Origin of the sequence: Microbacterium sp. AG238 (assembly GCF_003610405.1) — a bacterium.
Classification (GTDB): Bacteria; Actinomycetota; Actinomycetes; order Actinomycetales; family Microbacteriaceae; genus Microbacterium.
This window is the reverse complement of sequence record NZ_RAQC01000001.1, coordinates 1,984,329-2,041,091: the sequence shown is the minus strand read 5'-3', so window position 1 is coordinate 2,041,091 and position 56,763 is coordinate 1,984,329. Positions and strand designations below refer to the sequence as shown.

54 protein-coding genes and 3 tRNA genes (2 of these 57 running past the window's edge) are annotated in these 56,763 nt (G+C 67.9%); 25 read left to right on the top strand and 32 right to left on the bottom strand.

Annotation, left to right across the window (positions count from 1 at the left end):
• The 5 genes from malQ to DEU36_RS09535 form a co-directional block, all read right to left on the bottom strand.
• Nucleotides 1-382 carry the 5' portion of a 4-alpha-glucanotransferase gene (gene malQ, locus DEU36_RS09555; RefSeq protein ID WP_120264478.1) on the bottom strand. Its footprint begins 1,775 nt before the window's first position, so only the first 382 of its 2,157 coding nucleotides appear in the window; its start codon is at nucleotides 380-382; the stop codon falls past the left edge of the window.
• Nucleotides 383-416: 34 nt separating this feature from the next.
• Nucleotides 417-953 (bottom strand): putative glycolipid-binding domain-containing protein, encoded by a 537-nt coding sequence (locus DEU36_RS09550; protein ID WP_183045334.1) that lies wholly within the window; start codon nucleotides 951-953, stop codon nucleotides 417-419.
• A gap of 74 nt (nucleotides 954-1,027) precedes the next feature.
• Nucleotides 1,028-2,356 (bottom strand): GAF domain-containing protein, encoded by a 1,329-nt coding sequence (locus tag DEU36_RS09545; protein WP_120263935.1) that lies wholly within the window; start codon nucleotides 2,354-2,356, stop codon nucleotides 1,028-1,030.
• A gap of 78 nt (nucleotides 2,357-2,434) precedes the next feature.
• Nucleotides 2,435-3,868: a CCA tRNA nucleotidyltransferase gene (locus tag DEU36_RS09540; RefSeq protein ID WP_120263934.1), complete on the bottom strand. Its 1,434-nt coding sequence runs from the start codon at nucleotides 3,866-3,868 to the stop codon at nucleotides 2,435-2,437.
• A 56-nt stretch (nucleotides 3,869-3,924) separates the two neighbouring features.
• Nucleotides 3,925-5,442, bottom strand: a complete 1,518-nt coding sequence (locus DEU36_RS09535) for a methyltransferase (RefSeq protein ID WP_259455296.1) — start codon at nucleotides 5,440-5,442, stop codon at nucleotides 3,925-3,927.
• A 127-nt stretch (nucleotides 5,443-5,569) separates the two neighbouring features.
• Here DEU36_RS09535 and DEU36_RS09530 point away from each other — a divergent pair, with 127 nt between their 5' ends.
• From DEU36_RS09530 to trxA, 4 genes are all read left to right on the top strand, one after another.
• Entirely contained in the window at nucleotides 5,570-7,699 is a 2,130-nt protein-coding gene (locus tag DEU36_RS09530; protein WP_120263933.1) for a DUF6049 family protein, read from the top strand.
• The gene (murJ, locus tag DEU36_RS09525) at nucleotides 7,696-9,303 is read left to right on the top strand and encodes a murein biosynthesis integral membrane protein MurJ (RefSeq protein WP_120263932.1); all 1,608 of its coding nucleotides are present in this window, start codon (nucleotides 7,696-7,698) and stop codon (nucleotides 9,301-9,303) included. Before DEU36_RS09530 ends, murJ begins: the two co-directional genes overlap by 4 nt.
• Nucleotides 9,304-9,407: 104 nt before the next feature.
• Entirely contained in the window at nucleotides 9,408-10,439 is a 1,032-nt protein-coding gene (trxB, locus tag DEU36_RS09520) for a thioredoxin-disulfide reductase (RefSeq protein ID WP_183045333.1), read from the top strand.
• Nucleotides 10,440-10,510: 71 nt separating this feature from the next.
• Complete coding sequence (gene trxA / locus DEU36_RS09515) at nucleotides 10,511-10,834, top strand: thioredoxin (RefSeq protein ID WP_023953450.1); 324 nt, start codon at nucleotides 10,511-10,513, stop codon at nucleotides 10,832-10,834.
• Nucleotides 10,835-10,919: 85 nt separating this feature from the next.
• On the opposite strand, the gene DEU36_RS09510 is transcribed toward trxA, so the two are convergent.
• The 9 genes from DEU36_RS09510 to rpmH form a co-directional block, all read right to left on the bottom strand.
• Nucleotides 10,920-11,258: a tryptophan synthase subunit alpha gene (locus tag DEU36_RS09510; protein ID WP_120263930.1), complete on the bottom strand. Its 339-nt coding sequence runs from the start codon at nucleotides 11,256-11,258 to the stop codon at nucleotides 10,920-10,922.
• Nucleotides 11,259-11,291: 33 nt separating this feature from the next.
• The gene (locus DEU36_RS09505) at nucleotides 11,292-12,275 is read right to left on the bottom strand and encodes a ParB/RepB/Spo0J family partition protein (protein WP_120263929.1); all 984 of its coding nucleotides are present in this window, start codon (nucleotides 12,273-12,275) and stop codon (nucleotides 11,292-11,294) included.
• The gene (locus DEU36_RS09500) at nucleotides 12,275-13,204 is read right to left on the bottom strand and encodes a ParA family protein (protein WP_120263928.1); all 930 of its coding nucleotides are present in this window, start codon (nucleotides 13,202-13,204) and stop codon (nucleotides 12,275-12,277) included. The genes DEU36_RS09505 and DEU36_RS09500 overlap by 1 nt, the downstream gene beginning before the upstream one ends.
• 126 nt (nucleotides 13,205-13,330) lie before the next feature.
• Complete coding sequence (gene rsmG / locus DEU36_RS09495; protein ID WP_120263927.1) at nucleotides 13,331-13,978, bottom strand: 16S rRNA (guanine(527)-N(7))-methyltransferase RsmG; 648 nt, start codon at nucleotides 13,976-13,978, stop codon at nucleotides 13,331-13,333.
• Nucleotides 13,971-14,477: a R3H domain-containing nucleic acid-binding protein gene (locus DEU36_RS09490; protein WP_120263926.1), complete on the bottom strand. Its 507-nt coding sequence runs from the start codon at nucleotides 14,475-14,477 to the stop codon at nucleotides 13,971-13,973. Before DEU36_RS09490 ends, rsmG begins: the two co-directional genes overlap by 8 nt.
• Before the next feature lie 46 nt (nucleotides 14,478-14,523).
• On the bottom strand, nucleotides 14,524-15,612 hold the full coding sequence (gene yidC / locus DEU36_RS09485) for a membrane protein insertase YidC (RefSeq protein ID WP_120264476.1): 1,089 nt from the start codon (nucleotides 15,610-15,612) through the stop codon (nucleotides 14,524-14,526).
• A gap of 7 nt (nucleotides 15,613-15,619) precedes the next feature.
• Nucleotides 15,620-15,976, bottom strand: a complete 357-nt coding sequence (gene yidD, locus DEU36_RS09480; RefSeq protein WP_120263925.1) for a membrane protein insertion efficiency factor YidD — start codon at nucleotides 15,974-15,976, stop codon at nucleotides 15,620-15,622.
• Nucleotides 15,973-16,311, bottom strand: coding sequence for a ribonuclease P protein component (gene rnpA, locus DEU36_RS09475; protein WP_120263924.1), 339 nt, complete (start codon nucleotides 16,309-16,311; stop codon nucleotides 15,973-15,975). Before rnpA ends, yidD begins: the two co-directional genes overlap by 4 nt.
• 13 nt (nucleotides 16,312-16,324) lie before the next feature.
• Nucleotides 16,325-16,462 carry a 50S ribosomal protein L34 gene (gene rpmH / locus DEU36_RS09470; RefSeq protein ID WP_036304730.1) on the bottom strand — a complete coding sequence of 46 codons (138 nt, stop codon included), beginning with the start codon at nucleotides 16,460-16,462 and terminating at the stop codon, nucleotides 16,325-16,327.
• A gap of 396 nt (nucleotides 16,463-16,858) precedes the next feature.
• Here rpmH and dnaA point away from each other — a divergent pair, with 396 nt between their 5' ends.
• The 9 genes from dnaA (at nucleotide 16,859) to DEU36_RS09425 (ending at nucleotide 26,860) form a co-directional block, all read left to right on the top strand.
• Nucleotides 16,859-18,184: a chromosomal replication initiator protein DnaA gene (gene dnaA, locus DEU36_RS09465; protein ID WP_396652164.1), complete on the top strand. Its 1,326-nt coding sequence runs from the start codon at nucleotides 16,859-16,861 to the stop codon at nucleotides 18,182-18,184.
• A gap of 420 nt (nucleotides 18,185-18,604) precedes the next feature.
• Entirely contained in the window at nucleotides 18,605-19,744 is a 1,140-nt protein-coding gene (gene dnaN / locus DEU36_RS09460; protein WP_120263922.1) for a DNA polymerase III subunit beta, read from the top strand.
• 58 nt (nucleotides 19,745-19,802) lie between these two features.
• Entirely contained in the window at nucleotides 19,803-20,969 is a 1,167-nt protein-coding gene (gene recF / locus DEU36_RS09455) for a DNA replication/repair protein RecF (protein WP_120263921.1), read from the top strand.
• A complete protein-coding gene (locus DEU36_RS09450; RefSeq protein WP_120263920.1) occupies nucleotides 20,956-21,444 on the top strand; it encodes a DUF721 domain-containing protein in 489 nt (162 codons plus the stop codon). The genes recF and DEU36_RS09450 overlap by 14 nt, the downstream gene beginning before the upstream one ends.
• Nucleotides 21,445-21,567: 123 nt before the next feature.
• Nucleotides 21,568-23,625, top strand: a complete 2,058-nt coding sequence (gene gyrB, locus DEU36_RS09445; RefSeq protein ID WP_120263919.1) for a DNA topoisomerase (ATP-hydrolyzing) subunit B — start codon at nucleotides 21,568-21,570, stop codon at nucleotides 23,623-23,625.
• Between the two features lie 33 nt (nucleotides 23,626-23,658).
• A complete protein-coding gene (gene gyrA, locus DEU36_RS09440) occupies nucleotides 23,659-26,238 on the top strand; it encodes a DNA gyrase subunit A (RefSeq protein ID WP_120263918.1) in 2,580 nt (859 codons plus the stop codon).
• Entirely contained in the window at nucleotides 26,235-26,639 is a 405-nt protein-coding gene (locus DEU36_RS09435; RefSeq protein ID WP_023953427.1) for a DUF3566 domain-containing protein, read from the top strand. The genes gyrA and DEU36_RS09435 overlap by 4 nt, the downstream gene beginning before the upstream one ends.
• A 61-nt stretch (nucleotides 26,640-26,700) precedes the next feature.
• Nucleotides 26,701-26,774, top strand: a tRNA-Ile gene (locus tag DEU36_RS09430).
• 13 nt (nucleotides 26,775-26,787) lie between these two features.
• Nucleotides 26,788-26,860, top strand: a tRNA-Ala gene (locus DEU36_RS09425).
• 62 nt (nucleotides 26,861-26,922) lie between these two features.
• On the opposite strand, the gene DEU36_RS09420 is transcribed toward DEU36_RS09425, so the two are convergent.
• A complete protein-coding gene (locus tag DEU36_RS09420; protein ID WP_120263917.1) occupies nucleotides 26,923-28,035 on the bottom strand; it encodes a S1 family peptidase in 1,113 nt (370 codons plus the stop codon).
• Nucleotides 28,036-28,166: 131 nt separating this feature from the next.
• Nucleotides 28,167-28,817, bottom strand: coding sequence for a TetR/AcrR family transcriptional regulator (locus DEU36_RS09415; RefSeq protein ID WP_120263916.1), 651 nt, complete (start codon nucleotides 28,815-28,817; stop codon nucleotides 28,167-28,169).
• Nucleotides 28,818-28,884: 67 nt separating this feature from the next.
• Here DEU36_RS09415 and DEU36_RS09410 point away from each other — a divergent pair, with 67 nt between their 5' ends.
• On the top strand, nucleotides 28,885-30,291 hold the full coding sequence (locus DEU36_RS09410; protein ID WP_120263915.1) for an MFS transporter: 1,407 nt from the start codon (nucleotides 28,885-28,887) through the stop codon (nucleotides 30,289-30,291).
• A gap of 10 nt (nucleotides 30,292-30,301) precedes the next feature.
• Here DEU36_RS09410 and DEU36_RS09405 read toward each other — a convergent pair whose 3' ends face one another.
• Nucleotides 30,302-30,787 (bottom strand): aminoacyl-tRNA deacylase, encoded by a 486-nt coding sequence (locus DEU36_RS09405; protein ID WP_120263914.1) that lies wholly within the window; start codon nucleotides 30,785-30,787, stop codon nucleotides 30,302-30,304.
• A gap of 5 nt (nucleotides 30,788-30,792) precedes the next feature.
• Nucleotides 30,793-31,371: a DNA helicase gene (locus DEU36_RS09400; protein WP_120263913.1), complete on the bottom strand. Its 579-nt coding sequence runs from the start codon at nucleotides 31,369-31,371 to the stop codon at nucleotides 30,793-30,795.
• Between the two features lie 92 nt (nucleotides 31,372-31,463).
• Between DEU36_RS09400 and DEU36_RS09395 the strand changes: the two genes are divergently transcribed.
• Nucleotides 31,464-32,021: a peptidylprolyl isomerase gene (locus DEU36_RS09395; RefSeq protein ID WP_396652158.1), complete on the top strand. Its 558-nt coding sequence runs from the start codon at nucleotides 31,464-31,466 to the stop codon at nucleotides 32,019-32,021.
• 7 nt (nucleotides 32,022-32,028) lie between these two features.
• Entirely contained in the window at nucleotides 32,029-32,928 is a 900-nt protein-coding gene (locus tag DEU36_RS09390) for a rhomboid family intramembrane serine protease (RefSeq protein WP_120263911.1), read from the top strand.
• A gap of 75 nt (nucleotides 32,929-33,003) precedes the next feature.
• Here the strand turns inward: DEU36_RS09390 and DEU36_RS09385 are convergent, their stop codons facing one another.
• Nucleotides 33,004-33,243 (bottom strand): cell division protein CrgA, encoded by a 240-nt coding sequence (locus DEU36_RS09385; protein WP_120263910.1) that lies wholly within the window; start codon nucleotides 33,241-33,243, stop codon nucleotides 33,004-33,006.
• Nucleotides 33,244-33,466: 223 nt separating this feature from the next.
• Here DEU36_RS09385 and DEU36_RS09380 point away from each other — a divergent pair, with 223 nt between their 5' ends.
• The 4 genes from DEU36_RS09380 (at nucleotide 33,467) to DEU36_RS09370 (ending at nucleotide 35,501) form a co-directional block, all read left to right on the top strand.
• Complete coding sequence (locus DEU36_RS09380) at nucleotides 33,467-33,871, top strand: hypothetical protein (RefSeq protein WP_183045332.1); 405 nt, start codon at nucleotides 33,467-33,469, stop codon at nucleotides 33,869-33,871.
• Nucleotides 33,872-33,988: 117 nt separating this feature from the next.
• Entirely contained in the window at nucleotides 33,989-34,720 is a 732-nt protein-coding gene (locus DEU36_RS09375; protein WP_259455295.1) for a class E sortase, read from the top strand.
• The gene (locus DEU36_RS16115; RefSeq protein ID WP_183045331.1) at nucleotides 34,720-34,878 is read left to right on the top strand and encodes a hypothetical protein; all 159 of its coding nucleotides are present in this window, start codon (nucleotides 34,720-34,722) and stop codon (nucleotides 34,876-34,878) included. The genes DEU36_RS09375 and DEU36_RS16115 overlap by 1 nt, the downstream gene beginning before the upstream one ends.
• On the top strand, nucleotides 34,875-35,501 hold the full coding sequence (locus DEU36_RS09370; RefSeq protein WP_120263909.1) for an aminodeoxychorismate/anthranilate synthase component II: 627 nt from the start codon (nucleotides 34,875-34,877) through the stop codon (nucleotides 35,499-35,501). Before DEU36_RS16115 ends, DEU36_RS09370 begins: the two co-directional genes overlap by 4 nt.
• A gap of 4 nt (nucleotides 35,502-35,505) precedes the next feature.
• Here DEU36_RS09370 and pknB read toward each other — a convergent pair whose 3' ends face one another.
• Genes pknB through DEU36_RS09335 form a run of 7 tightly spaced genes read right to left on the bottom strand, consistent with a single transcriptional unit; the run spans nucleotide 35,506 to nucleotide 44,492 of the window.
• On the bottom strand, nucleotides 35,506-37,254 hold the full coding sequence (gene pknB, locus DEU36_RS09365) for a Stk1 family PASTA domain-containing Ser/Thr kinase (protein WP_183045330.1): 1,749 nt from the start codon (nucleotides 37,252-37,254) through the stop codon (nucleotides 35,506-35,508).
• Between the two features lie 12 nt (nucleotides 37,255-37,266).
• Nucleotides 37,267-39,120 (bottom strand): serine/threonine-protein kinase, encoded by a 1,854-nt coding sequence (locus DEU36_RS09360; protein ID WP_120263907.1) that lies wholly within the window; start codon nucleotides 39,118-39,120, stop codon nucleotides 37,267-37,269.
• The gene (locus DEU36_RS09355) at nucleotides 39,117-40,574 is read right to left on the bottom strand and encodes a penicillin-binding protein 2 (RefSeq protein WP_120263906.1); all 1,458 of its coding nucleotides are present in this window, start codon (nucleotides 40,572-40,574) and stop codon (nucleotides 39,117-39,119) included. The genes DEU36_RS09360 and DEU36_RS09355 overlap by 4 nt, the downstream gene beginning before the upstream one ends.
• A complete protein-coding gene (locus DEU36_RS09350) occupies nucleotides 40,571-41,896 on the bottom strand; it encodes an FtsW/RodA/SpoVE family cell cycle protein (protein ID WP_120264474.1) in 1,326 nt (441 codons plus the stop codon). Before DEU36_RS09350 ends, DEU36_RS09355 begins: the two co-directional genes overlap by 4 nt.
• Nucleotides 41,897-41,952: 56 nt before the next feature.
• A complete protein-coding gene (locus tag DEU36_RS09345) occupies nucleotides 41,953-43,188 on the bottom strand; it encodes a PP2C family serine/threonine-protein phosphatase (protein ID WP_120263905.1) in 1,236 nt (411 codons plus the stop codon).
• Nucleotides 43,189-43,197: 9 nt separating this feature from the next.
• A complete protein-coding gene (locus tag DEU36_RS09340) occupies nucleotides 43,198-43,755 on the bottom strand; it encodes an FHA domain-containing protein (RefSeq protein ID WP_120263904.1) in 558 nt (185 codons plus the stop codon).
• Nucleotides 43,752-44,492 carry a DUF3662 and FHA domain-containing protein gene (locus DEU36_RS09335; RefSeq protein ID WP_120263903.1) on the bottom strand — a complete coding sequence of 247 codons (741 nt, stop codon included), beginning with the start codon at nucleotides 44,490-44,492 and terminating at the stop codon, nucleotides 43,752-43,754. Before DEU36_RS09335 ends, DEU36_RS09340 begins: the two co-directional genes overlap by 4 nt.
• Nucleotides 44,493-44,633: 141 nt before the next feature.
• Here DEU36_RS09335 and DEU36_RS09330 point away from each other — a divergent pair.
• From DEU36_RS09330 to DEU36_RS09320, 3 genes are all read left to right on the top strand, one after another.
• A tRNA-Leu gene (locus DEU36_RS09330) sits at nucleotides 44,634-44,717 on the top strand.
• 144 nt (nucleotides 44,718-44,861) lie between these two features.
• Nucleotides 44,862-46,103 carry a cation:proton antiporter gene (locus tag DEU36_RS09325; protein ID WP_120264473.1) on the top strand — a complete coding sequence of 414 codons (1,242 nt, stop codon included), beginning with the start codon at nucleotides 44,862-44,864 and terminating at the stop codon, nucleotides 46,101-46,103.
• Complete coding sequence (locus DEU36_RS09320; protein ID WP_120263902.1) at nucleotides 46,100-46,687, top strand: GNAT family N-acetyltransferase; 588 nt, start codon at nucleotides 46,100-46,102, stop codon at nucleotides 46,685-46,687. The genes DEU36_RS09325 and DEU36_RS09320 overlap by 4 nt, the downstream gene beginning before the upstream one ends.
• On the opposite strand, the gene DEU36_RS09315 is transcribed toward DEU36_RS09320, so the two are convergent.
• From DEU36_RS09315 to DEU36_RS09305, 3 genes are read right to left on the bottom strand one after another with little or no spacing between them, the layout of a single operon-like run.
• A complete protein-coding gene (locus DEU36_RS09315) occupies nucleotides 46,650-50,009 on the bottom strand; it encodes an ATP-binding protein (RefSeq protein WP_120263901.1) in 3,360 nt (1,119 codons plus the stop codon). The genes DEU36_RS09320 and DEU36_RS09315 overlap by 38 nt on opposite strands.
• A complete protein-coding gene (locus tag DEU36_RS09310) occupies nucleotides 50,006-50,740 on the bottom strand; it encodes a DUF4194 domain-containing protein (protein ID WP_120263900.1) in 735 nt (244 codons plus the stop codon). The genes DEU36_RS09315 and DEU36_RS09310 overlap by 4 nt, the downstream gene beginning before the upstream one ends.
• Complete coding sequence (locus tag DEU36_RS09305) at nucleotides 50,733-52,205, bottom strand: DUF3375 domain-containing protein (protein ID WP_120263899.1); 1,473 nt, start codon at nucleotides 52,203-52,205, stop codon at nucleotides 50,733-50,735. The genes DEU36_RS09310 and DEU36_RS09305 overlap by 8 nt, the downstream gene beginning before the upstream one ends.
• Before the next feature lie 294 nt (nucleotides 52,206-52,499).
• Here DEU36_RS09305 and DEU36_RS09300 point away from each other — a divergent pair, with 294 nt between their 5' ends.
• Nucleotides 52,500-53,507 carry a hypothetical protein gene (locus DEU36_RS09300; protein ID WP_120263898.1) on the top strand — a complete coding sequence of 336 codons (1,008 nt, stop codon included), beginning with the start codon at nucleotides 52,500-52,502 and terminating at the stop codon, nucleotides 53,505-53,507.
• Nucleotides 53,508-53,742: 235 nt separating this feature from the next.
• Here the strand turns inward: DEU36_RS09300 and DEU36_RS09295 are convergent, their stop codons facing one another.
• Nucleotides 53,743-54,396: a hypothetical protein gene (locus DEU36_RS09295; protein WP_147374375.1), complete on the bottom strand. Its 654-nt coding sequence runs from the start codon at nucleotides 54,394-54,396 to the stop codon at nucleotides 53,743-53,745.
• An 818-nt stretch (nucleotides 54,397-55,214) separates the two neighbouring features.
• On the opposite strand from DEU36_RS09295, the gene DEU36_RS09290 reads away from it, so the two are divergent.
• A complete protein-coding gene (locus tag DEU36_RS09290; RefSeq protein ID WP_120263896.1) occupies nucleotides 55,215-55,406 on the top strand; it encodes a hypothetical protein in 192 nt (63 codons plus the stop codon).
• Nucleotides 55,407-55,430: 24 nt separating this feature from the next.
• Here DEU36_RS09290 and DEU36_RS09285 read toward each other — a convergent pair whose 3' ends face one another.
• On the bottom strand, nucleotides 55,431-55,922 hold the full coding sequence (locus tag DEU36_RS09285; RefSeq protein ID WP_120263895.1) for a GNAT family N-acetyltransferase: 492 nt from the start codon (nucleotides 55,920-55,922) through the stop codon (nucleotides 55,431-55,433).
• 173 nt (nucleotides 55,923-56,095) lie between these two features.
• Nucleotides 56,096-56,763: the 3' portion of an HAD hydrolase-like protein gene (locus DEU36_RS09280; RefSeq protein ID WP_120263894.1), read on the bottom strand. The gene runs 4 nt beyond the window's last position; 668 of the gene's 672 nt are visible here — the last part of the coding sequence; its start codon lies off the right edge, out of view — the gene reads right to left on this strand; the stop codon is at nucleotides 56,096-56,098.

Sequence of the window (56,763 nt, the reverse complement as noted above, 5' to 3'; positions counted from 1 at the left end):
GCCCGTCGATCGTACGGGCGACGGGCTGTTGCACGGGAATGGGCAAGGCTCGGATCGACCCGTCCTCCAGAACGAGCGCGACCTCGACATCGGAGCCGTCGGCGACGTGCACCTCGATCTCCCCCGAACTCTGCCGAACGACGGTCGACGGGGCCACGAGTCGCCGCCACGGCTCGGCTGTCCGTTCGGCGAGCGCATGCTCGACCGCTTCATCGTCGGATGCATCGACGCCCATCGCCGCGAGGACGGCGCGCAGCGTGGTGGCGGGCACGCGCACATGCTCCCCCGAGAATGACCAGTACTCGGTCGCGACGCCGTACGCCTCGGCGAGCGATCCGAGCGTCGCGTCGGGAACGACGCCCACTGTGCTGTCTCGACTCATCAGCATCTCCTCGTCTCAGTGAGCGCCTGCGCGGTCACGACCCCGTCACGCGCTCGAACAGCCCGGGGTAACTCAGCACGAAGCCGTCGTCGTCGACGGTGAGCGTGCGGCGGAAGTTGTGGTCACGTGATTCGAAGCAGTATGCGCGCGGTCCGACCCGCGTGTACCGCTGTCGGCTGAGTTGCACCTCGAGGGACGGCACGTGCACCCAGGCCACCACGACATCCGCGTGGCTGCCGACGGCCAGTCGTAGACGGCGAATCGGAAGGGCGTTGGTGGCGGGCGTGACGGTGATGTCGAGGTCCGTCGCGCCCGCGAGGTCGGGGCGTGCGGCGCCATCGACCGTCCATGCTCCGTCGGTGTTCTCGATATGCGTCACCCGCTCGCCCACCTCGATGGTCGCGTGGTGGAAGCCTCCGTCCGGAGCGAGCCGCACCGCGTAGCGGCAGGCCTGCTCGCCGCCGTCGACCTCGCCGACTATGCGGATGCCGTCATCGGAATACTCCGTCGTGCACCTCTCGACCGTCTCCGCCGACCCGACGCCGGTCCACGAGATTCGCGTCGTCCTCATGCTCCCATCCCCTCGATGTTTCACGTGCAACATCGCGTCGCCATCCTGTCAGCGGGTCCGCGCCGACGGAATGGTCATTCGTCGGGGTTGCCGAGCGCGGTCAGCCGTGCGACGATGCCCGCCCGTTTCGGCGAGCGTGCCGGCAGCAGTCGCAGGCACAGCCGCAGAACCTCCGCGTCTCCGGTTCCCTCATCGGTCTCGACGTAAGCGAGCAGCACCTCGACCGAGGCCTCGGCCAGAAGGGCTTCGCGCAGCGAACCCCGCAGCCGATCGCGGACCTCCTCGGTTCCCGGGGCGCATGAGTCCGGCAGCACCGGGCCCGAGTAGGCGGCGAGTGCCACACGGTGCGCCCCGCGGTCGAGCAGCGAGGCCACCTGCTGCGCGTCGGTCTCGAGCTCCGTCGGCAGCCGGTACGGACGCGACAGGGGAACGAGGTGCGGCGCGGTTCGTTCGAGCATCCGCCGCAACCTCACCATCTCGGGGCGAAGCGTGTCGGTGGCATCGGGGCCGTAGACCAGGTCGGCCAGACGTTCCGCCGACAGGCCTTGGCGGTGCGTCGCGAGCATCAGCAGGATGTCGGCGTGACGGGCAGACACCTCGACGATGCGCTCACCGTCGGGTCCGACGATCTCGAGGAGAGCACGATCGCGCCCCAGTACCCGCAGCGTCGACGCTGTCGGGGCGGAACCGACGCGGTTCCGTGATCGGACGAAGCCGCGCGGCCGGTCCGCCCGGGAGCGCAACCGAGCGACCAGCACCTCACTCTCGATCGCACGCGCGGTCGCGTCGACGAGAAGCCTCGCCTGGGGGGTCGCTGCCTCCGCACGGCCCGTCACATCGATGACGCCGAGCAGCCGATGGGTCTCGGGGTCGTGCACGGGTGCCGCCGTGCACGACCAGGGCTGCACCAGGCGATTGAAGTGCTCCGCGCCGCGGATCTGCACCGACCGGCCGAGTTGCAGTGCTGTGCCCGGCGCCGAGGTGCCCACCGCAGACTCCGACCAGTTCGCCCCCGCGACGAACCCCACGTCGCCCGTGAGCGTCCGCACGCTGGTGTCGCCCTCGACCCAGAGCAACCGGCCAGCCGCATCCCCGACGGCGACGACCACGCCGGAGTCGGCGCTCGGCACGAGCAGGGCGCGGACCATGTCCATGACCCCGGCGAGCGGGTGAGCGCTGCGGTACGCCGCGAGCACGCGTTCGTCGAACTCCAGTGGCGGCAGCGCCTCGGCGCCGACGAGGTTCGCCATCGATCGGCGCCACGATTCTCGGACGAGCGACCGGACATCGTTCAGACGACGCTCGGCATCGGTACCGGCCAGCAGCTCGTCGTGTGCACGCTCGATGAGCAGACGGGACGACTCGGGAGCGACATCCCACTGCGCAGACCACGACGAGGACACGGGCGACTCCGATCGGCGGTGAAGGAGCGCCCTCAGCCTAAGCCGGGCGGGCTCATCGCGGTAGAGCTCGCGTGGTCGTCAGCCGTCCGAGCGCGCCGACCACCACTCGCGCAGCCGCTGCTCCGCGGCCTCCTCGCCGATCATCCCCTCGTCGAGACGGATGTCGAGCAGATACCGGTACGCCTCGCCCACCTCACGGCCGGGTCGGATGCCGAGGACCTCCTGGATGCGGTTGCCGTCGAGCTCCGGGCGCATGGCGCCGAGCTCTTCGGCGGCCGCCAGCTCGTCGATGCGCCTCTCGATGTCGTCGTACGCCGACTTCAGGCGAGCCGCCTTGCGCTTGTTCCGCGTCGTGACGTCGGCGCGGGTGAGGATGTGCAGTCGCTCGAGCTCATCCCCCGCGTCACGGACGTAGCGTCGGACGGCCGAATCGGTCCACGCCCCCTCCGAGTAGCCGAAGAACCGCAGGTGCAGTTCGACCAGGCGACTCACCGACGAGATCGTGTCGGAGTCGAAGCGGAGGGCCTGCAGGCGCTTGCGCGCCATCCGAGAGCCCTTGATGTCGTGGTGGTGGAAGCTCACACCCCCGCCGGGCTCGAGTTTGCGCGTCGCGGGCTTGCCGATGTCGTGCAGCAACGCGGCCAGTCGCAGCACGACATCCGGCTCGGCATCGGGATTCCGTTCATGCTCGAGCTCGATGGCCTGACGCAGCACCGTCAGAGAGTGCTCGTAGACATCCTTGTGGTGGTGATGCTCGTCGATCTCGAGCCGCAGCGCCGGAACCTCGGGCAGCACAAGTTGCATGAGGCCGGTGTCGACGAGCAGCCGGATTCCGCGGGCAGGGTCGTCGGTGCGCAACAGCTTCACAAGCTCGCCCTGCACGCGCTCCGGGCTCACGATCGAGAGCGTCTCACGCAGGTCGGTCATCGCCTTTTCGGTGGCGGGATCGACCGAGAACCCGAGCTGGGACGCGAAGCGCGCGGCCCGCAGCATCCGGAGCGGATCGTCGCCGAAACTCACGGCGGGATCACTCGGTGTGCGCAGCGTCGTGGCGACGAGGTCCTCGACCCCGCCGTTCGGGTCGACGAGCAAGGGTCCCGGCACGCGCAGCGCCATGGCGTTGACGGTGAAGTCGCGCCGCGCGAGATCCTGCTCGAGGGTGTCGCCGAACTCGACCGTGGGCTTGCGGGTCACACCGTCGTAGCTATCGGCACGGTACGTCGTGATCTCGATCTGCTCGCCGCGCACCTTCGCGCCGATCGTCCCGAACGCACGACCGATGTCCCATGTCGCGGTGGCGAGAGGCTCGACGACGCGCAGGATGTCGTCGGGTCGGGCGTTCGTGGTGAAGTCGAGATCGTTCGTCGCGCGTCCGAGCAGTGCATCTCGCACGGGACCGCCGACGATCGCCAGCTCGAAGCCGGCGCGCTCGAACGCGTCGGCCAGCGCCGAGACGACGGGAGATGCTGCCAGGGCGCCCAGGCGCGCGACACCCTCGGCCATGTTCAGCATGACTCCGAGCCTACCGGCCCTCCCCCGGCGCTCCCGAGCCGGCGATCAGCTCGCGATCAGTCGGCGAAACGCAGGAAGCCCGTGAACAGCAGCTCGCGCACGCGGGGCAGCAGGTCGGCGCGGAGCGCGGCGGCATCGACCTCGAGCAGGTCCGCGATCGCAGCGACCAGCACGCCGACCGGCAGGTCGCCGTCGCTGGCCCCGACGAGGGCAGCGAGCGCCGGATCGACGTCGAGCACGCGACCGAAGCCCGCCCCCTGGCGCAGTTCGATGACCTGCGGGTCTTCGGCTCCGGGTACGTGGTGGCGCGCTTCGGTCACATCCGGCGCGACGCGCAGCACCGCGGCATCCAGGTCGGCGTCGGTCATGCTCGAGAGCCGCTGCCAGGCGTCGAGAGACGCACCGATGTGGGGACCGAGAGCGCCCGGGATGCTGCCGGAGATGCGCTCGTAGCGGGCGAGCGTCGGGATGACCGTCGGGCGGTGCAGCGTGATGTACCCGAACCCGATGGCGGTGACCCCGCGCGCGGCGAAGTCGTCGAGCCACGCCTGCACGAGCGGGGCGTACGCGGGCGAGCCGGGCGCGGTGCCGCCATCGCGGACCCAGAGCTCGGCATAGGCCAGCGGATCGAGTTGCTCGCGTTCGACGACCCACGCGTCCAGGGCGACGGACGACTCCGACACCCACGAGCGAACCCGGTCGAGACCGTCCTCACCGGTGCGATACTCCCAGTTGCCGAGCAGCTGCGCGACTCCGCCCGGAGCGAGCACCGAGCCGACCTCGCGCACGAACGCGGCGACGAGGTCATCGCCCGACATCCCGCCGTCGCGGTACTCGTACGCGGGCACACCCTCCACGCGCGGTGTGATGACGAACGGCGGGTTCGAGACGACGCGCTCGAACTGCTCGCCCACCACCGGCTCGAACAGGCTGCCGGCACGCGTCTCGATGCCGTCGACGGCGTTGAGCAGCGCGTTCAGGCGCGTGAAGGCGAGAGCACGCTCCGACACGTCCGTCGCCACGACGCTGTCGCCCGTTCGGCGGGCTCGAAGAGCCTGGATGCCGCACCCTGTGCCGATGTCGAGCACGCGCCCCACTCGCGACGTGAGCTGCAGCCCCGCGAGCGTCAGTGAGGCACCGCCCACCCCGAGGACGTGACCGGTGGGCAATGGACCGCCCACCGCGGCCTCGTCGAGGTCGCTCGCGATCCACCAATGCCCCTCGCCCGCGGCATCCGAGATGTCCTGCGGACGCACGAGCGCATCGGGCACGACGAGGTCGCCGTCGACATGCGCGAGCCCGAGCTCGACCAGGCCCGCCGCCCCGAGCGACGGCAAGGCGGCGTCAACCGACTCACGCGGCGCCGGTCCGCCCAGGAACAGCAGCCCCGCCAGCACGGCCAGGGCATCGGTGCGCCCGGCCAGCACGCGACGGGCGGGCTCGATGAGGCCGTGACCCACGGCCGTGTCGACCATCGCGCCCCAGAGCTCGCGCACGGCGTCGGCGCGATAGACCGCGGCATCCAGATCGGTACGGAGCGCCGTGCAGCGGTCGGCGTCGGGGTGAAGAGTCACTCCCCCATTCAACCGTGCGTATGCGCGAATAGCCCGAGGCCCGGCCCGCCTCGGATGACGTACAGGGCGGCCGCTCTAGACTCTGTGCGACCCTGCGGTCGGGTATCGCAGCGGGTCGAGAGCCGCCATGACCGACATTTCCCCTGCCACCGCCCGCGCCCGTCGCGGCCGTCGCGGTGCCCGCGTACTCGGCTGGCTCGCCGCTGCCGCGATCGTCATCGCCCCGCTCGCCTCTCCCGCCGCCGCCGTCGCCGAGACGTCGCCGAGCCCGACACCGAGTGCCAGTCCGACGCCCGGCGCCCCCGGGGTGGCCACGCTCATCGCCGCTCCCGCGAGCGGCGGGCTCGTCGCGAACGGCAGCGACGCGGTGATCTCGGTGGATCAGCGGAACGGTTCGCCACGCGCGCTGCCCGCCGGCACCGTGTCGGTGTCACTGTCGCGCTCTGCGCTGACATCGCCGCAGGCGGTCGTCGACTGGTTGCGCCCCGCCGAGGACGCCGACGAGACACTGCCGGTCTTCGAAGAGGTCGCCAGCACCGATGTCACCGAGCTCGCGGCCGGCGACGAGCGCGCCACGAACGTGTCGATCTCGGCGACCGAGAAAGACCTCGTCGGACTCGCCCCCGGCGTCTACCCCGTCGTGGCCGCCGGCCCCGGCGGATCGGCGCGCACGGTCATCACCGTGCCCCGCACCGACGCACCGCCGCGCTCGGTCACCGTCATCGTCCCCGTCACCGCGGGCGCCCGCACGTCGGGCATGCTCACGGCCGCGGAGCTCTCCGAGCTCACCGCCGAGAACGGTGCGCTCAGTGCTGTTCTCGATGCCGTGACCGGCACTCCTGCCGTCCTCGCTGTCGACCCGGCGATCGTCGCCTCGATCCGGGTTCTGGGATCGAGCGCCCCCGCGAGCGCCACCGGCTGGCTCACGAGCCTCATGTCTCTTCCCAACGAGCGCTTCGCCCTGCAGTTCGGTGACGCCGACCTCGCGACCCAGGTCCACGCCGGCCTGACGGCACCGCTCGAGCCCACAACCCTCGCCCCGTACGCCGACCCGGCCGACTTCAGCGCCTCCGCAGGTTCGACCACCCCCGCTGCCGTGCCCGACCTGCGGCAGCTGCTCGCCGTCGGAACCGCGGCGAACACCGTCCGCGACGTGTTCTGGCCGGCCGGTGGCACCGCCGGACCGGATGTCGTCACGACACTCGACGCCCAGGCCGACGCAGACGCCGACGTGCTCACCCTCGTGCCGTCCGACACCGTTGCCGGCGATGGCGGCGTTCGCGCCGCGGCGGGCGACGCCGATCTGCTGGTCTACGACAACCTCGTCTCGGCCGAGCTCGCACGCGTCGCCGCCGCCTCGGACGACGCACCGGTTCGCAGCGCCGAACTCGCGGCAGCCACCGCGCAGGTCGCCCTCAGCGGCGAGACCCCGATCGTCACGACCATCGATCGGCCGGCGGCGAGCTCGCGCACCAGCATCAGGGCGGCGATCTCCGCCGTCACCGGCAGCGCGGGGGCGACCCCGACGTCGCTGCAAGACCTTCGTGCGGCAGCGCCGGCTCAGGTCACCGTCGCCGACATCCCCGCCGCCGCCGACCGCGTCGCGGCCCTCCAACGCTTCCTCGCCGACGAGGAACGGCTCGCGACCTTCGCCACGGCGTTAGTCGAGCCCACGCAGCTGACGGCACGCGAACGCACCGCCATCCTGCAGCTGATCGGAGACGGCTGGCTGAATGACCCGACCGCGTGGGCGACCGCCGTGGCGCAGCACGAGCAGAACACCGAGAGCACGCTGGATGCCGTCGGTATCGCCAACCCCGGCACGATCAACTTCCTCGCGACGAGTGCTCCGATCCCCGTTACCGTGCGTAACGACCTGCCCTGGCCGGTCTCGCTCGTGCTCTTCGCCGAGACCGGCGACCCCCGCCTGATCGTGCAGAAGGCGACGGTCGTCGAAGCGGGCGCGCAGCAGAACACCCGCGTCGACGTGCCGGTCGAGGCACGCGTCGGAAGCGGAGACACCACCCTCAGCCTGCAGTTGCGCAGCACCGCCGCCGTGCCGATCGGCGCATCGGAAGCCATCGGTCTCACGGTGCGCGCCGAGTGGGAATCGGTCGGCATCACCGCCATCGTCCTCGTCGTCGTCGTCCTCATCGCAGGCGGCGTGATCCGGACGATTCTGAAGCTGCGACGTCGGCGGAGCGAGACCCCCTCCGGACAGAACGACGTCCCCGAACAGCAGGAGTACACCGAGTGAGCGGAATCGGCCGGGCAGGAGCGGTCGTCGCCGCGGGAACACTCGTCTCCCGGGTCACGGGCCTCGTGCGCAACATCGTGCTCGCCGCGGCACTGCCGGTGATCGCCACCAGCGCGACCGGCGGGGCAGCCAATGCGTTCGCGATCGCCAATCAGCTGCCGAACAACATCTACGCGATCATCTCGTCCGGCCTTCTGGCCGGCGTCATCGTCCCGCAGATCATCCAGGCGGCGAAGCATCGCGACGGCGGCAGCGCCTTCGTCTCCAAGCTCCTGACACTCGGAACCACCGCCCTGTTCATCACGACGGTCATCGCCGTCGTCGCGGCGCCGCTGCTGGTCGTGGCGTTCGGCTCCCGGCTGAGCCCCGAGGCCTCGGCGCTGACGCTGGCATTCGCCTACTGGTGCCTGCCGCAGCTGCTCTTCTACGGTATCTACGCCCTTCTCGGCGAGATCCTCAACGCGCGCGGAGTGTTCGGCCCCTTCGCCTGGTCGCCGATCGTGAACAACATCGTGTCGATCATCGGCTTCCTCGTCTTCATCTGGCTCTTCGGCGTCCAAGAGGACGTGGTCGGCTGGACTCCGACGATGGTGGCTGTCATCGCCGGCACCGCGACGGCGGGCATCGTCGCACAGGCGGGCGTGCTCCTGCTGTTCTGGCGCCGCGCTGGCCTGCACATCCGTCCCGACTTCCGGTGGCGAGGCATCGGGCTGCGGCACATCGGCCGCCTCGCGGGCTGGACATTCTTGATGGTCCTGGTCGGCCAGCTCGCCGGCCTCGTCCAGTCGACTCTCGTGAGCGCGGCATCCAACGCCGGTGCCTCGGTGGCGGCGATGTCCTACGCGTGGCTGGTGTTCATGCTGCCGTTCTCGGTCATCGTACTGTCGATCGGAACGCCCTACTTCACCCGTCTGAGCGCGCATGTCGCCACGGGGCGACCCGATGCGCTCCGCTCCGATCTGGACGCCGCCACCCGAACCATCGGGATCTTCATGGTCGGTGCGCTGGCCGCGATCGTGGCAGCGATTCTGCCCATCTCGCGCGTCTTCACGACCGGTCCGCAGACGGCGGCGACGTTCGCCTGGGTCCTCGCCGCGTATCTTGTCGCTCTGCTGCCCCTGTCGTTTCAGTTCGTGCTGCAGCGCACCTTCTACGCCCACCAGGACACGCGGACACCATTCGTGTTCACGTTGGTGCAGGCGATCCTCGTCGCCGCGACCGCCGTCGCGGCCTACCTCCTGCTGCCCGTCGAGTATCTCGCCGTCGGCATCGCGCTGGGGCAGTCGCTCGCCAACATCGTGCAGCTGGTGCTCGCGGTCATCCTCCTGCGCCGGAAGATCGGCCCGCTCGGCCTGGGCGGTGCGGTGCGCGGCGTTCTGCGCTTCGTCGCCGCCGGCATCCCCGCCTGCGCCGCCGGCTGGGCCGTCTCGCTGCTCCTGGCACGTGTGTGGGGGTGGACGATCGAGACGGTCGCCGCAGCGCTCGTCGGCGGTGCCGTCATCGGCCTGGCGACCCTCGTCGTCTACGTCATCCTCCTCGCCCTTCTGCGCGCGCCGGAGCTGACCACGGCCGTTCGCACGGTGAAACGCATCCTCGGCCGCTGACACCCCTCCCCCACGGCCGCCGGGGAATGCCTCGCGGCTACCATGGGTTGGACGTGTCGGGGTATCCGCGACGCGGATTCCAGACCCCAGAAAGGGATGTCGACGTGCGACAGGTCATCATCATCGGATCCGGCCCCGCCGGTTACACGGCCGCGATCTACGCGGCGCGCGCGAACCTGAAGCCGCTGCTGATCGCGAGCTCGGTCGAAGCGGGCGGCGAGCTGATGAACACCACCGAGGTCGAGAACTTCCCCGGCTTCCCCGAGGGCATCATGGGGCCCGACCTCATGACCAAGATGCAGGAGCAGGCCGAGAAGTTCGGCACCGAGGTCCTCTACGACGACGTCGTCGAGCTCGACATCGACGGACCGGTCAAGAAGGTCACCCTCGGCAGTGGCGCCACCCACGAAGCTGACAGCCTGGTCTTCGCGACCGGCTCGGCCCCGCGCAAGATCGGCATCGAGGGCGAGAGCCGTCTGTCGGGCCGTGGCGTGTCGTACTGCGCCACCTGCGACGGCTTCTTCTTCCGCGAGCGCACGATCGCCGTCGTCGGCGGCGGCGACTCGGCCATGGAAGAGGCGACGTTCCTGACGAAGTTCGCGTCGAAGGTCTACGTGATCCACCGTCGCGACGAGCTGCGCGCCTCGAAGATCATGCAGAACCGCGCCATGAACAACGACAAGATCGAGTTCGTCTGGAACAGCGAAGTCGCCGACATCCTGGGCGAGGATGCCGTCACAGGCGTCGTTCTGCGCGACACGGTCGACGGCTCGACCCGCGAGCTCGCCCTCGACGGCATCTTCGTCGCGATCGGATACGATCCCCGTACACACCTGGTCCACGGATCGCTCGACTTGACCGAGCACGGCACCGTGTGGGTCGACGGCCGCTCGTCGCGCACCTCGGTCGCGGGTGTTTTCGCCGCCGGTGACGTCATCGACCCGACCTACCGCCAGGCGGTCACCGCCGCGGGCAGCGGAACCGTCGCTGCACTCGATGTCGAGCACTACCTCGCCGCCCTCGGCGAAGCGTCCGAGCCCGCGGCCGACAGCTCCCCGCTCCGCGGTCGCCCCGACGAGGGCCTCGAGTCACTCGTCGCCGAGACCGAGACGAACGACGAGAGCGGTGCGGCCTGACGGCCGCACCGCGGAACAATTCACCCGCCCACGTCGTTGACGTAGGCGACACCCTTTCGAAGGAGATCACCATGACCGCCAAGGCCACGACCGAGAGCACCTGGCAGCAGGACGTCCTCGACGCCGATGGACCCGTCCTCGTCGACTTCTGGGCCGCGTGGTGCGGTCCCTGCCGCATGGTCGGCCCCATCCTCGACGAGATCGCCACTGAGCACCCCGAGAAGATCACGGTGCTCAAGCTGAACGTCGACGAGAACCCCAATCTCGCCATGCAGTACCAGATCACCTCCATCCCGGCGATGAAGGTCTTCAACAAGGGCGAGGTCGAGAAGACGATCATCGGCGCGAAGCCGAAGTTCGCACTCGAGCAGGACCTCGCCTCATACATCGGCTGAGATCTCAGGCGCTCTCACAGAAGCCCCGGTCGGATATCTAATCTGACCGGGGCTTTTTCGTGCTTCGAACGCGGACTATTCAACTTCAGGAGGCGTCTGCGCGTGTCGCGGCATCCCAACGCCTGTGGGGTTCGCTGCCGAGCAGTCGCCACACCGCCCTGGTCAACTCCGGGTGATCCATCGCGATCTGTCGGAGCACGCGGTAGTTGCGGGCCGAGCTCGGGCGCCCACCGCCGTACGCGGCGATGTTCTCGGCTCGGAGCATGAGCACGACCAGTTCATCGACGGACGGCAGCTCCTCCATGAACTCCCACGGGTCCTCACCCGCCCGGAGCCGCTCCTCGACGAGCACTGACAGCTCATCAGCTGCCTCCGCGCGCAGCAGCTCGACGCTCGCTCGGCGGGGGTTCTGCTCGTCGGTCACCGAACAAGCCTACGTCGCGTCACCGACACGGGGTCAGCGTGCTCCGTATGCATCCTCACCGAGCTCGGCGAGGATGCGGTTCAGATCCTGGATCGTCGCGAAGTCGACGACGATCTGTCCCTTGCGAGCCCCGAGCGAGATCTTCACCTTGGTATCGAGACGGTCGCCGAGTCGTCCCGCGACCTCATCGAGGTGCGCACGCACTCCCCCCGCCTTGGGGGCGGGGCGACGGGTACCGGCAGCCTCGATGGTCTTCGCCGCGGCCTCGGCAGCGCGGACCGACAGATCCTCGTTGACGATCTTGTCCGCGAGGCGCTGCATACCGTCGGCACCGTCGACCGAAAGGATCGCACGCGCATGGCCGGCGCTGAGGACACCCGCCGCGACGCGTTGCTGCACCGGCACCGGCAGCCGCAACAGACGGATCGTGTTGCTGATCTGCGGGCGTGAGCGTCCGATGCGCGTAGCGAGCTCTTCCTGCGTGATGCCGAAGTCCTCGAGGAGCTGCTGGTAGGCGGATGCCTCTTCGAGCGGGTTCAGCTGCGATCGGTGCAGGTTCTCGAGGAGGGCATCTCGGAGGAGATTCTCGTCGGAGGTGTCACGCAGGACCGCCGGAATAGCGGTGAGTCCGGCCTCACGCGCGGCACGTGTGCGCCGCTCCCCCATGATCAGCTCGTACTTGCCGTCCTCGTTCGTGCGGACGACGACGGGCTGCAGCACCCCGAACTCACGCACACTGTGCACGAGTTCCGCCAGGTCGTCGCTATCGAAGTGCGTACGCGGCTGCCGGGGGTTGGGAACGATGTCGTTCGGGTCGACCTGGATCAGCGCTGCGCCGGGAATCGAGACGAGCTCGGGGGCATCACTCTGCTCTGTCGCCGACGACGCGGGCGCCTCAACCGTGGCCGCACCATTCCTGCCTCCCGGGAAGAACACGTCGACGGGTCGAGCCTCCGTCGCCTCAGAAGTCGGGATGAGTGCGCCGATCCCTCGACCCAATCCGGTGCGCTTGGCCATCAGGCTTCTCCCTTGTTTCCTTGTGTCGTCGCAGAAGCTCGCTGAGCGATCTCGACGGCCGCCTCGCGGTATGCCACCGCGCCAGCCGACTGCCCATCGTAAGCGATCACGGTCTGTCCGAAGCTCGGCGCTTCCGAGACGCGCACAGAGCGCGGGATCACCGTGCGGAGCACCTCGTTCGGGAAGTGCGACCGCACCTCCTCCGCCACCTGCTGCGCCAGTCGGGTACGTCCGTCGTACATCGTCAGGAGGATCGTCGAGAGGTGCAGCCGGCTGTTCAGGTGCTTCTGGATCATCGACACGCTGCCGAGCAGCTGGCTGAGCCCTTCGAGCGCGTAGTACTCGCACTGGATGGGGATCAATAGTTCGTGCGCAGCCGTGAAGGCGTTGATCGTGAGAAGACCCAGCGACGGCGGGCAATCGATCACCACGAAATCGATGCGCTCCTCCACCGAGGCGAGATAGTCCTCGACCGCCGTTCGCAAGCGATGCTCGCGAGCGACCTGAGATACCAGCTCGATCTCGGCGCCAGCCAGATGGATGGTGCTGGGAGCGCAGAGGAGATTAGGGGATTCCGGGCTCACCTGGACGATGTCTGACAGTGGAAACTGGTCGATCAGTACGTCGTACACGCTCGGGACATCCGCACTGTGGGGCACGCCCAACGCGGTCGAGGCGTTTCCTTGCGGATCGAGGTCGATCACGAGCACGCGTGCACCCAGCGAAGCGAGGGATGCAGCCAGGTTCACCGCGGTGGTCGTCTTACCCACTCCGCCCTTCTGGTTGGAGACCGTCATGACACGGGTGTCGCCACTGAAATCGATCGACACAGCGTCGAGCGCGCGGCGACGGGATGACAGGTCCGCCAACTCGCGAGCCAGCGGAGAATCGAACGTCAACGACGCGCGGCCCGACTCGGGTTCTGCCATTCGTTCAACTCCTCGGTTCGTGATCTCACTCTACGGACGCCCTCTGATGTTTCACGTGAAACGGATGGCGTGATGTTTCACGTGAAACGGGGGTTGGTGTCGCAGCCCGACGTTTCACGTGAAACATCACGCCACAGTGGCGCGGATGACTCGCGTTGGTTCCGCCAGCAGGGTCTCCCCCACTGTCTCGACATGCACATCGTTCAATCGGAATCGACGGATGACCTTATCGGCCGCCGCGATCTCAGCCTCGGCATTTGCGCCCTTCAGGAGGATGAGCTCACCTCCGCTTCGCACGAGCGGCGCCGTCAGGGGGACGAGAGTTCGCAGCGCACTGACGGCGCGCGCCGTCACGGCATCCAGAGTCCCGGCGCCGTTCCACTCTTCCGCTCGGGAGCGCACGATCTCGACGTTCGCCAGACCCAATCCACTGACCTGCTCTGCCAACCAGGTAACCCGACGCTCCATGGTCTCGATGAGGACCCACTCGACATCCGGCCGCGCGATCGCGAGCACCAGGCCCGGAAGGCCGGCGCCGGAACCGACATCGCCTACTCGCCCAGAGAACAGCGGCGCGGCAGCAGCGCAGTTGAGAATGTGTCGCGTCCACAGACGCGGCAGCTCAAGGGGGCCGATCAGGCCGCGTTCCTCGCCGTGTTGGGCGAGAGAAGCCGCGTAGTGGCGCGCCAGGTCAGCGCGAGGTCCGAAAAGAGCATCGACCGCTCCCGTCGGCTCCGACTGGATCACGGGTGTTTCACGTGAAACATCAGCCATGACGGATGACGGTGTGACGGTCAGCACCCTCGCCGTACGACTCGGACACGACCCCGCGTTCAGAGGCGATGTCGTGAACCAGCTTACGCTCGTAGCTCGACATCGCGGGCAGGGATGCCTGGGATGCACCATCGTTGAGTCGCTCGACCGCCCGGTCGACGAGGCGCTCGAGCTCGCGCCGACGCGCGTCGCGCGATCCCCCGATGTCGAGGATGAGCCGAGAGAAGCGCCCGGTCTTGGTCTGGACGGCGATCCGGGTCAGCTCCTGGACGGCCTGGACGACGTCCGTGTCCGACAGCACCCGCAGCGCACTGGCGTCATCGGCCTCGACCGACACATAAGCACGCCCCGCGCGCACATCGAGGTTGAGGTCACCGTCGATATCGGCGATGTCGAGCAGCCCCTCGATGTAGTCGGCGGCGATGTCGCCCTCGTGCTCGAGCTCTTCGACCGTGGCATCGGCGCGCTCGGCCGTCGTCGACTCTGTGGGGTTCGTCATGATTCCTCGCGTGGTTCGATCAGTGCGCTGACAGGTTCTCGCAGGGTCAGCCCTGCGAGCCGTCCTTGTTCGTCTGCTTCTTCGCGCGCTGCTTGCTCATGGGCTGCTGGCGCTTCGGCTGGGCTGCACGAGCGCGCTCGGCCTCCTCGAGAAGGCGCTGCTGCTCGGCCTCGTACTTCTCCATGGAGATGACGCGGCCCTTCGAATCGAGCGCCTTGCCCTTGCGCGCGAGGCGCTCCTCGCGAGCCTTCGCCGCCTCCGAACCGGGGGTCGGCAGGTTGCGGATGACGATGAACTGCTGCGCCATGGTCCAGATGTTCGACGTGAACCAGTACATGACGACACCGAGCGGGAAGAAGACGCCCGAGAAGATGAACGCCAGCGGCAGAACGTAGAGCATGATCTTCTGCATCTGGTAGGCCTGGCCGGTCTTGGCCTCGGGCGACAGGTTCTTCGAGATGATCTGCAGCTGGGTGATGAACTGCGACGCGATCATCAGCACGACGAGGATCACGAGGATCGTGACCGTGGCGGTCTGGCCGAGGTTGATCGCCTCGATCATGTTCGTGTGAAGCGGTGCGACATCGAACAGCTGCGCGTCGTAGAACTGCTTGGTCAGGTCGACATTGAGCAGGCCGACACCACCCACGCCCCATTCGGCGTGCTTCTTGACGTCACTCAGCGTGTAGAACATGCCGAGGAGGATGGGCATCTGCACGAGGAGCGGAAGACAGCTCGACACCGGAGTCGTGCCGTGTTTCTTGTACAGCGCCATGGTCTCGCGACTCATGGCTTCACGCGACAGCTGGTCACGCTTACCGCGGTACTTCTCCTGGATCTTGCGCATCTCGGGCGCGAGCTCCATCATCTTGCGCTGGCTCTTGATCTGCCGCACGAACAGCGGGATCAGGGCGGAACGCACGACGATGACCAGGCCGATGATCGACATCACCCAAGTCGCACCCGCCGCCGCCGGCATGCCGACTGCAGTGAGAACCCAATGCCAGAAGACCAGGATCGCCTCGACGAGGAACTTGAACGGCCACATGATCGTGCTGAAGAAGTCAGCACCACCGGGAGGAGGAGTCGTCGGGGTCGGCACGACGGGAGTCGGCGTGGCGAGGAAGAGATCCAGCACGGGATCAGTCCTTTCTCGGCGGCACGACGAAGCCGTGCCTGGTCAGGGTGTGGCGGAAGTTCCGATGGGCGGGAACGTCATCGACGCCTCCGGCGGCCCATGGGTGGCATCGGGCGAGCCGAGCGGCGGTCAGAGCGGAGCCCTTCACGAGACCGTGCTGCTGCACGGCTCCCACCGCGTAGGCGGAACAGCTCGGGTAGTACTTGCAGACGTCGCCGTACAGAGGCGACACCACGGATCGATAGGCATGCAACAGCGCGATGCCGGCATTGCGCGGAACGAGGGGAACTGCGCGGGCCACGGATGCCGCGGTCAGCCGGCCCTCACCGACGGAGGCGGTCGGCAGCGTCGACCAGCTCATACCGCCGCACGTCGTCGCAGACACCGCTCCACCTCGTCTTTCAGATCCGCGAAATCCGAGCGCGCCGCGGACGGCAGAGCTCGGATGACGATGTCGGCGCCCTCGCGGACGTCGGGAAGAGCCAGTGCGCAAACGGCCTTCAGCCGTCGGCGCACTGTGTTGCGCACGACGGCTGATCCGACTTGCTTGCTGACGATGAAACCGAACCGGGGAGCACGGCTCTCACCGGTGGACACCACGTAGGTCACGGTGTGCGCACCGGCACAGCGAGCACCCCCGCGGACGACGGCCTTGTAATCCGCCCCGCGCGTGATCCGGTTTCCGCGCGCCAGCACAGAAGAGGCTGTGTCAGGCCGACAGCTCGGTGCGGCCCTTGCCGCGGCGAGCCGACAGGATGGCGCGACCCGCGCGGGTACGCATGCGGGCGCGGAAGCCGTGCTTCTTGGCGCGGCGGCGGTTGTTGGGCTGGAACGTGCGCTTGCTCATAGGGATCACTCCGGATCGGCGGTCACCGGAACGCTTCAGACCGGGGACACAGGGGTACAGGACTGCCCTCGCGGGCATAAGTCAACCGACTAAGGGTACGTCGCGATTTCCTGTAACTCAAACCGAAGCGATGGGAACCCGCAATTATCCACCGCTGTACACAGGCCCTGGCGGCGACACGCGGGCCGGAACTACAGTGGATTTGGCGCTCCCGACACCGCATGACTAGCGTGTCACGGGCAGTTATCCACAGCTATCCCCAGTTTGGCGCGTAGCTGTGTGGACAAGCATCGATCATCCGCGGGGGAACTCTTGGCTCAGCACGATCTCCCGGACGTACCGGTGTGGAACGCGGTCCTCGACCTGCTCGCCGACGATGACCGGGTCACCCCGCAGATGCAGGGCTTCCTGAGTCTCGCCGTCGCCCAGGGGGTCATGGGAGGAACGCTCTACCTCGACGTTCCGAACGACCTGACCGCGGCTCAGCTCAACAAGCGACTGCGTCAGCCCATCATGGAGGCCCTCGCTCACGTCCATGTCGAGCCCGGGGCCTCGAGCTACCGCATCGTCGTGAACCCCGAGCTCGCCGACGCTCACCTGACCGCGCCGATCCCGGTGCAGTCGGCGGCTGCGCCGGCTCCGCTGCGTCCCGCCGGCGAGGAGTACGTCGAGGCTCCCGTCTCGACGTCCCGCCACGACACGCGACTGAACCCGAAGTACACCTTCGACAACTTCGTCATCGGACAGTCGAACCGTTTCGCCCACGCAGCGGCCGTCGCCGTGGCAGAGGCTCCGGCCAAGGCCTACAACCCGCTGTTCATCTACGGCGACTCCGGACTCGGCAAGACGCACCTGCTCCATGCGATCGGCGACTACGCCCTCAACCTCTACACCGGCATCCGCGTCCGCTACGTCTCGAGTGAAGAGTTCACGAACGACTTCATCAACTCGATCGCGAACAACCGCGGATCCGCGTTCCAGGCGCGCTACCGCGAGGTCGACATCCTCCTGATCGACGACATCCAGTTCCTGCAGGGCCGCGCCGAGACACAGGAAGCGTTCTTCCACACCTTCAACACCCTCCACGACCACGACAAGCAGGTCGTGATCACAAGCGACGTCCCCCCTCGCCACCTCACCGGTTTCGAGGACCGCATGCGCAGCCGCTTCGAGTGGGGTCTGATCACCGACGTCCAGGCGCCGGACCTCGAGACCCGCATCGCGATCCTGCGGAAGAAGGCCCAGTCCGAGCGCCTCCTCGTACCCGACGACGTCCTGGAGTACATCGCCACCAAGGTGTCGTCGAACATCCGCGAGCTCGAGGGCGCCCTCATCCGCGTCTCGGCCTTCGCGAGCCTCAACCGTTCGAACCTCGACATCTCACTCGCGCAGACCGTGCTGCGCGACATCGTCGATCAGGATGACGCCAACGTCATCTCCCCCACCGACATCATCACCGCGACCGCACAGTACTTCCGCCTGTCCGTCGACGACCTGTACGGATCGAGCCGTTCGCAGGCGGTGGCCACCGCACGGCAGATCGCGATGTACCTCTGCCGCGAGCGCACGAGCCTGTCGTTGCCCAAGATCGGTCAGCTCTTCGGCAACCGCGACCACACGACGGTGATGTACGCGTACAAGAAGATCAGCGAGCTCATGAAGGAGCGCCGCTCGATCTACAACCAGGTCTCCGAGATCACATCGCAGCTCGGCCGTCGCTGAGCGCCCCTCGCTGAGCCCGTCCTACGGGCGCAGCTTGACAGCGCCCCGATGACGGCCCATCATGCCGTTCTGCACAGTGTGGAAAACCTGTGGATAACTTCGATTCCTCGTCGAACAGTTGTGAACGAATCACACATCCCCTGTGGATCGTGCCTCGGAGTCGCATCGACGCGCCTCGCCGTCCTCCCACGGTCATCCGCAGCCGGCTCACAAGTTACAAACGTGTGGTTCCCCTCTGCCGACTGGCATCGCTGGAGTTGTCCACAGTTTCCACAGCGGAGATGAAGAAGACAGTTACATCTAGAGAATTTGCGATTCGATCACCTCGACCCCGTCGGGGTCCGTAGACGGGGTGCATCGGGAACCGCTCGACTTGGGCACTAGCATGGGAGAGCTTTCATCCACGACAAGGGAGCGCCAGTGAAGTTCCAGGTCAATCGCGACGTCTTCAGCGAGGCTGTGTCGTTCGTCGTGAAGCTCCTCCCCCAGCGCAACCCGCAGCCGATCCTCGCGGGTGTGCTGATCGAAGCCACCGATGCGGGTCTCTCGCTGTCGGCCTTCGACTACGAGGCATCCGCTCGCACGACGATCGAGGCGACCGTCGACGAGCCTGGCACGATCCTCGTACACGGACGTCTGCTGTCGGAGATCGCCAGCCGTCTGCCGAACGCGCCGATCCAGATCGCCGTCGATGACGAAGGGATCCTGCTCACCTGCGGGTCTGCGCGCTTCACGCTCGCATCGATGCCGGTGCAGGAATATCCCGCGATCCCCGAGGTCTCGGGCGAATCCGGTGTCGTCCCGGCTGAAGACTTCGCCACCGCGATCTCGCAGGTCGCCTTCGCGGCGTCGCGCGATGACGTGACCCCGGTACTGACGGGTGTGCAGCTCGAGGTGAGCGGCACCCAGCTGAGCCTGGTCGCCACCGACCGGTACCGCGTCGCTCTCCGCGACATCCCGTTCGACAGCGGCATCGTCGCCGACGAGAACACGACGACCGCGCTGGTACCGGCACGCACGCTGACCGAGGTCGGCAAGACGTTCGCCCATTCCGGTGACATCACGGTGTCGTTCTCGGGTTCGGGCGACCGCGAGATCATCGCGTTCACCGCTGGCAACAAGACCGTCACGTCGCTGCTGATCAAGGGCAACTTCCCCCCGGTCCGGCGGCTTTTCCCTGAGGCGACCGATCACCACGCCGTCGTGAACACCGGTGAGCTGATCGAGGCCGTGCGCCGTGTCGCGCTCGTGCTCGACCGTTCGGCCCCGCTTCGTTTCACGTTCGGCGCCGACGGTGTCTCGATGGACGCGTCCGGCACCGAGCAGGCACGCGCGACCGAATCGGTCGATGCGACGCTGACGGGTGAGGAGGTCGTCATCGGCCTGAACCCGCAGTACCTGCTCGAAGCGCTCGCGGCGGTCAAGAGCGAGTTCACGCGCGTCACCTTCACGTCGAGTGAGAACGCCAACAAGCTCAGCCCGATCCTCATCACCCCGCAGACCTCGGGTGGCGTCGAATCGTTCAAGTACCTCCTGCAGCCGAACCTCCTCCTCCGCTGATCGTCCCGAGCGCGACCACCACGGTGGGACTGTCGGGGACGAGAACTAGGGTGATCTGATGATCGTGGAGCAGTTGAGCCTGGTGGATTTCCGCAACTACGCGGCCGCTGAGCTCTCCCTCGCTCCCGGAGCGAACGTATTCGTCGGACGCAACGGCCAGGGCAAGACCAACCTCGCCGAGGCGATCGGATATTTCGCGACTCTCGGCTCCCACCGGGTGTCGCAGGATGCACCGATGGTGCGCGACGGTGCGGATGCCGCTTTCGTCCGGGCCCGACTGGCCCACGGGCAGCGCCGAGTTCAGCTCGAGGCCCAGCTCAATCGGTCGGGCTCGAACAAGGCGCGCGTCAACGGATCGCCGGTGCGAACCGCTGAGCTCCCCCGTTATGCGCAGGTGGTGCTCTTCGCCCCCGAGGATCTGCAGATCGTCCGCGGCGACCCGTCCGCCCGGCGTCGCTTCGCCGACCAGCTCCTCATCCAGCGCGCACCGCGTCTCGCCGGTGTCCTCGCCGACTACGACCGTGTACTCAAGCAGCGCAACGCGCTGCTCAAATCGGCGCGGGCGCGCGGCATCCGAGGCGAGGGTCTTTCGACGCTCGAGGTCTGGGACGACAAGCTCGTCGCACTGGGCACCGACGTCATCCGTGCGCGTCTCCGACTCGCCGCTGAGCTCGCAGGCCCGGTCGCGCGCGCCTATGCCGCCATCGCCGGCGCCGATCACCGTCCCCAGCTCCAGTGGGCGCTCTCCGTCGGCGGCGCCGATCCCGAAGAGGACGACTCCCCCGCCGACGCGGGCGTAGCCGACGCAGCCGCCATCGAGCAGCTCTTCCGCACGGCCCTCGCCGACCGTCGCAGCGCAGAGCTCGACCGCGGGATCACTCTCGTCGGGCCGCACCGCGACGACCTGATCCTCCGCATCCGCGATCTGCCCGTGAAGGGCTACGCCTCGCACGGAGAGTCGTGGTCGGTCGCGTTGTCGCTCCGGCTCGCGTCGGCAGAGCTGCTGCGCGCCGAGTCCGCTCTCGGTGACCCGATCGTCATCCTCGACGACGTGTTCGCCGAGCTCGACGCCGACCGTCGCGCCCGACTGGCCGGGATCGTCGCCGATTACGAGCAGGTGATCGTGACTGCCGCGGTCGCCGAAGACGTCCCTCTCGCTCTGCGCGCCCGTACCGTGCGAGTCGAGGCGGGAACACTCCATGAGGACGACGATGCTTCCTCCTGACGAGGCGCCCGAGACGATCTCCACGTACCTCCGCCTGCGCGGGCTCGAGCCGTCGGGTCGGTGGAAGAAGCGTCGCAGGCAGCGGTCCGATGACGATGAGAATCAGCCGTTCACCTCGGGGCGTGACCCGAAGGGACTCGGCGACGTGATCGCCGACCTCACACGCCAGGCCGGATGGGACGCCCAGCTCTCGCGCGAAGACCTCGTGCTGCGGTGGGCGGAGGTCGCCGGCGAGGAGACCGCGCGTCATGCGTCGCCGGTGGCGCTGTCCGACGGCGTGCTCACCGTGCAGTGCGACTCGACGGCGTGGGCGAAGAACCTCCATCTCATGCGCACGGTCATCACCACGCAGCTCGTGAAAGCGTTCCCACAGTCGGGAGTGCAGTCGGTGCGTTTCGTGGGCCCGGACGTCCCCTCCTGGAAATGGGGCCCCAGAGCCGTTCCAGGCCGTGGCCCTCGCGATACCTACGGTTGAGCCACGTCCCCAGTCGTCGAATCCGACTTTCGCTCGCCATACGGGCGCTGAGCGCCGCGTGAGAGCGCCCGAAAGGGTAGACTGGACGGGACTGACCGAACCGATGTGGAGCGCTCGAAACCTATGACGTCTCAGAATCCCGACAGCGTTCCCGAAGACCCCGAAACCCCCGACACGGCTGAAGTGACCTCCACCAAGGTCCCCAACGAGTACGGCGCCGACGCGATCCAGGTGCTCGAAGGCCTCGAGGCGGTTCGGAAGCGTCCGGGAATGTACATCGGATCCACCGGTGAGCGCGGCCTGCACCACCTCGTCTACGAGATCGTCGACAACGCGGTCGACGAGGCGCTGGCCGGCTACTGCGACACGATCCACGTGACGATCCTCGAAGATGGCGGCCTGCGCGTCGTCGACAACGGCCGCGGCATCCCGGTCGATCCGCACGCGTCCGACCCGACGAAGTCGACCGTCGAGGTCGTGCTCACCGTGCTGCACGCCGGGGGAAAGTTCGGCGGCGGCGGCTATGCGGTTTCGGGTGGACTCCACGGCGTCGGATCGTCGGTCGTCAACGCTCTGTCCACGCGCTTCGAGGTCGAGATCAAGCGACAGGGCTCGGTGTGGCGTCAGACGTTCGCCGATGGCGGCAAGCCCCAGGCTCCGCTGGCGAAGGGCGAGGACAGCGAAGCCACCGGTACGACGGTCACCTTCTGGCCCGACGGTGACATCTTCGAGACGACCTCGTTCGACTACGACACGCTTCGCACGCGGTTCCAGCAGACGGCGTTCCTCAACAAGGGCCTCCGCATCACGCTCACCGACGAGCGTCCCGAGGCGTCCGTGGTCGTCGACCTCGACGAGGGCGGATCCGAGTCGCAGCAGCGTCACGACGACTTCCTCTACGAGCGCGGGCTCGTCGACTACGTGGAGTATCTGAACAAGCTGCGCAAGAGCGAGGTCGTCAACGACGAGATCATCGAGATCGAGTCCGAAGACACCGTGCGCCACATCTCGCTCGAGCTCGCGATGCAGTGGACGACGAGCTACACCGAGAACGTCTTCACCTTCGCGAACACGATCAACACCCACGAGGGCGGCACGCACGAAGAGGGCTTCCGCGCCGCGCTGACCACGCGTGTCAACGCATATGCGCGCGACAAGGGCCTCCTCAAGGAGAAGGACGACAACCTCACGGGCGACGACATCCGCGAGGGTCTCACCGCGGTCATCTCCGTCAAGCTGTCCGAGCCCCAGTTCGAGGGTCAGACCAAGACGAAGCTCGGCAACACCGAGGCGAAGGCGTTCGTCCAGAAGATCGTCGGCGATCAGCTCACCGACTGGCTCGACCGCAACCCCGCTCAGGCCAAGCGCGTCATCATGAAGGCCGTGGATGCCGCGACCGCGCGTCTCGCCGCGCGCAAGGCGCGCGAGACGGCCCGCCGGAAGAGCGTCTTCGAATCGGCATCCATGCCCGACAAGCTCAAGGACTGCACGAGCAAGGATCCGTCGATCTCCGAGATCTTCCTCGTCGAGGGTGACTCCGCCGGTGGTTCCGCCGTGCGGGGTCGCGACCCCGAGACGCAGGCGATCCTGTCGCTGCGCGGCAAGGTGCTCAACGTCGAGAAGGCGCGGCTCGACCGTGCTCTCGGCAACAACGAGATCCAGGCGATCATCTCGGCGTTCGGTACCGGCATCGGCGAGGACTTCGCCGTCGAGAAGGCGCGGTACCACAAGATCGTCCTGATGGCCGACGCCGACGTCGACGGTCAGCACATCACGACGCTGCTGCTGACGCTTCTCTTCCGCTACATGCGCGGGCTCATCGAAGCCGGCTACGTCTACCTCGCGATGCCGCCGCTTTACCGCCTCAAGTGGACCAACGCGGATCACGAGTACGTGTTCAGCGACAAGGAGCGCGACGCGCTGCTCGCCGACGGCCTCGCCAACGGCAAGCGCATCCCGAAGGAGTCGGGTATCCAGCGCTACAAGGGTCTCGGTGAGATGAACCCGAAGGAGCTGTGGGAGACGACGATGGACCACAGCACCCGCACCCTGCGCCAGGTGACGATCGACGACGCAGCCGCTGCCGACGAGATCTTCTCGGTGCTCATGGGTGAAGACGTCGAGTCTCGCCGCACCTTCATCCAGCGCAACGCCAAGGACGTCCGCTTCCTCGACATCTGATCGAGCCGAGCGACATCGAGAAACTGAGAACGCATGTCTGACGAAGAACGTCCCGACCTCACTCCTGCCCACAACCACGGCAACATCGACCAGGTCGACCTCCAGGTCGAGATGCAGCGGAGCTACCTCGACTACGCGATGAGCGTCATCGTGGGGCGCGCGCTGCCTCGCGTCGAGGACGGCCTCAAGCCCGTCCACCGCCGTGTCATCTACGGCATGTACGACGGTGGATACCGTCCCGACAAGAGCTACTCGAAGTGCGCCCGCGTCGTGGGCGAGGTCATGGGTCAGTACCACCCGCACGGCGACAGCGCGATCTACGACGCCCTCGTGCGCCTCGTGCAGCCGTGGTCGCTGCGCTACCCGCTCGCCGACGGCCAGGGCAACTTCGGCTCGCCCGGCAACCAGGGTGCTGCTGCCCCCCGCTACACCGAGACCAAGATGGCGGCCCTCGCGATGGAGATGGTCCGCGACATCGACGAGGACACCGTCGATTTCGAGGACAACTACGACGGCAAGACCCAGGAGCCGGTCGTCCTGCCCTCGCGCTTCCCGAACCTGCTGGTCAACGGTTCGGTCGGCATCGCCGTCGGCATGGCCACGAACATCCCCCCGCACAACCTGCGCGAGGTCGCCGAAGGCGCGCTGTGGTCGCTCGAGAACCCGGAGGCGTCGCGCGAGGAGCTGCTCGAAGCGCTCATGTCGCGCATCCACGGCCCCGACTTCCCCACGGGCGCGCAGATCCTCGGTACGAAGGGCATCCGCGAGGCCTATCGCACCGGGCGTGGCTCGATCACGATGCGTGCCGTCATCGAGGTCGAGGAGATCCAGGGCCGCAACTGCCTCGTGATCACCGAGTTGCCCTATCAGGTGAACCCCGACAACGTCGCGCTGAAGATCCGCGACCTCGCGCGTGACGGCAAGATCACCGGCATCGCCGACATCCGCGACGAGACGAGCGACCGCACCGGCCAGCGCCTCGTGGTGGTGCTCAAGCGCGACGCCGTCGCGAAGGTCGTGCTGAACAACCTGTACAAGCACACGCAGCTGCAGGAGAACTTCGGCGCCAACATGCTGGCGATCGTCGACGGTGTGCCCCGCACGCTCCCCCTCGATGGCTTCATCTCGCACTGGATCACCCACCAGATCGAGGTCATCGTCCGCCGCACGCGCTACCGCCTGAACGAGGCCGAGAAGCGCATGCACATCCTGCGCGGCTACCTCAAGGCGCTCGACGCCCTCGACGAGGTCATCGCCCTCATCCGCCGCTCCCCCACGGTCGATGAAGCGCGCGAGGGCCTCAAGAGCCTGCTCGACATCGACGAGGTGCAGGCCGATGCGATCCTGTCGATGCAGCTGCGCCGCCTGGCGGCGCTCGAGCGTCAGAAGATCATCGACGAGGCGACCGAGCTCGAGCTGAAGATCGCCGACCTCAACGACATCCTCGCGACCCCGGCGCGCCAGCGGTCGATCATCGCCGAGGAGCTCACCGCGATCGTCGACAAGTACGGCGACGAGCGGCGCACCCACATCCTCCACGGGTTCGACGGCGACATGTCGATGGAAGACCTCATTCCGGAAGAGGAGATGGTGGTCACCGTCACCCGTGACGGCTACATCAAGCGCACGCGCAGCGACAACTACCGTTCGCAGCACCGCGGCGGCAAGGGCGTCAAGGGCGCGCAGCTGCGCGCGGATGACGTCGTCGAGCACTTCTTCGTCACGACGACGCACCACTGGCTGCTGTTCTTCACGACGAAGGGCCGCGTGTACCGCACCAAGGCGTACGAGCTGCCCGAGGCCGGCCGCGACGCGAAGGGTCAGCACGTCGCGAACCTCCTCGCTCTGCAGCCGGGCGAGGAGATCGCCCAGATCCTCGACATCCGCGACTACTCCGCAGCCCAGTACCTCGTGCTCGCGACCCGCGACGGCAAGGTCAAGAAGACGGCGCTCACCGAGTACGACACGAACCGTCAGGGCGGTGTCATCGCGATCCGTCTCCGTGGCCAGGACGATGAGACCGGCGGCGACGAGCTGGTCAGCGCCCTCCTCGTCGATGAGGGCGACGACCTTCTGCTCATCACACGCAAGGGCATGTCGCTCCGCTTCTCGGCCACCGACGACGCACTGCGTCCGATGGGTCGTTCGACCGAGGGCGTGAAGGGCATGTCGTTCCGCGAGGACGACAGCCTGCTCTCGGCGTCCGTTGTGCGGGACGAGGGCTACGTGTTCGTCGTCACCGACGGCGGCTACGCCAAGCGCACCTCGGTCGACCAGTACCGCACTCAGAGCCGCGGTGGTCTGGGCATCAAGGTGGCCAAACTGAACGACGATCGAGGGGTCCTCGCGGGCGGTCTCATCGTGTCGGAGACCGACGAGGTCCTCGTGGTTCTTGCCAGCGGCAAGGTGGTACGCTCCTCCGTGGCCGAGGTCCCGGCCAAGGGTCGCGACACCATGGGCGTCGTTTTCGCTCGGTTCGGTGACGACGACCGCATCCTCGCCATCGCCCGGAACGGCGAGCGAGGACTGACCGAAGACGCGGCATCCGAGGATGCCCCCGCCCCGGATGCACCCCCGTCCGCGGATACCGAAGAGAGTGGTTCTGACGCATGAGCACGGTCGCCGACAAACTCGCCAAGAAGTCCACGAGCAAGACCAGCGCCAAGCAGGTGCGCCTGCGCCTCGTCTACGTCGACTTCTGGTCGGCCGTGAAGCTGTCGTTCCTCGCAGCTGTGGCCTTGGCGATCGTCACGGTCGTCGCCACCTTCCTCGTCTTCATGGTGCTCAGCACCACCGGTCTCATCGACCGGGTGGACGAGCTGTTCGTGGCGTTCTCGAACGGTGACTTCTCGATCAAGCAGTTCCTGAACCTGCCGCAGGTCATGGCCTTCGCGGCCGTCGTGGCCATCCTCAATCTCATCGTCATCACGGTGCTCGGCGCGGTCGTCGCCGGCATCTACAACGTGATGGTCAAGGTCACCGGCGGGCTGCTCGTCGGCTTCACCTCCAATTAGTAGATTCCCGATTCATCGGGTAAAGTCTTGGAGGTTGCCGGCGCGTGAAGCGCGTCGGTACGGGGCTATAGCTCAGGCGGTTAGAGCGCTTCACTGATAATGAAGAGGTCCCAGGTTCAAGTCCTGGTAGCCCCACCCCGAACCCCTCGGGGCCTTAGCTCAGCTGGTAGAGCGCCTGCTTTGCAAGCAGGATGTCAGGAGTTCGAATCTCCTAGGCTCCACAGACGAGAAGCCGGGTATCCGTTCAGAACGGATACCCGGCTTCGCTGTGTTCGCGCTGGTGTCAGCGGGTGAGCAGCCTCAAGCCGTACGCCTGCAGGATCTCGTTGACCGGCTGGAAATAGGTCGTTCCTCCGGTGCTGCAGTTGCCCGAGCCACCGGACGTGACGCCCTGCGCCTGGTTTCCGGCGAGCAGCGAGCCGCCCGAGTCGCCGCGCTCGGCACAGACGGACGTGCGGATGAGGCCCGACACCGTGCCCTCCGAGTAGCGCACACTGCTGTTGTAGGCCTGCACGTGGCCGCAATGCCAGCCGGTCGTGGAACCGGAGCGGCAGACCGTCGCACCCACCGCCGCAGGAGTGGAGCCGGAGACGGCGACAGCGCCACCGGCGTAGTCCGAGACCGTCCCGACGGGGGTGTGCGAGGGCGTCGCGACCCAGGCGTAGTCATCGCCGGGGAAGCTCGAGCCACGGAACGTGCCGTAGTTCGTCGACGCGCCCGCTCGCCCGCAGTGACCGGCGGTCACGAACCCGCCCTCGACCGCGAACCCGACGGAGCAGCGAGACGTTCCGTTGATCGTGTAGGCGATCCCGCCCTGAATCGTCGCGAACGTCTCGGGGGCCTCGGCGGTGGTCTGCACGCGCACTGCGTCGGCCGGGGCGCCGATCTGCGCGGCGACCTCGGATGCCGCCGTGTCGCCGAGGGCCTCGACGACGACCTGATTCGTGGTCACGTCGATCCACCACGAGGTGACGTCCGCATCAGTGACGATCTCGGCCAGACGAGCGGAGATCGCTTCCAGGTCATCGATCGAGTACGCGACCTCGACGGGAACGGCCCCCGCGCTCTCGGCGGCGTGCCGAGCGTCGGTGGTCGTCACTGCGGTGTAGACGGTCCGCGTCGGCTCGTCGAGCCAGGAGCCCGCGTAGGCTGCCCCGGTCTCGTCGGCGACTGTTGCGGTCGTGGCGTTCGCGGTGTCCTGGAACGCCAGGACGTCGAGGGCTCCGGCAGTGTCGGTGCCGAGCTCTTCAGCCATCGCAGAGAGCAGGCCAGGATCAACCTGCCCGGCCCCGTCGTCTGGGCTGGGCGTCTGCGCAGATGCCGGAGCGGTCATGATGCTCGTGAATGCCAGGCTCAGGGCGGCGATGCCCAGGGCCGAACGGGTCGGTGATCTCATGGGATGTCCTTCCATCGGGGGGAATGAATGGTGGGTACCCACTGGCATCAAAGCATCCCCAGGGCGATTTGCGAAGACCCCGTCGCGAAACTTGGACGGAATGTAACAAGCCTCGCAACAATCGAAGAAAATCAGGCGTGCGTGTGGTCGGCTCTCGTCGCGCGTGCCGTGTCCGACCCCGTGGCGATCCCATCCATCACCACAGTCACGACATCCTCGGCCAGCGTCGGCGTCACCGGCAGGTGTCCGAACAGCATCCGGTAGTAGATCGGCGCTGCGAGCATATCGAGGATGAGCGGGACGTCGATGTCGGCCCGGATGTCGCCGCGCTCGATACCTCGCCGCAGCGCAGCTTCGCTGGAGGCCCGGCGCGGGTGGAACAGCCGGTCGAAGAACTCCTTCTCGAGCTCGGGATCGAGAGCGAGGTCCGCCACGAGCGCCGGCAGAACCGACCGCCCGATCTCGTCGCCGAACGACGGGCTGAGGGAGCCGATTCCCTCGATGAGATCGCACCGGGTGCAGCCGGTGTCGGGAGTGGGTGCCGCGCCCAGTCGATCCAGGAGCGCGCTGACGATGAGGTGCTGTCGCGACCGCCACCGCCGACGCAGCGCCGGGGTGTTCGTGCCCGCGCGTGCGGCGACGTCTTCGAGCGTCAAGCCGCTGTAACCGCGCTCGGAGAGGACGTCGAGCGTCGCGCGGCGGATCGCCTCGTCGATACGCGGATCGCGGGGCCGGCCTCGACCGGGGCGGTTGCCGTGGCCGTCGTCTGTCGTCGGGACCATGACGCAACGGTACCGGTTTAAATTATGTTCTACTATCGAATGTATTACGGCGTCGAAGGGATGAGACATGACGGAAGACCGGGGGAGTCGAGTCGGAGTCCTCGACGACCGACACCGCGCGCTGACAGCGGGCATCCTGCTCTCCGTGGGCATGGTCGCGTTCGAGTCGCTCGGCGTCGCGACCGTGCTGCCGGTGATCGCGCGCGATCTCGATGGACTCGCTGCCTACGGGTGGGGGCTCTCGGCGCTCATGCTCGCGAACATCATGGGCACCGTCGTCGCGGGCCACATGGCGGATCGCCGAGGAGTGTCACGTCCCCTGATGATCGGCATGCTCGTGTTCCTCGCGGGCTGCGTGATCGCGGGTGCCGTCGGATCATGGCCGCTCTTCCTGGTGGGTCGGGTGGTCCAGGGAATCGGCGTCGGTGCGGTGATGGCCGCGAGCTACACCGTCATCGGGCGCGCATACCCGGAAGTGCTGCGAGGCCAGATGTTCGCGCTGTTGTCATCGGCGTGGACGATTCCCTCGCTCGTCGGGCCACTGCTGGCGGGGCTCGCCGCCGACCTCGTGGGCTGGCGTTGGGTGTTCGTTGCCATGGTGCCGCTGATCGTCGCCGCGATGGCGCTCACGCTTCCGCGCCTGCGCCGGATGACGGATGCCGGACCGGGGCGCGCCGAAACGGCTTCGGATGGGGGAGTGCGGTGGTGGCGCGGGCCCCTGGCCAGTTCGCTCCTGCTCACGCTGGGAACCGCGCTTCTGCTCCAGGCTCTCCTGTTCGGGAACCTCGCGCTGACGGCGGCCGGTGTGATCGTCGGCCTTCTGGTCGCGCTTTCGTCGTTCCGTCGAGTCACGCCCGAGGGAACTCTGTCGGCGCGCCCGGGTCTCGGCGCGGGCGTCATCGTGCGCCTGCTGCTCAGCGGCGCCTACTTCGGCAGCGAGGCGTTCCTGCCGCTGGCTTTCCAGGAACTGCGAGGGCAGACGCCGGCGGCGGCGGGGCTGGCGCTCTCCGCGGGCGCGCTGACCTGGGTGGCGGGCTCTCTGCTCCAGGCCCGGTGGGACCGTCGCCATCAGGGGCGCCGCCGCTCGAGGGCCGTCGCGATGGGAGCGATCATCCTGCTGCTGGGCACCCTGACGATCGCCGTCACCGCCCTCGTCGACGCGGTTCCCGCCTGGATCGCGATCGCCGGCTGGGCCGTCGGTGGACTGGGGATGGGTATCGCCTTCAATGCGTCGACGACGGACACGATGGAGCAGGCGGCCGAAGGGCAGCAGGGACAGGTGAGCAGCGCGCTGCAGCTGGCGCAGACCCTCGCCACCGCCCTCGTCGCGGGCATCGGCGGCGCGATCGTCGCGTCGGCGACGGGAGCCGCCGACCGCCTGCCGGCCACGATCGCCACCGTGTTCGCGGTGACCGCCGCTCTCGCGGCCATCGCCATCGTGCTCGCCGGTCGGCTACGGCCCGCCGCTCGGTGACGGGGCTGGGTCAGCGCGATCGCTGCTCGGTGATGTCGGCGACGGTCGCGCCGTACGCGGCGACCAGGGCATCGGCGTCGACGAACAGGCTGTAACCGTGCGCACCGGCACCCATCGCGATCCGTCGACCCACGATCGACGAATCGGCGAAGACCGGCCAGTCGTGGGTACTGCCGATCGGCACGATCGTGCCGCGCTCGTAGCCGGTCGCCGCGAGGGCGAGCTCGGGCTCGGGTAGCCGGAGCTTGTTCACGCCGACGAGGGCGCGGAGCTTCGGCCACGAGATCACCCGATCGCCGGGGACGAGCGCGAACAGGTACGTGTCGTCGCTGCGCTTGACGACGAGGGTCTTCACGATGTCGTCGGGCTCGAGTCCGAGGAGCGCGGCAGCCTCGTCGAGGCTGCGCGCGTCGGGGCGCGGGCGTACGACGACATCGAGCCCACGCTCGGCCGCTGCGAGGCGGACACGAGACGTGGGCTCGAGACCTTCGGTCATCCGATTCAGGCGTCGGGAGCGCGCAGCGGGTCGTCGGCAACCCACAGCTCGTCGTCGGCGCGCAGCGTCTGCCATGCGGCGTACAGCACGCCGGCTGCAGCGGCCACACCGAGGATCAGAGCGATGACGCCACCGGCGCCGCGCTTCTTCTTCGGCTCGGGGAGCGAGGCGCGCGACTGGATCTTCTTGGTCGCCTTCTTGCCGTACTTGGCGGCCTTCTTCTTCACCGACGACAGATCGAGGTCGACGCCGCGGCCATGGGCGAGGCGACCACGGGTGTCGTTCGCCGCATCCCACACCGACAGGGCGCCGCCCACGACGGCACCGGCGGCCGGAATGAGGGCACCGTTGTAGACCTTGCGGGTCGCGCGAACACTCTTGTCGACGTACGGCGCGGCGTACTGCTCATAGGTGTTCTGGACGGCGGGCTTGACGTGCTCGCGGTTGTAGTGGCCCAGCTGGTGGCCGGCGTCGCGTGCGACTTTGGCGGCCTCTCCCATCAGGACCTGCTGCGACTCCCACAGGGTGTTCGCCTGCTTCTGGAGCTTGCGGAGTTGCTTCTTGCGCTTGCGGCTGAGGCTCACGTGGGCCCTCCCTGCATCGTGGGACGTTTTCCCTCATCTTGCCAGAGTGCGCTCCAGCCAGCAGGGCATTGACAGGTGCGAGAATGGCACACATGCCTCAGCACACTGCAGTAGCGACGATCCACACCAACCACGGCGACATCGTCGTCAACCTTTTCGGCGACCAGGCCCCCCGCACGGTGAAGAACTTCATCGGCCTCTCGGACGGTTCGCAGGAGTGGACCGACCCCGCGACGGGCCGGCCCGGTGAGGGCCCCCTCTACACGAACGTCATCTTCCACCGCATCATCCCGAACTTCATGATCCAGGGCGGCGACCCGCTCGGACAGGGCATCGGCGGCCCCGGCTACAACTTCGACGACGAGATCAGCCCCGAGCTGGACTTCCAGAATCCCTACATCCTCGCCATGGCGAACGCGGGTCTGCGCCGCAACGCGATCACCGGCAAGGCCGAGGGCACGAACGGGTCGCAGTTCTTCATCACGACCGACCCCACCCCGTGGCTCCAGGGCAAGCACACCATCTTCGGTGAGGTGGCGGATGACGCGTCGCGTCAGGTCGTCGACACGATCGCCGCGGTGAAGACCGGCGCACAGGACCGTCCGGTCGACGCCGTCGTCATCTCGTCGATCGACGTCGCGGCGGTCTGAGCGCTACGTGAGCGCGTCCGAGCTGCGGAGCAATCCCGACAACTTCTGTTACCGGCATCCCGACCGGCAGAGCTTCGTGCTCTGCCAACGGTGCCTGCGCACCATCTGCGCGGAATGCCAGACGCAGATGCCCGTCGGTGTGATCTGCCCCGAATGTCTGCGTGATCAGCAGAAGAGCTCGGGCGCGCCACGTCCCCGCCGCGCGCCGCGCATCCTCCGCGCGGTGCGCTCCGACGACTCGCGGCCGCTGGCCACCTACGCCATCATCGGCGTGACGTTCTTCGCCTTCGTCGTGGGCCTCATCCCGGGTGTGGGGCTGATGGTGCAACAGGCCCTCGCGCTCGTCCCGCCTCTGCTCTACCCGTCGTTCACAGGATCATTCGAGCCGTGGCGCCTGTTCACGGTGCTGCTGGTGCACAGCGGATTCTGGCACGTCGGGCTCAACATGCTCGCGCTCTGGATGCTCGGGCGCAGCCTCGAACCGATGCTCGGACGCGGTCGCTTCGTGTGGCTCTACCTGCTCAGCGGCCTCGGGGGATCCGTCGCCGTCGTGCTGTTCGGCTTCACGTCGGCTGTCGTCGGAGCCTCGGGTGCCATCTTCGGCCTCTTCGGCGCCTTGCTCGTGATCGGTCGCCACATCGGCGCGAACATCACCGGTATCGCCGTCGTGCTCGGGATCAATCTCGTCATCACGTTCCTACCGCTTCTCACGAGCGGGCTCGGCGGCGGTGGCGGCATGCAGATCTCGTGGCAGGCACACGTGGGCGGCCTCGCGGTCGGAGCGCTGGTCGGTCTGATCTACGCACGAACGCGAACGATTCGCCGTCAGCGCCTGCAGGTCTGGCTGCTCGGCGCCACCGCCGCGGGGCTGATCGCTCTCCTCGCGGTGCCGCTCGCGCTGTACTGAGAAAAGTTATCCACAGGTCTATCCCCAGGTGGGGATGGAATCACACCGGTGTGATTCACCCCTTGTGGATGACGCTCAGCGCCACCGCGTCGTCATGAGGAACCCGACGAAGGCGATGCCGAAACCGATCACTAGGTTCCACCCGCCGATACCGGGCACGGGCAGTGTGGAGCTGCTGAGGTAGAAGACGAGCACCCACACGAGTCCGATGAGCATCAGCCCCAGCATGATCGGCTTGAACCAGACCGGGTTAGGTGCGTCATCTGCGGGGCGTCGCTCCACGGTCGGGTCGTCGTGGTCGCTCGAAGATGCCATGGGAGAATCCTAGCCGCCGGACCCCGGGTCTCCCCGGCTCCGCCGGTCAGGTCTCCCACAGGCCGCCGTGGGAGAGTGGGAACGTGCTCCGCTCCGGTGATGGCATGCCGAATCGAGAGGGGCCGACATGCCCGCATGGTGGGAACAGGTCGTACACGCATTCACCGGTCGAGTGAGGCGGCACGACGATCTTCCTGATCTGCGACAGCTACCGTCTCGCGCGGTGAGACTGGAGCGCACCCACTATCTCGTGAACGACCGGGAGCGTCAGACCCGTCGCCCGCGTACCTACGTTCTGCGCACCGAGGTCGACGCGTCTCGCGGACGCGGCAACGTCGCCGTCTTCTCGAACGGTCGCGGCGTCGGGTATCTGCCCGAGCCGGTAGCGGCCGAGATGCATCCTCTGCTCGACCACATCGGCGGCGCGGCCGTGGTGAACGGCGCCGGCGTCAGAACCGGCAGCATCCGGCTTTGGATCGATCTCCCGACCCCGGGTTCGGTCCGCGGGCTCGTCGATGCCGATACCGCGAACCGGGATACGGCGAGCGAGCACGCCGAACCGCAGAAGCGATCCGAAACGCGTCGGCAACGATTCACCCGGTTCACCCGCCCGTCGATGGTCGGGTGAAATGGAGGTCTTCTCTGCGACCACCCCCAGGGCCGAAGGATAAACTCGGCGATTGTGGAGAGCACCCGTACGTCGACCAGACGCTCACGTCGCTCGCAGTCGCGCCCGCGACGTCGTGTGAGCGTCATCAGCGTGTTCGGTGAGCTCCTTCTCACGGCCGGCGTCGTGATGCTGCTCTTCGTGAGCTGGCAGATGTGGTTCGGCGACATGATCATCGGCTCGCAGAAACAGGCCGAGGCGCAGGCGCTCTCGCAGCAGTGGCAGGCTCAGGCACAGGCGCAGGAGTCGCCCACGCCCAGCGAGACTCCCGCAGGCGATCCCGAGACTCCCGGCCCCGCCGCCATCCCGGTTCTCGCCGAGCCCGAGCAGGGCGCCGAGTTCGGCGTCATGTACATCCCGCGTTTCGGCCCCGACTGGCAGTTCACGATCGCGAACGGCACGGGGAAGAAGGCGATCCTCGACAAGGGACACATCGGTCATTACGAGGGATCGGCGATGCCGGGCGCGGACGGCAACATGGCCGTCGCGGCACACCGATGGACCTCCGGTGCTCCCTTCGACCCCGTCGACCGCCTCGTGGTCGGCGATGCGATCGTCATCCAGACCCAGGACGGCTGGTACACCTACCGTTTCCGCAACGTCGAGTACGTGCAGGACACCGCGATCGAAGTGCTCAACCCTGTTCCGCAGCAGGTCGACCTCAGCGCCAACGGCAAGTACCTCACCCTGACGAGCTGCGCGCCGAAGCTCAACATGCTCGAACGCATCATCTCGTACGCGGTGTTCGAAGAGTTCACCCCGACGTCGGCGGGTCCGCCGGCGTCGCTGACAGAGGGAGCCCCCGCCTGATGTACGGAGCATTGTGGCGAGTTCTGCCCGGTCCCTGGTGGCTCCGGGTCGTCTTCCTCCTCATTCTCGCGGCCGCCGTCGTCTACGCGCTGTTCTTCTGGGTGTTCCCCGCCGTCGCGCCGTTCTTCGCCCCCGGCGAGGAGTCGACGGTCGGGTGACCGCCGTTCTCGTGATCGACAATCACGACAGCTTCATCCACACTCTCGTCGGGTATCTCCACGAGCTTGGGGCCGAGACCGAGATGGTGGAATCGGATGCCGTGGCCGATGCGTCGCGCGCGATCGCGGGCTTCGACGGCATCCTCGTCTCACCCGGCCCGGGGACCCCCGAGGGCGCCGGCGCCTCGATCGACGTCGTGCGCGCGGCGGCGGCATCCGCGATCCCCTTACTCGGGGTGTGTCTCGGGCATCAAGCCATCGCGGTCGCGTTCGGTGCGACCGTGACGGAAGCGCCGGAACTCATGCACGGCATGACCTCTGACGTTCGGCATGACGGGTCATTCCTCTTCGAAGGGGTGCCCACGACGTTCACGGCAGGCAGGTATCACTCGCTTGCGGTGCATGCGGAGACCGTCCCCGACGAGCTGCGGGTGACCGCTCGGGCTCCGGGCGGCACGATCATGGCGATCGCACATCGCGACGCGCCCATCGTCGGCGTGCAGTTCCACCCCGAGTCCGTGTTGACCGACGGCGGCTATCGGATGCTCGGCAACTGGCTCGCATCGGCGGGGCTGGCGGGCGCGGCACTACGCGGCGCGCGGTTGCATCCGCATCGGAGGTGAGTCGTCAGCTTCCGGTGCAGACCCGCAGCGTGACGGTCGACCCGATCGGCACTTCGCCCGGCGCGAGCGACTGCGATGAGACGGTTCGTCCTCCCGCGGCCGCGGCGCAGCCCGGGTCTTCGACCACCTCGGGCACCAGTTGCCGTGACTCCTGCTGCAGCTCGCGCTCGGCGGCCTCGACCGTGTATCCGGTGAGATCGACGAGAGTCACGGTGCCGCTCGCGACGACGAGGTTGACCGACGATCCCATGGCGAGCGCAGAGCCCTCCGGAGCCGATGCCTCGATGACCGTGCCGGCAGGCAGGGTCGGATCGTTCCGCGAGCGGACGGTGCCCAACTGCAGGCCGGCACGCTGCAGTGCCTCGGTCGCCTCCGTGCGCGAGAGGTTCTGCAACGGCGGGACCGTGGCCATCTCCTGGCCCGTCGAGACGTACACGGTCACGCGCTGCCCGGGAGACAGGGTGATGCCTGCGGCGGGCTCGGTGTCGATGACGTCGCCCGCCGGTACCGTGTCGTCGCTGCGGTCTGAGCGGACGGGATTCAGCTCGGCCTCCGCGATGAGGTTCTCCGCGAGGTCCCACGACTTGCCGGCGACTTCGGGCACGACGCGCGACGTGCTGGGGACGGTCGTGCCCGCGTCGCGGAAGGCCAGCACCCAGATGAGCACCGCGATGAGCAGCGCCGCGAGCACCGCGACGCCGGCCCAGATCCAGCTGACCGGGGGACCGGACTGCGTGCGCCGCATGGTGTTGTCGGTGCTGAGCTGACGAAGCGAGCGTGCCGTCTCGGCTGCATGTCGCGGGTCGGGTCCGTAGAGCTCGCTAGCGAGCGCGCCCATCTGACGCTTCGTCGGCTGTTTGCCGCCGACGGCCTGCTCGAGGGCGGCCCGGAACTCCGTGGCGTCTTGGAACCGCTGGAAGGGGCTCTTCGCGAGGGCCCGCAGAACGACGGCATCCAGCGCCCGCGGCACCTCGTCGGAGATCTCGGAGGGCGGCAGCGGCGCCTCGCTGACGTGCTGGTAGGCGACGGCCACGGGCGTCTCGCCGCGGAAGGGCGCGCGCCCGGTCAGCAGCTCGTAGAGAACGACGCCGGTCGAGTAGAGGTCGGCGCGCGCGTCGACCGGCTCGCCCTTGGCCTGCTCGGGAGAGAAGTAGGCGGCCGTGCCGATGATCGCGGTCGTCTCGGCGACCGTCGACGACGAGTCGGACACTGCGCGTGCGATGCCGAAATCCATCACCTTCACGGCCCCCGCGTCGGTGATCATGACGTTCCCGGGCTTGATGTCGCGGTGAACGACCCCGGCGCGGTGCGAGTACTCGAGGGCCTCGAGGATGCCGTCGACGTAGCGCACGGCATCCGCCTCGGCGATGGGTCCGGCGTCGACCATGTCTTTGAGCAGACGTCCGGTCACGAGCTCCATGACGATGTACGGCACCGAGTGCTCGCTGCCGTCGGGGTCGGTCTCGGTGTCTTCGCCGGCATCGAACACCCGCACGATCGACGGGTGCGCCATGCGCGATGCCGCTTGCGCCTCGAGACGGAAACGCATCCGGAAGCCCGGGTCGTCGGCCAGCTCGCGCTTGAGCACCTTGATCGCGACATCTCGCCCGAGGGTCACGTCGTACCCTCGATACACGCTCGCCATGCCGCCGCGCCCGATGGGCTCGTCGATGCGGTAGCGCCCTGACAGCACACGTTGCTCTGCCGACACGTCACTCCCTGCGTTCGACTCGTACTCGGATGTTGGACTCATGGTCGAACTCGGTCAGTTGTTGCTTCCGCCGTTGCTGCTTCCGCCGTTGCCGTTTCCGCCGCCGTTGCTGCCGCCGTTGCCGTTCTGGCTGGGGGTCGGCGACGGCGCCGTCTGAATCGTGGCGGCCGCCTCGGAAGAGGCGGGCGACGTGCGGTCGCCGCTCTCACCCGCGCACGTCACGGTGTACGTGACCGAAAGGGCTCCGGAGTCTCCGACGGTGACCGGAGCCGGGCGCTGGTTGAGGCTGAAGCTCGACGTGGTCTGGCCGTTGGCGAACGTGCCGCCCGAGACCGTGAAGCGGTACTCCGACGGGGTCAGACCCGCGGGGCACGTGTAGCTCGACCACATGACCTGCACGGTCGAGCCCGCGGTGACGCTGGTGACGGTCTGCCCGTTCGACTGGATGGTCGGTGCGGCCGGCGCCTCGAGCGGGCTCTGCTCGGCGTACGACGTCAGGGTCACCGAATCGGTGGGCTTGACGTTGCCGAGCGGGACGACGTCGTAGACCTGGCCGACCTGATCCTCGCTTGGAGCGGGGTTGCCGGGAGCGCAGGTGACGTTCTCGAGGCCGGCGCGCTCGGCGACGGCGAGAGCGTCTTCGCACGAACGGCCGGTGAGGCCGAGTCCGTCGACGTTGATCGAGGACGGGGTGCTCGGGGTCGCCGGCGCCGAGGGAGTGTCTGCGGGGGTGGACGGTGCCGAGTTGCTCGGGCTCGAGGGAGCGGGATCGGGGTCACCGCCGCCGGAGAGCAGCGCGAAGAGCGTGCCGCCGAGCACGATGACGAGCAGGGCGATGAGCGCCACGAGAGGCCAGGTCCACCGGCTGCGCTTGCGCTTGGGCGTTTCGGCGAGATTGTCGTCCGCAGCAGCAGCTTCGGACGCAGCGCCTGCCGAACCCGCGGCCGAGAGGCCGGCACCAGCCGCCGCCGCGCCTGCCGGCAGCAGCAGAGTCGCGGTGTCGCCTCCCTCTGAGGGCAACAGCTGCGTCATGTCGCTCGTGCCGGCGCCGGCCGCGATCGCCGGGACCGCAGCGTGAGCCGCGGCCAGATCTCCGCGGCGGAGGGCGGATGCCGCCCGTGCGACGGCCGACGCGGATGCCGGACGGTCATCGGGCTTCTTCGCGATCATCGCGAGGATGAGCCTCTGCACCGGGTCGGAAACGGTCGCAGGCAGCGGCGGAGGCTGCTCGTTGATCTGCGCCATGGCGATCGCGACCTGCGACTCACCCGTGAACGGACGCTTGCCCGCGACGGACTCGTACGCGACGATGCCGAGCGAGTAGATGTCGGTCGCCGGGGATGCCGGGTGCCCCGAGGCCTGCTCGGGGGAGAGGTACTGCACCGTGCCCATGACCTGACCGGTCGCTGTCAGCGGCACCTGATCGGCGATGCGCGCGATGCCGAAGTCGGTGATCTTCACGCGGCCGTCGGGGGTGATGAGAAGGTTTCCCGGCTTGATGTCGCGGTGTACGAGGCCAGCCGCGTGCGCAGCCTGCAGCGCCGATGCGGTCTGGGCGACGATGTCGAGCGTCTTGTCCGACGACAGCGAGCCCTCGCGCTCGAGGATGGTCGACAGCGCCTCGCCGGGGACGAGCTCCATGACCAGGAACGCGCTGCCGTTCTCTTCGCCGTAGTCGAAGACGCTCGCAATGCCCTCGTGGTTCACGAGTGCGGCGTGACGGGCCTCGGCGCGGAAGCGCTCGAGGAACCCGGGATCACCCATGTACTCGTCTTTGAGGATCTTGATCGCCACCGTGCGGCCGATGACGTGGTCAGTGGCTTCCCACACCTCGCCCATACCGCCGATCGCGATCCGCGAATCCAGTTCGTAACGCCCGCCGAAGCTCACGCCTTGCATGGGTCTCATCTGTTCAGCACCGCCTCGATAACCTTCTTCGCAATGGGGGCTGCGATCCCGCTGCTCGTCCCGGCCTGCCCCTGGCCGCCCCCGTTCTCGACCATCACTGTGACGGCCACCTGGGGGTCATCCGCCGGCGCGAAGCCGGTGAACCACAACGTGTACGGATCGCCTGGACCGTGCTCCGCAGTGCCCGTTTTTCCGGCGACATCGACGCCGTCTATTCTTGCACCGCTCGCCGCACCATCACGGACATTGGCGACCATGAGGGTTCGCATCTGCTCGGCGACATCCGTGCTGAGCGCACGTCCGAACTCGCTCGGCTCGAACTTCTCCTGCACCGTCAGGTCTGGTGCGACGACGGAGTCGAGCAGCTGCGGCTTCATCACCATGCCGCCGTTCGCGATGCCGGCCGAGACCTGGTTGATCTGCAGCGGCGTCGCGACGACGTCCCCCTGACCGAAGCCGGAAAGCGCCGTGCGGGCGTCGTTCAGTCCTCGGGGGTACTCGGACGCGGCCGCCGGGAGCGGGATCTCCATCTCGCTGTTGAACCCGAACTTCTCGGCCTCTTCGCGGATGGCGTCGTCGCCGAGTTCGACCGCGAGCTCGGCCATCGGGATGTTGCAGCTGAGTCGGAGCGCGGTCGCCAGGGTGACCGTGTCGCCGGGGCCACAGGTGCCGAGGTCGAAGTTGTGGAGGGTGTTGCTCGTGCCGGGGATCGTCCAGGTCGCGGGGTTCGGGAACGTCGACTCGGGCGTGTACTTTCCCGACGACAGTGCGGCGGAGGCCACGACGAGCTTGAACGTCGACCCTGGCGGGTTGAGGTCACCGCCGATGGCGCGGTTGAACAGCGGCTTGAGGGGGTCGGCCGCGAGCTGGTCGTATGCCGCGTTGACCTCGGCGGAATCATGCGAGGCGAGCACGTTGGTGTCGAAGCTCGGGCTCGTCACCATCGCGAGGATGCGTCCGGTGGACGGGTCGCTCGCGATGACGGCCCCCTCGTACCCCTGCAGTGCGTCGAACGCGGCCTGCTGGATCTTGGGGTCGACCGTGAGCAGCACGTTCGAGCCGCGCGCGGGTGCACCCGAGATGATCTGCTCGAGGCGGGCGAGGAACTGCGTGTCGTCGGTGCCCGAGAGCGACTGGTTCATGATCTGCTCGATGCCCGTCGACGAGCCCAGCACCGGGTTGATCCAGCCCGTGATGGGCGCCCACAGGGCGGCATCCGTGTACTGGCGCTGCCACGAGTAGATGTCGCCGCTCGGCACGGATGCCGCAACGACCGAGCCGCCCGCGATGATGGACCCGCGCTGGACCTCGAACGAGTCGTACAGCGTTCGCCGGTTGCCTGGGTTCTCGTTGAGCGCCTGGGCCTGGATCACCTGGATCCAGCTGGTCGAGACGAACAGCGCGAGGAACATCGCCAGCATCACGAAGCTGAGTCGCCGCAGTTCCTTGGTCATCCGATCACCACCCGGGGTCGAGAGCGAACCGCATCCGAGATGCGGAGAAGGAGGGCCACGATGATCCAGTTGGCCACGAGCGACGAGCCGCCCGCCGCGAGGAACGGCGTCGTCAGGCCCGTCAGGGGGATGACGCGGGTCACACCGCCGACCATGATGAACACCTGCAGCGCGATCGTGAACGACAGGCCGGTCGCGAGGAGCTTGCCGAAGTCGTCCTGGCCCGCCAGGCCGATGCGCACGCCGCGGCTCGTGAAGACCATGTAAAGGCACAGCAGAGCGAAGACGCCGATGAGGCCGAGCTCTTCACCGAGGCTCGGGAAGATGTAGTCGCTCTGCGACAGCGGCGTCATCCACGGGCGACCCTGGCCGAGCCCGGTGCCGATGAACCCGCCCTTGGCGAGTCCGTAGAGGCCGTTGATGAGCTGGAAGCTGCCGCCCGCGGCATCGACGTTGTTCGGGTCGAAGGGGTTCAGCCAGTTCTGGAAGCGACCGTTGACGTACGGCAGCACCTGCGAGGCGAGGATCACCCCTGCCAGCACCAGGCCGAGGCCGATCATGACCCAGCTGGTCTTTCCCGTCGCGACGTAGAGCATCGCGATGAACATGCCGAAGATCAGGGTTCCGGTGCCCAGGTCGCGCTGGAGCACGATGATGCCCAGCGAGATCGCCCAGATGACCAGCACCGGGCCGAGCTCGCGTGCCCGGGGCCACGTCACGCCGAGGAACCGGGTGCCCACGGACGTGAGCGACTCGCGCGTGCGCACCAGGTATCCCGCGAAGAAGATCGCCAGGGCGATCTTCGCCAGCTCACCGGGCTGGAACGAGACGATGCCGCCGATCGACACCCAGACGTCGGCGCCGGCCTCGACACCCAGGCCCGGGACGAACGGCAGCAGCAAGAGCGCGATGCCCGCGAACCCGAAGACGTAGGTGTACCGGAAGAGCACGCGATAGTTGCGCAGGGCGATCACCACGATGAGGGCGGCCACCAGGGCGATCGCGCACCAGACGATCTGACGCACGGCCAGCATGTCCCAGCCGTCGGACGTGCCCTCGAGATCGATGCGGTAGATCATGGCGATCCCGATGCCCGACAGGAGCGTCGCGATCGGAACGACGAAGGGATCCGCATCGCGGGCCCGCAGGCGCAGCACAACGTGAATCGCGAGTGCGAGCACGTCGAGCACGGCGCAGTAGATCAGGAACGACGAGTCGATCGCCCCGTTCTTCCCGAGCTGCACGAGGGCGAGCGCGGCGGCGTTGATCACGAACGCGAAGAGCAGCAGGCCCAGCTCGCGGTTGCGCTGCGTCTGCGGCATCCGCAGTTTGCGCAGTGCCTTGATGACCGAGGTGTCGGCCGAGACGGCGGTGCCGGTCACGATGATCCTCCGTCCACGCGCAGGTTCTCGACGATGGCTTGGGCGTCGGCGAGCGAGTCGGCCGCGATGGTCTGCTCCACGAGCTGTAGTTGGTACGGAGCCAGGTCGGTGAGGGCGATTCCGGTGTCTTCTTCGGGGGACGACAGTGAGATCGGCCCGATGCTCGGCGGGATGCCGCGGTAGATCACGACCGTGTCTTCGTCGACGCCCACGAAGTAGCGGGTCTGCGTCCAGCTGTAGGCGCCGAACAGCACGACCCCGATCGCCGCGAGGATGACGATGAAGCCGGCGAACCAGGTGAGTCGGCGCCGGCGTGCGCGGCGGCGGTCCTCCTCGATGAGCTCTTCGAGGAACTCAGCCGCGGGCTCGAAGTGCGTGGGCTCGTTCGCGGCCTGGCGGGCAGGATGCAGCCAGCTGCTGCGCTGCGGGCGAGCCGCGGGCACCTCGATGCCGAGCGGGTGCGAAGCCGAACCGACGACCGTCGGCGGTCCGCTGAACAGCGGGTGTTGCCCACCGACGTCGACGATGACGATCGTGACGTTGTCGGGCGCGCCGCCGTCGAGCGCCTGCTTCAGCAGGCTGTCGGCCGTGCGGCCGGGAGCCCAGCCCTGACCGAGCGCCTTCGCCGTGTGCGTGTCGTCGACGACGCCCGAGAGGCCGTCGGAGCACAGCAGCCACCGGTCACCGGGTTGCGTGGGCATGACGAACGTGTCGATCTCGGGATCGGGGTCCATGTCGCCGAGCACACGCATCAGAACCGAGCGACGCGGGTGGTACCGGGCTTCTTCGGGGGTGATCCGGCCCGAGTCGACCAGACGCTGGACGAACGTGTGGTCCGTCGTGATCTGCGTGAGCGCACCGTCGCGGAAGAGGTACAGGCGCGAGTCGCCGATGTGGGCGATGACGGCGTACTCGTCGACCATCACGAGAGCGCTGACGGTGGTGCCCATGCCGGCGAGCTCGGGACGCACCTTGACGGTGCTGATCAGCTCGGCCGCGGTGTCGGCCAGCGCTTCGCGCAGGGCGGCCTCGGCCTCGGTGGTCGACGAGAAAGCGTGGTCGAGGCTCTCGAGCCGCCGGACCGCCAGGCTCGACGCGACGTCACCGCCGGCGTGCCCGCCCATGCCGTCGGCGACGACGAACAGGTTCGAGCCGCAGAAACCCGAGTCCTGGTTGTTCGAGCGCACCTTCCCGGTATGCGAGATGGCGGCGCTGGAGCCTTGGAAGACCATGCGTGAGGGCTACTTCCGCAGTTCGAACGTCGTCGCGCCGACCTTGATCGGCGCTCCCACGACGACCGGAACCGGAGAAGCGACGCGCTCGCCGTCGTGCCACGTGCCGTTGGTCGAGTCGAGGTCTTGGATCATCCACTGGTTGCCCCACAGCACGAGACGCGCGTGGTGGCTCGAGGTGTAGTCGTCACGGATGACGAGACCCGATTCGCTCGAGCGGCCGATGGTCAGCGGCTCGGAGCCGAGCGGAAGTTCGAGGCCGGCCTTGGGGCCGCTGGTGATGACGATGCGCGACACGGCGTCGGTCGTCGCCTTTCCGCCCTTTCCCGCCGGCGGGGGAGTGCCGACGGCGCCGACCGCCGCCGTGGCGGCATCCGGAGACGACGTGGGCGGGCGGGTGACCGCCGGGCTCGCGGCCGGGGCGGCACTGGCGGCCGCCGGCTCGGGGAGCTTGCGCACCTTCACACCGAACAGGTCGGCGCGGAGCGAATAGACGACGGCGAAGACGAAGAACCACAGCAGCACCAGGAAGCCGATCTGCAGCAGCAGGAGGGTCAGCGGACTCATCGGGCGTCACCTCGGGTGTCGTACATACGGGTCGCGTCGGCCGCCGACATGCGAGGGCGGGCGGGGGCCTGAGCCTGCGGAACAACGCGGAAGACGATGTCGGTGCGCCCGATGCGCACGACGCCATCCGACGGCAAGGCGGCCTCGCTGACCCGCGCGCCGTTGAGCTGGGTGCCGTTGGTGGAACCGAGGTCGCGCACCATGGCGCGCTCTCCGTCCCAGAGGATCTCGACGTGCTTCCGGCTGGTGCCGGCATCCGGAATGGTGATGTCGGCGTCGCTGCCGCGGCCGATGACGGTTCGCGCGGCGACGATCGGATGCCGCGTGCCGTCGATGTCGAGCACGGCCTGCCACGACACGCGGGCGCCCGCATCCGAGTTCGAGTCGACGCGGACGGTGCCCGTCGACAGCTGCGGGTCGTCCTGCAGGGCGACGGTCACGGCACCCGAGAACGAGTAGCCCTGGGCCTTCGCGTGCTTCTCGACCAGGCCGCGCAGCTCGTCGAGGAGGGCGGGGCCGATGGCGTTCATGCGCTCGGCGTCGGTGTCGGACAGGCGCACCGTGAAGGCGTTCGGAACGAGGATGCGGTCGCGGCTGACGACCGCGGCCTTCTTGTCGAGTTCGCTGCGGAGGGCGGATGCGATCTCCACCGGCTGGACGCCGCTGCGGAAGGTCTTGGCGAACGCGCCGTTGACGGCACGCTCGAGACCCTTCTCGAAGCTGTCAAGTAGTCCCACTGGGCTCCTCAGGCAGGCGGATGGTTGCTTCATCGTAGTCAGCGAGACTGAACGGACCATGCATTGGGCCTCGGATCGCGGCTCAGGAGCCGCCGTCGGCGTGATATCCTCGGGAAGTTGAGTTCGTGGAAACACGTTCTCGCGCGAGTGGCGGAATAGGTAGACGCGCTGGCTTCAGGTGCCAGTGCCCGCAAGGGCGTGGGGGTTCAAGTCCCCCCTCGCGCACAGTGAGACGAAGGCCTCCGACCGGGAAACCGGCGGGGGCCTTCGGCGTTCTGTCATCTTTTCTCTTATTGGGTGCTCATGTCACGCCGATAAGTTCGCGTGGTCGCCACCGGCGGCGCCGTAGGTGACGAACCGGGAGAGCCGATGCCCACGACTGTTCTGCTCGTGATCGGCCTCGCGTTGTTCATCTGGGCGCTGTGGAGTCGTCTGTTCCGTCGGGCGAGCGTCAACGGGCCTATCGTCATGACGGCCATCGGCCTCGTCGCGGGCGCACTCCTGCCCACCCAGAACCTTCTCTTCATGGAGTCGAAGGTCACTCTGGTGCTGGCCGAGGTCGTGCTCGCGTATCTGCTCTTCGTCGACGCCCTCGATGTCCGGGGCTCGTTGCGCTCGCAGTTCACGGGTGTCCCGGCACGGCTCCTCGGCATCGGGCTGCCGCTCTCGCTGCTGCTCGTGCTCGCGGTCGGTCTGATCTTGCCGCTCGGGCTGTCGATCGCCGTGATCCTGGCGATCGCATGCATCGCGGTTCCTGCCGACTTCGCCCCCGAGACCTCGCTCGTCCGGGACAGTCGGGTACCCGCTCGGGTGCGTCGGTGGCTCAGTGTCGAGAGCGGTTACAACGACGGTCTCGTGTCGCCGTTGCTGCTCGGTGCCCTCGCTTTCGCCAGCGCGGGGGACACCGGCGACGCCGGACGAGCGTTCGCCGTCGCAGCGCCTGCCGGACTCATCGCCATCGTCGTGGGCGGGCTGCTCGGCCTCGCCATTGGAGCGACGACACGGTTCGCCGATGAGCGCGGCTGGACCGAGGCGCAGAGTATGCGCATCGCCTTCGTCGCCGCGCCGGTCATCGTCTTCGCAGCCGCGGTCATGCTCCACGGCAACGGCTTCGTGGCGGTGTTCGTGGCTGGGTTCGTGATTCGCCTTACGCGGGGGGCCAGCGGCATCCCGAGGGCCGAGCTCGCGCTCCTCGAGGACCTCAGCTGGCTCGCGAACCTGCTCCTGTGGCTGGCGTTCGGCTTCGCCGCCATCATCCTGCTCAGCGAGACCTACGATTGGTGGCCCGCCATCGTGCTCGCACTGGTGGCTCTGACCGTCGGGCGGTTCGTGCCGGTGGCTCTGGCTCTTCGCGGCAGCAACGCCACCGCGAAGGAACGATTCTTCATCGCCGCCATGGGCCCGCGCGGTGCGGCATCCATCGTCTTCGGGCTGATCGCGGCGAACGCTCTCCCCGGGGAGGACGGCTTCCTCGTGCTCGCCGCGACATGCATGGTGGTCCTCGGCAGCGTCGTCCTGCATGGGATCGGCGGTCCGCTGCTCGTTCGACGTCTGTGGGGCGCTCCGCACGGCGACCATCACCGACCGTTGATAGCGAAGGGCTCCGTATGAACATCGTCCGACGGGTCGATCTCAGACCCACCGACCCGAGCGACCGGATGTCGTTCGCCCGGCGTCTCCAGGCGGCGTTCGCCCTCGCCGTGACCGATCACGGTCCGAGCTCGGACGTCCCGACGCCGTCCGACCGTGAGGTGTTCGCCTCGTTCGACGACGCCGCATCGGAGGTGCTCGACATCGTGGCGGAGGGCGAGATCGTGGGCGGCGCGGTCGTCGCGGGCGACGACGATCGCCGCGCGCTCGAGCTCTTCTTCATCGATGCCGGTGCTCACGGGCGCGGGCTCGGGCGGACGGCCTGGCACGCGATCGAGGCGCGCTACCCGGACACCCGGATCTGGGAGACTCACACACCCCACTTCGAAGTGCGCAACATCCACTTCTACGTCAACGTGTGCGGCTTCCACATCGTCGAGTTCTTCCACCCCGGGCATCCGCTCGAACACCCCGGCGAGGCGCCGGCAGGAGAAAGCCCTGCGATCGAGGGGGACGAGGACGTACCGGAGTTGATGTTCCGGTTCGAGAAGGTGATGCCGCGCGCCGTTACGAGGCCGGCGCCTCCAGGGCGACCTTCGGCTTAGCCCAGGAGCGGCCGCGCGTGTCCTTGAGGATGTCGTACTCGACGTCGACGTGCGGTTCGATGGCGCTGTACTTGTCGTTCGGGGCGCCGATGACGAGCTGGAAGCCGAGTCCGCGCCATGCTCCGATCGCCCGCTTGGTGAAGTGCGCATCGGCCTTGATCAGGGCTTCGTCCATGAACACGGGCGCGTAGCGGGGGCGTTCGGCGCTGGCGTCGCCGAGCTGGTAGCGGAGGGCGGCGCCGACGATGAAGGCGATGAGCTCCTGTGACTCTCCGCCGGACTTCTCGCCGATGTGGTCGTAGAGCGCGACGTGCTTCTTCGTCACGGCATCCACGCGCTCGGCGCTCACGCGAACGTGGTTGCGCACGTCGATGAGGTCGCCGAAGTCGGGCGCCGAGCGCCGCATGTGCCCGATGAGGCGCGACATCCGGCGGTAGGCGTGTTCGCGCTCGTCATCCGTCGTGGCGTTCTCGATGAGCCCGCGCACCTCGCGCAGCTCACGCCGGAAGCGACGGCGGGGCTCGGACTGGTTCTCGCGCGTGGTGATCTGCAGGCGATGGTCGTCGTCGTAGAACGGCAGATCCTGCATGATGCGGTTGATCGGCTCGATGCGATCACGGATCTCGCGGATCGACCGACTGAGCGTCGAGTCGAGGTTCGTGAGGTCGTTGCCCGACAGCTTGAGCAGGCTGTCGCGCCACTCGGCCTCGAGCTCATGCAGTCCGCTGGTCTCGAGAGCGTGGAGAGCGCGTTCGAAGTCGTCGATCGAGGTGTCGGGGTCAGGCAGCAGATTCGGATTCGGCCACCGTTCGAGGAAGCTCACCATGATGCGCCGCAGGCTCTCCCGGCTCTCGTCGAGGGCATCGATGGCCGCGCGCCGGTCCTCTGCGAGGCGCTGCGCCGCCGTCGCGAGAGCCGCAGAGAAGCGGTGCAGCGCCTCGGACGGAGTGCCGTCCGAGGCCTGCCCATTGAGATGGAAGCGCTCGTCGAGGAACGCAGACTGCGCGGCGGTGAGGGTGCGCTCCGCCCGCTCGGCGTCGTCGAGCACGGACTGATCGGAATCGACGTCGTCGATCACCTCGGCCCACTGCGCCTCGATCTGATCACGCTCGATCGACACGCGGGCGATCTCGTCGCGCAGGTGGGAGATCCGGTCCTTGATGTCGGAGATCCTCCGCTGCACATCGGCGATCTCGGGGTTGGCGGCTGTGACGTCGCTCTGCACGCCGATCCAGCGATCCCGTTCCGCGGTGACCGCCTCGACGTCGACTTCTTCCCAGGTCAGGTCCGTGATCTTGGCGTAGACGGCAAGGCGCGAGTCGACGGTGTCGAGCGCGGTCTCGGCGGCCTTCCGCTCTCGGAGGGCGTCGTCGAGACGGCGGCGAGCGTCGTCGATGAGACGTGCCACGTCGTGCCGGCGTCGCTCGTTCGAGAACCCGAGAACGTTCTCGCGACCGTGGCCACCGTGCGCGCCGCGGTTGCCCTGCGCGACCTGTCCCGTGATCGTGAGCGCCATGCGATGCTTCGGCAGCTCGGCGCTGGAATCGACGCAGACGTATCCGTGACGGGTCTCGAGCCGCTCCTGCAGCCAACCGGTGAACGGCGAGCTCTGGTAGTCGAGGCGGCCCGGGAGCGTCTGCGGATCGAGGTTGGCGACCGGCTCCATGCCGGCGTGCACGCCCTCGAAACGCAATCGCACGGGGGTGTGGACCGATTCGATCGCCGCCCGGAAGCTTCCCAGGTGAGCGGTGTCGATCAGCACCGTTGTCGCGAAGCCGCCGAGCGCGAGGTTGAACGCCTCGCGCCACGGCTCGAACTCGGTGCGCACCTCGACGAGCTCGCCGACGAAGGGAAGGTCTGCGGTCGTGAGCCCGGCGGCCTCCGCCAGCCGCTCGCGCGACTCGTGCAGAGCGGGCGGGATGTTGCCGTGGCGAGACGCCACGCGCTGAGCCTCCGCCTCCAGTTCTGCGACCTCGATCCGCGCAGCTTTCGCTGTCGACGCGGCTTCAGCGAAGGCGGAGCGGGCACGCGCCTTCGCATCGGAGTCGGCGAGCTCTGCCCGCGCGCGGGAGATGAACGCGGTGAACTCGTCGCGGTTCGAGAGTTCGACGCCCAGACCGCGGAGGGCGGCGTCGAGCACCTCGCGGTGACGCCGGACGTCGGTGAGCCGCCGTTCCACCTCGCGCAATTCGCGCTGCGCCGTGGCCAGGCGATCGCCGCCGGAGAGCCGGAGCACGTCGATCAGGCCGTCGCGTTCGGCCTCGGCGCCGTCTGCGAGCGCACGCTTCTCGCGCAGCGTGACCTCGGCCGCGTTCTTGCGCTCGCGCAGCTCGGTCTCGACGTCGCGCAGCATCCCGAGGCGTCTGTCCGCTCGCCAGAGCGTGGCGAGCGAACCGGCATCCGAGAACGAGCCGACCTCGTCGATCAGGTTCACGCGCTCGGTCGCGGCGGCCATCTTCGCCCGCAACTGCGGGATGGGCGTGAGCGCGGTGACCTGCTGCCGGGCCGTCAGCATGCGCATGCGCGTGCTCTCGAGTCCGTCGAAGTGCGCGACGACGGCGTCGGCGGTCTCCATCGTCTCGGGCTCTTCGAGCACGAGACGCTTATAGAGGTCGTCGACGGTCGTGATCTGCTGGCCGGCCTGGATGCGCGCGAGCAGGCTCATCGCCTTGGCCCCGGCCCCTGCCGCCCCGATGCCCAGCACGGCATGCAGGCGGGCCGAGAACTCGCGGTCCGTTCCGACGGGCTCCAGACCCGCAGCGCGCACGGCGGAATCGGAGAGTCGCTGCGCGGCGGCCGGCTCGAGCGAGCGGAGATCGAAGGCCCGATCGGTCGTCGCCCGCACACGCACGGTGTCTTCGAGCACGCGTGCACTGGCCGGGATGTACCAGGCTCGCACCGCCGTGAACTGCGACCCGTCGTGATCGATCCACGTCATCGACACCGCGGTCCAGGTGTCTTCGCCGTCGCCACGGAGGACGGTCATCTTCGTGCCGTCCTCGGTGCGCGACTCGTCGATCTTGCCGCGGCCGTAGGACAGGATGTTGCGCTGCTCGGAACCGCGCGGACGCCCCGTGACGCCACCGTTCGAGGCGCCGTTGAAGGGAGTGGTGTGGGGCATCATGAGCGCAATGTACGCGTCCATGAGCGTGGACTTGCCCGACCCCGAGCCGCCGCACAGAAGAGTGGCACCGGGGGAGAAGCGCACGCGATGGGCGCCCTCGTAGCCGCCCCAGTTGATGAGCTGCAGGTCTTCGGCGAGCCACTGCTGGCCGCGGGATGCCGCCGGGATGAGCCCGAACAGCGTCTCGAGCATCGTCACAGCTCCTCCTCCTGAGGCTCGTCGTCTTCGTCGTCTTCGTCGGCCGCGACGCCACCGGTGTCGTCCGCCTCTGACCGGTCGCGCAGCCAATCGCGCAGTTCGCGCAGCTTCTCAGCGCTGAGGACGATCTCGACGAGCGGACTGATGCGGAAGCGTCCCGTCGTCTCCTCGTCGACGATGCCGTCGCGCGCGAGCCGGTCCATCGCTTTGCGGATCAGTCTCTGCCGCTTCGCGGTGTCGCCGTCGGCATCCGCGAAGTAGCTCATCACGGTCTGCTCGACGTCCTCGATGTCGACCCGGGCAGCCGGCTCACCGGCCGCCGACTCCCGCTGGTACACCGTGCGCAGGTGTACGAGGACGAGGGTCTCGGACCGCGTGTATGCGGCATCCCGAAGCAGGATCGGAACATCGAGCTCGTCTGAGCGCACCTGCTGCTTGTAGGCGACGCCCCGGTCGTGGTCGATCACGAGCCGCACGAACAGGTCGTTGAGGCGCGATTCGATGAGCTGCTGGTTGTCGAGCAGGGCCGTCCACTCCTCGCGGTTGCGGTCCGCGAGCACGAACCGTCGCTGCAGCAGGTGGACGAGCACGCGGCGCACCGCGGGATCGAGCACCCCGCGATCGCCGGGGAAGAGCTCGCCGAGGTCGTCCTCCATCGCAGCGGGCTCGACGAATGCGCCGTCACCCGGGGCCTCGTCTTCGGCTGTGCCGAGGCTGGCGGTGTCAGTCATCGTCGGGCTCCTTCGAGGTGCGGGCGGTCACGGATCCGAAGGCGAAGCGCCGTGTCGTCCCGTCGGGGCGACGCGCCTCGACCACCGAGAGGTCGTCACCCTCGCGCATGCCGTTGCGGTGGGCGATCTCGAGCAGGCCCACGAGGTCGACCGGGCGGCGCACGTCGTCGTCCGCGGCGAGGAATGCCGCGCCGAGGTCGAACTCCTCGCCGAGGGCCGCGACGTGTGCCTCGAGCTCGGCGTAGCGTGGACCGCCCCAGGCCCGCGTATCGGCATCCAGCATCTGGGCGTCTTCGTCGGACGCTGTCAACGGCGCCGGTGTGCGCGGCGGTCGGATGTCGGTCGTCGACTGCCGCAGGTGGCGGATGTCGGCTGCGGGCAGGCTGCGGATCATGTCGACGGTGGCCTCGGATGACGTGCTGTGCGTCCAGGCTTGCAGACCGGCCATGACATCGCGCAGCAGATCGTCGACGTGGCGATCGCGGATGGGGTCGTGCGTGCGCACCTGCGCGGTGATGACCCGCGACGCACGGCGCTGCGCGGTCAGCACCTCTTCGACGCCGAGTTCGACGCGCCTCGAGATCGCGTCGAGCTCGGCGCGCTGCTCGGCGTCCATGAGACGCGCGAAGGGCTGTGTGAGCAGGGTGTGCAGCTGGTCTGTGAGGCTGTCGATGCGCTCGGGATCGCCGATCAGCCGGAGCGCGCCGGCGAACGCCCGGCCTTCCGGCGTCGACTGCATGACGTACTGTCCGCGCTGCAGGTACTCGCGCAGCACCTCGCCGGTGGGTCGCACGTCGCGCCGGAGGTCGGCGATGACATCGCGCTGCATGGCCTTGATCGACTCCGCGACGCGCGTGAAGTCGGCGGGCAGCTCGCGCGCGAGGTGCAGCACGTTCTCGGCCTCTTCGAGGAGCTGCTCATCGTCGATCGGCTCGGACTCCCCGACCTGAAGGCGCGCGATCTCGGCGTCGAGGGCATCGCGTTCGCGGATGAGGCGCGTGAGGCGCACCTCAGGGTCGGTCTCAGCGTGGTCGGAGAGCCGCTCGACGGCTTCCAGGAGGGTGCGGACACGGGAGTTCGAGACGCGGGTGCGTCCGCCTGTGGTGCGTCCGGTGATCTCCAGCGCGCCCACCGCGTGCGCCGTCAGCCGGTAGACCTCGGTGTCGTTCTCGATCTGAGGGACGAGCCAGCCGACGCGCACCCAGTAGCGACAGATCTCACGGGCGGTGCCCGCCGGGAGTTCGCGTTCGTTCTCGTCGTATCCCGCGGCTCGCAGTTCGTCGAGGATCTCCGCAACCTCGGCATGCGCGTCGGAGATCTCGACGGACGGCCGGTCGACGGAGAAGACGAGCGAGAGCGTCGCGACCACGAACGGCGCGTAGCGGCCGTGGAGGAGATCGAGCGTGGGGGTACGGAACGCCGACAACGCACGCACATATGCGGCCTCAGCGCGAGAACTTCCCATTCATACAACAGTATCCGGCGCGCCGACACCTAGCTGTCGCGTCAGATCCCGTCGAGCGTGGGCGGGAGAGCGAACACGAGCTCGTCGATCTCCTGAGTTTGGCGACGAAGACAGATCGAGGCTTGACCTTCAAAGAACCGGTTGGAGTCGGACCTTTGTCGTACCCCCCAGGGCGGGCCTGAAGGTGGTGCCGTCACAACCCTTCCTATGACTCGAAACCAGCATGGATCAGACGCGTGTTGGGCGCTGACCCGTGCGATTATTCCGCTCCCTCGCGTGCGCGTGCGAGGGCGCGTGGCCGTGGTCGACGCCTATGGCGACACCCTCAACACCTACATCGACCGAGCCGTGGGCGAACAGGCACCCGCGCGGCCGCGGGCGATGTACCTCCCGGGCGCCGATCAGCGCTTCCGGTTCCTCGCCTTCGACCTCGACGCGCACGGAGACGCCGCAGCGCCCCTGCGTGACCTGAACGTCCTCGCCGGATACCTCACGGACGCTGGCATCCCGTTCCTGGTCTGCGCGTCCGGTCCTGCCGGCGGCCGACACATCTGGATCGGCCTGGCCGACTCGATCGACGCCGACGCCGACGCCGACACCGTGGCCACGCTCAACCGTATCGTCAAGCACCTCTGCCCGAGCCTCGACCTCTCACCGCTTTCCAACCCCCGCATCGGCTGCGTGCGCCCTCCAGGAGCGCCCCACCGCGACGGAGGGGCATCCGTGCCACTCACCGGCTCCCTCGACGTCCTGACGGCCCCCCGGACCTCTGCCGCCGCGATTCGTGACCTCACCAGCCACCTGGCGGCCCTCGTCGACGACGCCGAGCCGGCAGACTCCGACCGGGCACGCCCCAGCGGCCCTATCCCGGTCGACGCCCACCGCCGCCTGTACCTGCCAGGCCAGCGCCGCGAGCTCCCCGCCGTCAGCGCTGCGGCCCTCCGGGAGCTCCCGGCCGGCGCCGATGCCTCAGCGCAGCTGTGCCGCGTTCTCGTCGGCGCGGCCGCCGCCAGGTGGCACCACGCCGACGTCGCCGCGCTCGTCGACGACGCAGCCGGCCTCGAGCACGTGCGCACACGCGCGACCCGCCCCGCGGCCGCGCCCCGCGTCGACGAGGCGTACAGGCCGCGATCCTCGCCCGGCAATGGGACAAGGCCGTACGGTACGTCGCTACCAGCGCACGTCAGATCGGCCTGCACACAGTGGGGAGGGCCGAGCTCGTTGATCGGCAGTCGAGCCGGCGTTGCCGGCACAGCATGGACCGTGGCGCCGCGCTATTGCGCGCCTGGCTCTTGCCCGTGAAGTCTCAGGATGACCGAGCTTTCAGAGTCAGCCTGCGCGTAGATCACGAATTCCCGATCTTGAGCGTGAGCTGTGGCCCACCTGAGCACATCATGGAAGCTACCGGCGTGCTCGAGCAGCCATTCGTCGCTGGCCCCGTCCCGCGACCAGAAGTCAACTCGATAGATCGGCCCGCCCACGACCTGCGACGCGTAGCGAGGGTCCACGCTTCGTGCTTTCAAAGAGCTCATGCGACTCAGATGGTCTTCCAAACGGTCTTAGTCTGGGAGCCGACCGTCGACAGCTGCCCCCCGACCTCGAAGTACCAGGTCGCGGTTGCCCTCCAGAACCCGGTTCCGCGGCCACCATTTTCTCCCTGCTTGGGTGTGTAGAACGTCTTACCCGTCCCATTGACGACCACGTTCTGCGTTAGTGAGCTGGATGCTCGGCTGGAGAACGACAAGTTCGAGGTGTTGTTGGCAGAGTTCGAGGGGGCGAAGTAGAGCGAGCCAGCATGCTTGATGTCTACAGTCGCAGGTGCGTTGCCAGTGCCACTGCACCAGATCTCCGTCTTGAAGATGGCGCCACCAGCTCCGGCCGAGTAATGAGGATCGCGGACGGCATTCGTGCTCGTCGTTCCCGCGCAGGTGACGCTGAAGCCAGTGGCACCTGCCCGCGTGATGGAGACTTCGAAATTGCCGTCGGCGTCGGCGGGGGTGACTACGGTCGTCTCGAGGGATTCGAGCGACGTGTCCATTCCCCGCTGTTCGTGGATCTGCTGGACCTCGTGCTCGATGGTGTCTTCGTCGATTCCCGATGCCGCCGTCGCCGCTCCTGCGGGGAGGCTCAGGGCGATCGCTGCCGAGACTGCGACCGCGAGAATTGTCCTAGATCTTGTTGCGATTCTCATGCGTCCTTCTTTTCCATCTCCAGGCATCGAACGGCTTTGGCTCAATGATGCTCATTGTGCCAAAATGCTCGTTCAGCCGTAAGTAGAAATTCGTGGTCTAGTCTGGTAGCCGCCATGTGTAGGAGGTCTTGGCTGGTCGCTCGGCGGCTTCCTTGTTCGTGGCCGAGGGCCTCACCACGCACCGCCGCACCGTCGGCGAGGCCACCCGCAACGGCAATGCCCGGGCGCACGAGATCGGCGGAATCGAGAGTCGCACCAGCAAGAAAACCTGGCGCTACCCCACCGCCCTCGACGCGGCGTACTTCACCCCGCTCGCCGCATGGGCTACAGCCTCAGCGACGTCAAGCAGATCGTCACCGCCGCTACGACCGACTGGTAAACCCCACTATTGCTACTACTGCCGGTGTTACCTCCATCCGCGCTCCCCGGGGGTAACACCGGTGGGCCCGCGTCGACGACCCGTGCCTCAGTCGACGGCGCTCCGCGCCGCGGCAGTCCCCAAGCGCCACCAAATACCCCCAGTTGGTGGGGCATGGTGCGGCCGCTCCCCCCCCGCCCCCAATGTGCACAGCCCAGCTGTCGCGGGGCTGGCCTGCACACAGTGGGGACGGCCGAGCTCGTCGACGAACCGGCGGAGGGCAGGGCCGAGCTCTGCGAGCTCGGTGGTCGAGCCGGCGTTGCCGGCACAGCATGGACCGCTACGCGGCCCGTTTTTTCGCCGTGAAGCCTTCAGCACTACGTGCCTTCACGGCAAAACAACAAAGGGAGAGAGAACACAGACATGGGCAACCAAGCACTCATCTCTGATCGTCGGGATCATGCTGACGAGCGTCGGTGACATCAGTTTCTGGCGCAGCGTCGTCACCGCGGCTGAGTCGACCGCGTCCTACGAGTCGAGTGCGGCGGTCTTGTGGCCCGTCGGGCTGGTGTCGATCGGCGCTGGGGTCCTCTCGCTCACTGCCACCGCGCTCGTGAAAGCCCTCGCAGGACCGCGCATACTCAGGAAGTGACCGGCCCGTTATCGAGCTGTCAGGTCAGATGCCGTCGAGCGTGGGCGGCAGCGCGAACACCAACTCGTCGATCTCTTCGCCGCGGGCGGGGGCGTAGGCGCGTTGCCGCCGGATCTCGCTGAAGCCGTTCTTGGTGAGAACGGCGATGGATGCCGCGTTGTCCGCGGCGACCCGGGCATAGAGCGGACGCTCCGCCTCGCGGGCCACGAGCAGGCGCAGCGCGGCCGAGGCGACACCGCGGCCCTGCGCGTTTCGGGTGATCCAGAAGGTGACCTCGCGGTCGCCGTCGACGGTGAACGCAGCGGCAGTGCCGGCAAAGCCGCCGTCATCGGTCACAACGAGCATCGAGACCCGGTCATCGGCGCGGTGTCGCTCGAGCCAGGTGTCGAACGCGTCGCGGTCGGAGGGGTCGTCGGCGGTGAAGGCGGCCTGGGAGACGGCATCCGGGTCGCGCATCATCTCGAAGACGGCATCTGCGTCGTCATCGTCGAAGGGGCGGAGATCCACGTGAGTCACACCGGCACGCTACGCGGATGAAATCCGTCTCATTTATGGGTATCGGTGCGGCGCGAGAATCAGTACAGTTGTCCCGTCACGCATCGCGTGACGTATCCGGGGGGATCCGTCGACGCCCGGGCGCTGCATTTCTGGCACGCAGCCCGGGCGTCGAATGGGGAGTTCCCCGATGCTCACTCTGCAGGCAGCAGCTGCGCCCGCAGGTCGTCGATGTCGGCCGCCACGGCGATCGCGCCGTCGGCCTCGTCGGGCGTGCTGAAGCCCCACGACACGAAGATGACCGGCACGTCGTTCGCGGCGCCGCCTTCGACGTCGTGGTGACGGTCTCCGATGAGAACGGGCCGCGAGACGTCGACGCCGTCGGCGGTCAGGCGCCGGAGAGCCTCCGCCACGATGTCCGACTTCGAGCTCAGCGTCTTCTCGTCGCTCGTCGCCCCGACGATCTCACGCAGCCGGGGCGCGAGACCGAAGTGCTCCATGAGCGCCCGCACCTGGATCTCGGGCTTGGAGCTCGCCGTCGACTGCGGCACGCCCGCCTCATCCAGCTCGACCATGAGGTCGGCGACGCCGGGGTAGAGGCGTGCTCCCGTCGTGTAGCCGTCGGCCTTGCCGAGCACGCGGTAGAACGACACCGCCTCGGTCGCCTTCTCGGGCGTCATCCCGAGGTTCGTCTGGAACGACTCGTGCATCGGCGGGCCGATCCAATGGATGAGTTCGTCGTGCGTCGGTGCCGGGTGACCGAAGTGCGCGAGCGTGATCGTGAGGCGGCGGAGGATGCCCTCGGAAGCGTCGACGACCGTGCCGTCGATGTCCCACAGGACGCAGGAGAACGGCGATCGGG

Coding starts and splice junctions, on each gene's coding strand:
- DEU36_RS09550 (WP_183045334.1), bottom strand. CDS start 953: ATGAGGACGACGCGAATCTCGTGGACCGGCGTCGGGTCGGCGGAGACG.
- DEU36_RS09540 (WP_120263934.1), bottom strand. CDS start 3,868: ATGCTGAACATGGCCGAGGGTGTCGCGCGCCTGGGCGCCCTGGCAGCA.
- DEU36_RS09530 (WP_120263933.1), top strand. CDS start 5,570: ATGACCGACATTTCCCCTGCCACCGCCCGCGCCCGTCGCGGCCGTCGC.
- trxA (WP_023953450.1), top strand. CDS start 10,511: ATGACCGCCAAGGCCACGACCGAGAGCACCTGGCAGCAGGACGTCCTC.
- DEU36_RS09505 (WP_120263929.1), bottom strand. CDS start 12,275: ATGGCCAAGCGCACCGGATTGGGTCGAGGGATCGGCGCACTCATCCCG.
- DEU36_RS09500 (WP_120263928.1), bottom strand. CDS start 13,204: ATGGCAGAACCCGAGTCGGGCCGCGCGTCGTTGACGTTCGATTCTCCG.
- rsmG (WP_120263927.1), bottom strand. CDS start 13,978: ATGGCTGATGTTTCACGTGAAACACCCGTGATCCAGTCGGAGCCGACG.
- DEU36_RS09490 (WP_120263926.1), bottom strand. CDS start 14,477: ATGACGAACCCCACAGAGTCGACGACGGCCGAGCGCGCCGATGCCACG.
- yidD (WP_120263925.1), bottom strand. CDS start 15,976: ATGAGCTGGTCGACGCTGCCGACCGCCTCCGTCGGTGAGGGCCGGCTG.
- rpmH (WP_036304730.1), bottom strand. CDS start 16,462: ATGAGCAAGCGCACGTTCCAGCCCAACAACCGCCGCCGCGCCAAGAAG.
- dnaA (WP_396652164.1), top strand. CDS start 16,859: ATGCAGGGCTTCCTGAGTCTCGCCGTCGCCCAGGGGGTCATGGGAGGA.
- recF (WP_120263921.1), top strand. CDS start 19,803: ATGATCGTGGAGCAGTTGAGCCTGGTGGATTTCCGCAACTACGCGGCC.
- DEU36_RS09450 (WP_120263920.1), top strand. CDS start 20,956: ATGCTTCCTCCTGACGAGGCGCCCGAGACGATCTCCACGTACCTCCGC.
- gyrB (WP_120263919.1), top strand. CDS start 21,568: ATGACGTCTCAGAATCCCGACAGCGTTCCCGAAGACCCCGAAACCCCC.
- gyrA (WP_120263918.1), top strand. CDS start 23,659: ATGTCTGACGAAGAACGTCCCGACCTCACTCCTGCCCACAACCACGGC.
- DEU36_RS09435 (WP_023953427.1), top strand. CDS start 26,235: ATGAGCACGGTCGCCGACAAACTCGCCAAGAAGTCCACGAGCAAGACC.
- DEU36_RS09420 (WP_120263917.1), bottom strand. CDS start 28,035: ATGAGATCACCGACCCGTTCGGCCCTGGGCATCGCCGCCCTGAGCCTG.
- DEU36_RS09415 (WP_120263916.1), bottom strand. CDS start 28,817: ATGGTCCCGACGACAGACGACGGCCACGGCAACCGCCCCGGTCGAGGC.
- DEU36_RS09410 (WP_120263915.1), top strand. CDS start 28,885: ATGACGGAAGACCGGGGGAGTCGAGTCGGAGTCCTCGACGACCGACAC.
- DEU36_RS09405 (WP_120263914.1), bottom strand. CDS start 30,787: ATGACCGAAGGTCTCGAGCCCACGTCTCGTGTCCGCCTCGCAGCGGCC.
- DEU36_RS09395 (WP_396652158.1), top strand. CDS start 31,464: ATGCCTCAGCACACTGCAGTAGCGACGATCCACACCAACCACGGCGAC.
- DEU36_RS09385 (WP_120263910.1), bottom strand. CDS start 33,243: ATGGCATCTTCGAGCGACCACGACGACCCGACCGTGGAGCGACGCCCC.
- DEU36_RS16115 (WP_183045331.1), top strand. CDS start 34,720: ATGTACGGAGCATTGTGGCGAGTTCTGCCCGGTCCCTGGTGGCTCCGG.
- pknB (WP_183045330.1), bottom strand. CDS start 37,254: ATGAGTCCAACATCCGAGTACGAGTCGAACGCAGGGAGTGACGTGTCG.
- DEU36_RS09360 (WP_120263907.1), bottom strand. CDS start 39,120: ATGAGACCCATGCAAGGCGTGAGCTTCGGCGGGCGTTACGAACTGGAT.
- DEU36_RS09355 (WP_120263906.1), bottom strand. CDS start 40,574: ATGACCAAGGAACTGCGGCGACTCAGCTTCGTGATGCTGGCGATGTTC.
- DEU36_RS09350 (WP_120264474.1), bottom strand. CDS start 41,896: ATGCCGCAGACGCAGCGCAACCGCGAGCTGGGCCTGCTGCTCTTCGCG.
- DEU36_RS09345 (WP_120263905.1), bottom strand. CDS start 43,188: ATGGTCTTCCAAGGCTCCAGCGCCGCCATCTCGCATACCGGGAAGGTG.
- DEU36_RS09340 (WP_120263904.1), bottom strand. CDS start 43,755: ATGAGTCCGCTGACCCTCCTGCTGCTGCAGATCGGCTTCCTGGTGCTG.
- DEU36_RS09325 (WP_120264473.1), top strand. CDS start 44,862: ATGCCCACGACTGTTCTGCTCGTGATCGGCCTCGCGTTGTTCATCTGG.
- DEU36_RS09320 (WP_120263902.1), top strand. CDS start 46,100: ATGAACATCGTCCGACGGGTCGATCTCAGACCCACCGACCCGAGCGAC.
- DEU36_RS09310 (WP_120263900.1), bottom strand. CDS start 50,740: ATGACTGACACCGCCAGCCTCGGCACAGCCGAAGACGAGGCCCCGGGT.
- DEU36_RS09305 (WP_120263899.1), bottom strand. CDS start 52,205: ATGGGAAGTTCTCGCGCTGAGGCCGCATATGTGCGTGCGTTGTCGGCG.
- DEU36_RS09295 (WP_147374375.1), bottom strand. CDS start 54,396: ATGAGAATCGCAACAAGATCTAGGACAATTCTCGCGGTCGCAGTCTCG.
- DEU36_RS09290 (WP_120263896.1), top strand. CDS start 55,215: ATGCTGACGAGCGTCGGTGACATCAGTTTCTGGCGCAGCGTCGTCACC.